Here is a 57,671-nt window from a genome sequence, read left to right as displayed (position 1 = left end):
CATAAAGATTACATTTTATTTAAATATCATGAACTGAGTAAAAGATCATCTGGAAAAAGAATTACGTAGAACAACTGGAAAATAATATTTTCAAGCTTTTAGCTCGAAGATAGTAGAGACAAAAAATCTCATGAACTCTCTGAAAATAGATATTGGCAGTAACTAAAGTTTTAGTTAATCAAGATACATTTTGCTACGGTATATTGTTGTTTGTCTATTCAATTAGGGTGATTATCTAGAGATTTTCGCATCCTCCAGAACTGTCTGCAGGTGCTGCGATCATCAGCAAATTAGCTGAAATTGGTATCAAACTCAAGCTAAAAATTAAAAACTATGTAAGCTGAAGAATTGTCTGTGTGCATATATTACACTTTAATCAAATTATAAAGTATTAATTTCCACACAAAAGCAAGTTTGATTTCCTAATTAGCTAACGACTGCCCAACACAGTAATAGTTCCCTGATAGTGTTGCAGATAACTGTTTCGTACATTGATAACACAGACTCACCTGATTGTAAACGCTTTTTGACTTGATATTTATCACCTAGACTCTGCAATTAACAGCGTCATCTTCCCTAGTATTGATATCTAATTTAAAATTTAATTAAAAATTCAATGACTTAATAATTTTTGTTTATATTTCAGACAATTATCTTTTAAATCTATATTTTTTGCATTTGCAACTAAATAAAAAAGGAGAAGATTAATTTTTCTTCTCCCTTGGCATTGTTATTTTTATTGTCCGATTTTTGATTTTCTTTTAGCCTTTGTCGCAACATTTGCCTTTGCTTTTTAAGTTGTCGCTGTCTTGCTGAACCACCTTTCCCCTTGTCATTCCTTCCTTCTCGGCGAGGGGATTCCCATCTTTTCAATCTCATATTTTTTACTCTTTGTGTAACTGGAAAGTGAAAAACAATGGTGACTATGACGAAATGCAGACACAAACTTAATCAATTAATTTTGATTAGGGAGGAATTATTGCATCTCATCGTTAGCTCATAACTATATTAGCATTAAATCTTCATGGTTAGTTAGGCATGAACCAAATAAGAGTATAAACACTTATATTAGAAGAAATCTTATACATAGTATGCAAGTATTAAGTGGTAGCAAATATGTAATCTTAGCTACTTCTTGCTAAGTCTGATGAGTCTTGGTTTTGATAGTTGATGATTTCGGAGTTTGATATTGAAGACCATAATGTATGGAATGCAGATAGTATCATTTCAAAATCTAGACGCAGTTAACTGTTGTATAGTTTCCTTTGTCCAAAAAAATAATTGGCGCTGAGATGCTATTCCATATTCAAATTGCATACTTCTAGTGGACAAAATACCTACCTCATAATACTTTCGACTTTTTAGGCGTATACACTAGATATGCTTCAGCTTACTCAGCTAAAGACTAGTAATGCTAGCTTGTAGCAACTAGTAACTTGCTTACCTAAAAAAAGTCAATTACGATAATTCTATGAGCCTTGCTAGAGAGCCGCTCAGTAAAAATTCTGATAACTCTATTATTCAAAGTGGGCAGGAGGAGAATCGAACTCCTATGACCGCAAGGTCGCCACATTTTGAGTGTGGTGCGTCTACCAGTTTCGCCACCCGCCCTTAGATGCAACTTTACTAATATACACTATCTGAGAGTTTTTCAACAAGGATAGAAAATTATTTTTCTAAGGATTTGACTAAAGAAGGATCAATATCTTCGAGTTTGGCACAGCCACTAAGTGCCATAGCTAAACTTAACTCATCCTGTAGCAGCGCAATTACATGGGATGCACCAGCTTTTCCGGCTACTGCTAGTCCCCATAAAATTGGCCGTCCGATGAGTACAGCTTTTGCCCCTAATGCTAAGGCTTTAAGAATATCTGTACCACGACGGATACCACCATCCATCAAGATTTCGGCTTTACCATCTACAGCAGTGACAATCTCAGCTAAAGCATCTAAAGATGCGATCGCACCATCCAATTGTCTGCCACCATGATTAGAGACAACTATGGCTTTGACTCCGCACTCGACTGCACGTATGGCATCATCTCCTCGTAATATACCTTTTATTACCAAGGGTAGAGGGCAAATTGATTGCAACCATGCTAAATCATCCCAAGTTAATGCCGGGTTTAGCTGTTGAGCAAAATAAGTAAACAACCCAGATTCACCTTGTGCATGGGGTATATCTAACCCTGAGATGGTTGCAAGATTAGCGGCGTGTAAGCCAGGTGGTAAGGAAAATTCGTTACGCTGATCTCGTTCGCGCCTTCCTAACATGGGAGCATCTACAGTTAAACATAATGCTTTGTAACCTACGTTATAGGCTCTTTCAACTAAAGCGCGAGTTAAGCTTCTATCTTTATGGATGTAAAGTTGGAACCATTGCAAAGCATTAGGGAAATGTTGGCGTATCTCTGCAACATCTTCAATAGTTTTAGTCGCTAAAGTACTGAGAACCATACCCACACCTGCTGCTGCTGCTGCTGTGGCGGTAGCGATTTCTCCCTCTGGATGAGCTAGACATTGAAATGCCATTGGTGCAATTAGTAAAGGTAGGGCAAGCGGTTGCCCTAGGATAGAGGTAGATAAATTGCGATCGCTCACATCTACTAACATGCGTGGACGCAACTTTAAGCGCTCGAATGCAGCACGGTTATCTCGTAATGTAATTTCATCTCCAGCACCGCTACTGTAATAATCAAGCGCCATTTGCGAGAGGTGCTGTTTTGCTAGCTGTTCGTATTCAAAAAGGTTGATTGGTTGCAAGTGATTGTGGATTTTGGCTAGGCGTTCGGTATTTTAATATCTCACGCCTAGATGCAGGGCGCAAAGAAGAAGACGAGATTTAAAATGCTCGCTTCTTCTTTTGAAAACTCTTACCAATTTCGCCATCCACCTTTGGGTGTAAGTTCGGTTGGTTTATGGTTGTGCAATAAGTTTTGATATTCTCTGCTACTTGCCCATCTGTCAATTTCTCTGGCTCGCAGTACTGGTACTGGATGAGTTAATTGGGCTGTGCGGGCGGCTTTGACCATTTCGCCGAGTTCGTTCTTGCTAATATCATCGTAGGCACGAGCTTGGGCAACAAAAGCATCAAGGTTAAGTTGCGGTGCTAAAGTTGGCGAACCACCAGCTAACTTCATCAAAACTGACATCACAACTTTGGGATCTTGGGTAGCTAACAATGCAGCGCGATCGCAAGTAAACTCAGCACAGCGTACCCATTCTAACAATTGTGTTTGTATGGCTTGAGCGATGAAAGAGCCGACATTAGGTAAGATTGCGGCTGCTAAGACGAGTAAATTTACTGGAGTTAGGTAAACACTATGGTCACATTTAAGATGTCCTAACTCATGGGCAATGACCGCTTGAATTTCTTCTGGTGTAAGGATATCTATGAGCGAAGTATGCACCACAATGAAAGGTTGCTGACCTCGCATGGCAAAGGTATAGGCATTAGGCGCTGGATGTTGCCTGATATATAACTGAGGAGGCTCTATATCTAAGATTTTGCAAGCTTCTAACAGCAATTTGTATAAATCTGGCAGTTGTTTTTCACCTACCAAAACGCTAGAGGCAATATTTTCTACATAAAAAACCTGCTCTGCCATTGGCCCAAGCAGATTCCGCACCATCATATCTAAACCTGGGATCTGTTTGAGAGTTTTTGTAGCTTCCAAGTCTAAGGGATGACGAAAAGAGTCGGCTTTTAAACCAATCAGCGGTGTTTTTAATGACATGGTGTGAGAAGCGTAAAAGGGAATGGGGCATGGGGCATTGGGCATTGGGCATGGGGCATTGGAGTAAAAATTTCTCCCTCTGCTCCTCTGCTCCCTCTGCTCCCTCTGCTTTTTCCTAGCCCCTAGTCCCCAGTATAACGATTTAGTAGGGCGGGCAATGCCTACCTACTGATTAGGACTGAATCGAGGCGGGGGAATTACTGATGCTAGAAGCTGAACCATCTGTGGATGGTTCACCTACACGCAGAATTTTCGCACCCAGCTGTTGCAACTTGAGATCGAATTGATCGTAGCCACGATCTAGGTGGTGTAAACCCTGAATTGTAGTTGTGCCTTCTGCTGCCAACCCTGCTAAGACTAGCGCTGCTGATGCTCGCAAGTCTGTGCCTAATACTGGTGCGCCTGATAACATTGGTACCCCCCTCACGAAGGCAGTGTTACCTTTGACACGAATATCAGCCCCCAAGCGATTTAATTCGGAAGCATGACGTAAGCGGTTTTCAAACACAGATTCGTTAATCAGGCTGTCACCTTCCGCCAAAGTTAGCAAAGCCATAAACGGCGCTTGCATATCTGTGGGAAAGCCTGGATGCGGTAGAGTTTCTATATCGGTGGCTTTGAGAGTTGTCGCAGGGAGAACACGTAAGCAATCGGGCGCTTCTTCGATGATGGTTACGCCAATATCGCGTAATTTAGCAAGGACTGGGGTTAAATGCTCTGGACTGACTCGTGAGAGAAGCAGTTCTGAGCGAGTGATTGCCCCTGCAACTAAAAATGTTCCAGCCTCAATGCGATCGGGAATAATTGTATATTCCGTCGAATGCAACTTGGACACGCCGACGATGGTAATTGTACTGGAACCAGCACCTTGAATCTTGGCTCCCATCGCGTTACAGAAGTTTGCCAAATCAACTACTTCTGGTTCCCTGGCGGCGTTTTCAATGATGGTTTCGCCATCTGCAAGAGTAGCAGCCATCATCAAAGTTTCAGTTGCGCCCACACTGGGGGTATCTAGATAAATTCTGGCTCCTTTTAATCTGCCATTGCTTCCAGGAACATAGGCATTACAAATGCCATGCTCAATCTGAACTTCGGCTCCCATCGCTTGCAGTCCTCGGACATGCAAATCAACTGGTCTAGCTCCAATTGCACAACCTCCTGGTAATGGCATCTGAGCTACTCCCAGCCTTGCCAAAATCGGCCCAATGGCAAAGAAACTTGCCCGCAGTTGGGTAACTAATTCGTAGGGAGCCTTGGAAGTGGTAATTTCACTGGCATTGATATCTAAAATGTCGCCGTTGCGCGTGAGGCGAACGCCCAAAGCAGATAAAACCTCACCCATCCGTTCCACGTCCGCTAATAAGGGGACATTATGAATACGGCAATCTCCTGAACATAGCAAGGTTCCAGCCATGATTACCAGTGCTGAATTTTTGGCCCCGCTAATTTTTACATGACCCCGCAAAGGATGCCCGCCCCAAATTTGCAAGACTGAGGAGTCTGCTTCCAGAGTGGATTTGGCATCTGGTAAGCTGCTAGAAGGATTAATAAGCCTACCTCCAAGATAAATATGTCAATTTTATAAGGTTTGAAGTTGGTTCTGATTCTACAGTAAAGATTTGATTTGTCTACATTCTGTGCCTATTTCTTGCATCAATCAATGGTGGTTTTGGGTTGGGGATAATGGCTGAAAACTAGTAAGGGCAAAGTTTCTAAGAATTTAAAATTTTTGACACCCAGCAAACATAGAAATTCTTAGCTGAGTACAATCCCATAGTCCTGAAAAACCAGACAAAGGACTTGACAAATTTAGATAAATGCGTAATAATCAAAAATCGTCATGTTAAAAAATGCCAGCGGAACTGGCGGAATTGGCAGACGCGCTAGATTCAGGTTCTAGTGCCGCAAGGCTTCCGGGTTCAAGTCCCGGGTTCCGCATTTGAGTAATGAGTGCTGAGTTTTGATTCCTGAGTAGGAACAAGACTCAGCACTCAGCACTTTTAACTCACTACTGTCATGTTGACCAGTTTACAAAATCCCCTAGTCAAGCAAATTCGCAAACTGCACGCGGCGAAGGAGCGGCATAAGCAAGAATTATTTTTATTAGAAGGGACGCACTTGTTAGAAGAGGCTTGTGCGGTAAATTATCCTTTAGTGGTAGTTTGTTGCACTCCAGAATGGCAAGCTTCTCACCCTGAACTTTGGGAGCAAGCCTGTAGTAGTTGCGATCGCGCTGAAATTGTCAGTGCAGAAGTTTTAAATGCGATCGCCACCACAGTCCAACCAGATGGGGTAGTCGCCACCGCCAAAAGGCGCGATCGCCAAACACAATTACCTGAGACTGGGATAGTGCTAGCTGTGGAAACTTTGCAAGATCCTGGGAATTTAGGCACGATTATTCGTACAGCCGCAGCCGCAGGTGCATCAGGTTTATGGCTGAGTGGGAATAGTGTAGATTTAGATAACCCGAAAGTTTTACGCGCCTCTGCTGGACAATGGTTTCGTTTAGCAACAGCAGTCACAGAAGATTTAACAGCGACAATTGTGCAAAGTCAGCAAGCGGGAATGCAAGTCGTCGCTACTTTACCCAGCGCTACGTTAACTTACTGGGAAGTAGATTGGCGCAAACCCAGTTTAATTTTATTGGGCAATGAAGGTGCTGGTTTGTCACCAGAGATCGCAGCAATGGCAGACAAGCAAGTACAAATTCCCCTCAGTCCAGGTGTAGAATCCTTGAATGTGGCGATCGCAGCTGCGTTGATGTTATACGAAGCCCAGAGGCAAATGATTTATCGTCAGTAATACTTGATTGAAGTAAGTTGGTGAATATAGGCTTTAAGCCCATACTAATGACAAATGACAGCCTTCGCCACTTAATATTTAATTGCACCAGCCTACTTATTTGATGCGTTCCGCAAGATATTTCTCAATATCAGCCACCGCATCTTCAAAAGCTTCTAAATCAATAGAAGCTAAATCTTCTTCTTCAGCTTTGAGTTGAGCATCGCTGAGACTACCATTAGAAAATCCTGATGTAGTTTGATCTGGGGTTGGATTTCCTTGTAAAATAGTCTCCAATTCATCCAAGGCTGCTTCAAACTCTTGGGCTGCAGTTTCCCGTTCTTCTTGCTGACGTTGCTCCATAAGATTGACCTGAGAATGTGAATTGATTGGCACGATTTTGAATGCGGTGACTAAATTTGTATCTTTTTGAGATTACATATCATAGTCTGGATTTTCCGGAATTATCGCGTCATATTGTATCAAATTTACATATTGAGAGTTGAAACTGGAACCGTGATCATTACTAGAAACTTTTCATCAGGATTTCATAGATAACCACTAGTTCGTGGCGACGCTAGAGTTTATTGTTGCTGAGAATTTATCTAACATCATAGTGGGAATGGGTCGCGGACGCATGGTTTTAGCATCTACCCATACCCACATGGCTTCGGCTGTGACTAGTAACTCATCTTGGTTTTGTTTACGAATTTCATAAAGTCGAAAGCAGCGAGTCCCCCGTATTTCCCGCAACCAAGTTGTGACTTCTAAAGTATCACCTGCAACGGCTGGGCGGAGATAGTCAATTTCTACCCGCCGCATCACAAATACACCACCCGATTGTTTGTAGACATCGAAACTTAAACCCAGGTGTTCAGAGTGTTCAATTGCTGCTTGTTCAAGATAATTTTGGTAGACAGCATTGTTAACGTGTCCGAGAGCATCCATTTCGTAGTGACGAACACGTAGTAAAGTTTTGAAAAATTGCATGGAGAGTTGTAAATTGATCGCTGTTTGAGACTTTCTTTATATTAGTTTTTTGGATCATCGAGATTTATACCTTTAGAGCAGCTCAAATCTTGCTTGGAAGAAACGAAGATATTTTGGTTCATAAACCATCTTCAATCCCCGTAGACGATGGCGATTGTAATAGACTTCGTCTACTGCTTCTGCAGTTAAATCCATGTGAGCTTGAGTATAAACACGGCGGGGAATTGTTAGCCGCACTAGTTCTAACTCTGGATAATAGTGGTCGCCTGTATCTTTATTGCGTCCTGCGGAAACAATACCACGTTCCATAGCCCGAATACCCGCCTCTCGATATAGTTCTGCTGCCAAAAGCTGTGCGGGAAATTGGTCTTGGGGAATGTGGGGTAAGAAAGCTTTCGCATCTAAATAGATTGCATGACCCCCAATAGGCATAACAATAGGAATATTCCAATCTAGTAGCTTTTGACCTAAATACTCAACTTGCCCTATCCTTGCCCGAATATGATCGTCTTGGACTGATTCTTCAATACCTATGGCCATAGCTTCCATGTCACGCCCAGCCATACCACCGTAAGTATGCAATCCTTCATAAATTACAATCATGTTACGTGCTTCTTCGTAAATATCGGGGTCGTTCAAGGCTAGCCAACCACCAATATTTACTAATGCATCCTTCTTACCACTCATAGTGCAACCCTCTGTATAGGAGCAAAATTCCTTTAAGATGGTGGCAATTGATTGCTGGTGATAGTCTGCTTCTCGTTGCTGGATAAAGTAAGCATTTTCTACAGCACGGGTAGCGTCAAGAATAATACGGATATCGTGACTTTTAGCTAATTCGTAGACAGCACGCAAATTTGCCATAGAAATTGGCTGTCCACCTGCCATATTAACGGTACCGGCAACGCTGATATAAGGAATGCGTTCCGCACCAACGCGTTTAATCAAGTCAGTTAACTTTTGTAAATCGACATTACCTTTAAATGGGTGTAGCGATCGCGGATCGTGGGCTTCATCAATAATGACATCAACAAAATTACCGCCAGCCAATTCTTGATGTAGCCTGGTGGTGGTGAAATACATATTACCGGGGATGTAATCACCGGGTTTAATCAGAATTTTGGAGAGAATATTTTCCGCACCGCGTCCTTGGTGGGTGGGCAGTATGTAACGATAGCCGTAATATTTTTGGATAGCCTCTTCTAAACTATAGAAATTTTTGCTACCAGCATAGGCTTCATCTCCCACCATCATGCCAGCCCATTGGCGATCGCTCATGGCAGAAGTGCCGCTATCAGTCAGTAAATCTATATAAACATCTTCAGAACGCAGTAAAAAAGTATTGTAACCCGCCTCTTTGATCGCTTGTTCGCGTTCAGCACGGGTAGTCATTTTTAACGGCTCAACCACCTTAATTTTATATGGTTCAGCCCAAGAGCGACGACGGCGTGGGCGTTCTGGAATAGCGTCGGTCATAATTCTTGACTCCTTCATCTAGGCTTGCTGAATATTTGCATACCATTTTGGTGTGTGCAACCAGGATTGCCAAGATTGTCAAAGTAATTCCTAATTGATATAACAAATCAACTCTGCGAAAATTCAACAGCTGACAGAGTTGATTAAATTGTAACGCTCCTGATTTAAGAGAAAAGGCGATCGCTTAACCTGTTAGCTTCTATTGCAACTTCTTCACATATTCTGCGATCGCCATAACTGATCATTTCATCAAAAAAAGAAATAACGTCGATTTTAATCAGCAAAATGGCATTTGACTTACTTAAAATGAGCTTTAACTTTCTCATTTAAGTAGCAGAATAATCTATGTGTTGTTGAAACTCTCCCAGTCAACACCTAGCTGGCGAATTGCAGCCCGAAGTGTTCCGAGTTTGAGATCCCGACTTCCCCAATCTGGTAATACGGTGACTTGCTGTGTGTCGGGATTAAACCACTTGCGATGAGAACCTCCACCTCGCCGAGGTAATTCTTGACAACCCAGTGCTTCTAATTTTCGAGCCGCCTCACGATATTTCATGGAGTTGTCACCACAGTTTCCAACCATAGAGCATGATTGGTGTCAGCAACTCGCATATTTATTGGTAAAGGTCGTCCCAAATCCTCATAAGCCTCGACTACAGCAGTCAAAGCATCTCTAACATTTGTTAAAGCCTCCTCAACTGTATCCCCTTCAGTAACTAATTCTGGTAGCAAAGGTGATGTGACGGTAAATCCGCCTTCAGGTTGGGGTGTCAGCAATAATGGAACTTTATATAGCATCAGGCACTTGTCCTTTTTTCTCTAAATTGTCATGCTTCCAACCAATCAAACAACAGCCGCTTCAGGAATCGCACCCTGCATTTTACTCATAGCATCAAGTAAACTCTGCAATTGTTTATCTGCTTTGAGAACTGCTAAACCCCTAACTGTTACTTTACCTGGAGAATAGACAAAGCGTGTTTTCAAACTGTCTGGTAAGTTCGCAGCGAGTAAGTTCCAAGCTGGTTCTTCCATTGGAGTTTCTAAAATAATGTGCTGTTTGTTTTCGGGTTTAATGCGACTAAATCCTAATTTCTTAGCTAGCTGTTTGAGTTCCATTACTAGCAATAACTGACTAGCTGGCGCGGGAATTGTACCGTAGCGATCGCTCCATTCGGCTTGAATCTGGTTTAATTCTTCTCTAGATTTCGCTGCTGCGACTGCACGGTAAGCACTCATCTTTTGATCTAAGTCGGGGATGTAATCAGCAGGAATGAAGGCTGTGAGGTTGAGGTCAATTTGCGTATCGTCAACTTTGGGTATTTCTTGACCGCGGATTTCGCGAATCGATTCTTCCAACATTTCCATATACAAATCAAAGCCGATCGCATCCATTTGACCGGATTGTTCTGCACCTAGCAAGTTCCCGACACCACGTATTTCCATGTCGCGCATTGCTAGTTGATACCCAGAACCCAGTTGTGTAAATTCCTGAATTGCCCGTAATCTCTGGCGTGCGGCTTCCGATAATGTCCGTTGCTGGGGGTAAAATAACCAGGCGTGAGCTTGAATCCCCGCACGTCCCACACGACCGCGTAATTGATACAATTGCGATAACCCGAAGCGGTGAGCATCTTCAATTAAGATGGTGTTGACTCTGGGAATATCTAAACCAGATTCAATAATTGTCGTACAAACCAAAATCTCTGCATCACCATTGTTAAAGGTAAGCATTGTTGATTCTAATTGTCCTTCATCCATTTGACCGTGAGCTACGGCAAACCTAGCTGAGGGAATGATTTCGCGCAATTTTGCGGTTGTTTCTTCAATGCCTTCTACCCGGGGAACTACGTAAAATACTTGTCCGCCTCTGTCTAGTTCTTGACGAATAGCTGTACGGATAGTTTCATAATTCATCTGGGCAAGATGAGTTTGAATTGGTCGCCGGGATGGGGGTGGTGTGGTAATTAAGCTCATTTCCCGAATCCCTGACAAAGACATATATAAGGTACGGGGGATAGGTGTAGCGGAGAGTGTCAGCACATCCACCTGAGTTTTCAGGCTTTTAATTTTCTCTTTTTGGTTAACGCCAAAGCGTTGTTCTTCATCCACAACCAACAGTCCTAAATCGCGGAAAGATACACCTTTGCCTAAAAGCTGGTGTGTTCCCACTACTACATCTAGTTCCCCCGTCGATAAGCGCTTTTGAATTTCTCGCCGTTCTTCCGCAGTCCGGAAGCGGTTGAGTAAGCCAACATTCACTGGGTAAGGGGCAAAGCGTTCTTTGAGGGTGTGGTAATGTTGCTGGGTGAGGATGGTTGTTGGTGCAAGTAAAGCCACCTGTTTACCAGCTGTGACAGCTTTGAAAATGGCGCGAATAGCAACTTCCGTTTTCCCGAAACCGACATCGCCACAAACCAAGCGATCCATTGGGCGATCGCTTTCCATGTCGCGTTTGACATCTTGTACTGCTTTTAGCTGGTCTGTAGTCGGTTGGTAGGGGAAAGAATCTTCCATTTCCTCTTGCCAAGGCATATCTTGTGGGTAACTAAAGCCTTCTTGCTGCGATCGCGCTGCATATAATTTCAGCAAGTCCACTGCCAATTTCTTGATGGCTTTGCGGACTTTATTTTTGGTATTTTCCCAAGCTTTACCCGTCATTTTGTGCAGTTCGGGTGCTTTATCGGCGGTAGTACGGAACCGCGATAAAGAACCAACTTGATCGGCTGCAACTCTCAGCAAACCGTCAGCATACTGCACCACAATATAATCACGGGTTTCATCGTTAATTGTCAGACTTTCGAGTTTGACAAATTTACCAATCCCGTGACTGCGGTGAACTACATAATCTCCCTGACGTAGCTTATTGGGGTCAACTTGCTTTGATGCAGCTTGGCGGCGCTTGCGAATATAGCTAGGTGTAGCTAAGGAATGTTGTCCGTAAAATTCCCTGTCTGTAACTATTACCAAGCGGAAAGTTGGGAGAATAAAACCTTCGAGTTCCGCCAATCCAGAATATTTAAGTGCTACAGGTATATGGTTAATTTGCAGCTTCTCAATTGCGAGGTAATCACGGGGATTCGGGATAAACTGCGCCGGACAATCATGCTCTTGCAACAGCGAAACTGAACGAGAAGGTTGAGCCGAAATTAGCCAAGTCGAAAAATTGCGATCGCGTTCTTGGCGTAATGTGTCAGCCAGTTTAGCAAATTGATGTGGTGTAACGGGAACAGGTCTACTGGCGAGATTAATTCCGGTATTTTCTTCTGCCAGTTCCGATAAATATACTCGTTTAAACTTCTCTGCTGTTGCTAAACAGTCATCAAAAGACCGATGGATTTTCGGCAATTGTAAAGAACCTAGACCAATTTCCCCAGTTCCCAGCGACCATTGTTCCTCAGCATTTTCTACCCAGCGATCGCTATGAGCATGACATTGTTCTGGCTCATCAATGGCAACTAGGGTATTTTCGCTTAAATAATCTAATAAAGATGCTGGTTGCTCAAAAGCTAACCCTAAAAAGCGACGGCTTCCTTCTAAGAGTGCTGAGTCCTCAGTGTTGAGTCCTGAGTCTGAAGTTAATTCAGCAGTTATGGCTGCGAAATCAGCATGATTCTTTAGTTCATCTGTAACAATGGGCGCAAAACTTGTAGGAGTGAGAACAATGTGGTCAATTTTGTCAAGGGCAGATCGTTGAGTTGAGGGATCGAATTCCCGGATTTGTTCGATTTCGTCTCCGAACCATTCCAGCCGCACTGGTAACTCTGATGCTACCGGAAAGATATCAACAATATCACCGCGCCGACTCCATTGCCCTTCTGTTTCTACCAAGGGTACTCGTTCATAACCTAAAGTAGCGAGTTTGGTACTAAAGGTATTTAAGCCAAATTCCATCCCCTTTTTTAAAGTCAAGCAATAAGGGATAAAAGCCTCTGGTGGTGGTAAATGAGGTTGTAGCGCCCCCGTTGTCGCCACAATCGCGATTGTTGACCGTTGACTGGTGACTGTTGACTGTTGACTGGTGACTGTTGACTGTTGACTGTTGACTGTTGACTGTTGACCGTTGACTGTTGACTGTTGACTGTTGACTGTTGACCGTTGACTGTTGACCGTTGACTGTTGACTTTTGGCTGCTTCTTGACTCTTGACCAAATCAGCCAACACCTGCATTTGTCCCCAAGTCATTTCCGTTTCGGGGTCAAAAGGCTCATAGGGTGAAGCTTCGGAGGTGGGATAAAAATAGATATTTTTCCATCCCATCGCTTCTAATTGTGCATAAGCGCGTCCAGCTTCCTCCAAAGTGGCACAGACCACAAATAAATTCTTTTCAGAATTTTGCGCCAATGCTGAAGCCACTAAACCCTTAGGAAGGCGGGGAATACCATTTAACCGCAAATCCTGTTGACGATTGAGTTTAGAAACTAGCTCGGTGGTTAGTGGCGATCGCACTAAAGCACGCACAATAGAAGAAAATGCCATAACTTTTACTATAAATTTGGAGTCGTCGAGTGGCAGCTTATGTCAACCATTTTAAATACTGTTAACAGCCGTCTGGGGACTGGGGATTGGGGAACTCGGGGCCCCCTCTGGGGATAAGGGGTAATGGGGACTGGGGACTTGGGGATTGGGGAACTCGGGGCCCCCTCTGGGGATAAGGGGTAATGGGGATTGGGGAATGAGGGGGATGAGGGAGCAGGGGGGACAAGGAGACAAGGAGCAATTACTATTACTCATTACTCATTACTCATTACCCATTACTCATTACCCATTACCCATTACTCATTACCCATTACCCATTACCCCATGCCCAATGCCCCATGCCCCATTCTCTTTATGTACAATTAAAGCGTTTATCGATGCACCTTTAATACTAGATACTAAGAGTTAAGCTAAGTTCGCTCTTGATAGCGGCAATTATAAGAATGTCCTCCATGACTTTTGAAATTTTAATCATTTTGGTATTAATTATTGCCAATGGGGTGTTTTCTATGTCCGAGATGGCCATCGTCTCGGCACGTAAGGTAAGGTTACAGCAGTTGGCTAATCAAGGAGACGCAAAAGCACGAGCAGCATTGAAACTCGCTGAGTCTCCCAATCAATTTTTTTCTACCATTCAAATTGGGATTACCCTAATTGGAATTCTGACTGGTGCGTTTGGTGGCGCGACTATTGCGGAAAAATTAGCAGTTTATGTGAAGTTAATCCCGTTTTTAGCAGCTTACAGTCAGCCAGTTTCATTTGGGCTAGTAGTTTTAATTATCACTTATTTGTCGCTGATTGTGGGCGAATTAGTGCCGAAGCGCTTGGCATTAAACAATCCAGAAGCCATTGCTGCATTTGTAGCCATACCAATGCGGGCTTTAGCTGCGATCGCATCTCCAGCAGTTTACCTGTTAAGTGCTTCTACGGAAATGGTGTTGAGAGTGTTAGGAATTAGACCATCTACTGAGCCGCAAGTCACGGAAGAAGAAATTAAAATCTTAATTGAGCAAGGTACCGAGGCTGGTACTTTTGAAGAAGCTGAACAGGATATGGTAGAGCGAGTATTTCGCTTAGGCGATAGGCCTGTCAGCGCTTTTATGACTCCTCGCCCTGATATTGTCTGGCTGGATTTGGAAGACAGTGCAGAAGAAAACCGCGAGAAAATGGTGGATAGTGCCTATTCTCGGTATCCAGTTTGTCAAGAAGGATTAGATAACGTCCTGGGTGTCATCCCGGTGACAGACTTATTAGCTAGGAGTTTTAAGGGTGAACCCCTCGATTTAACTGTGGGATTACGACAGCCTGTATTTGTGCCAGAAAGTACCCGTGGTTTAAGAGTTTTGGAATTATTTAAACAAACTGTGACTCACATGGCGCTGGTCGTGGATGAATATGGTGTAATTCAAGGACTAGTAACCCTCAATGACATCATGAGCGAAATTGTGGGTGATGTGCCAGCCGATCCCAGTCAGGATCAACCCCAAGCGGTACAAAGAGAAGATGGTTCCTGGCTGTTAGATGGAATGTTACCTGTAGAAGAATTTTTAGAAATATTTGATATGGAGGAATGGCAACCAGATGAGCGAGGTAGCTATCAAACTTTGGGTGGCTTTGTGATTACTCATCTAGGCCGAATACCCGCCGCCGCAGATCATTTTGAATGGCAGGGGATGCGTTTTGAAGTCATGGATATGGATGGCAACAGAGTTGATAAAGTACTAGTGATTCCCAGAAATCATAAATCAACAGAGTCTACAGAATCTTAGCTAAGAGCCAAAAAAGTCAAGCATAAATAAAGCAACTCATGTATGAGGGCGTATATATTGCGCCCTTAAATTACTTGAATATTGTTGCTAATAATAAATAGTTCAGCTAAAAAAATTAATCGATAAGCTGTTCCATATTTAACTTGCATATATTGGGCGGGCAAGATGCCCCACCCCACAATAAATATACAATTGAAGATTATGCAAACTAGATGTGGTTTGGCTTAACAAAACCAAAAAACTAGTTACTCAACAAAGAAAACAGAGCAATAATTTTGGAGGGGGTTTGGGGGACGCAACCGTCACCCAATCGGGGGTTTGGGGGAGAATCCCCCAATTCTGTTGGCTTTTTTAATAAGGATAAATCAATCGCTAATGAGCTTATACCACTTCAAATAATGTTTGCTACACATCACATCAATATATTCTAGAGAGCAAGGCATTTCCTTGCTCCTAAAGTATGTCGCATTCTTTTTTCAAATTGGTATTAACTAAACCTCATTAGCTTGTAATAATTTTTCTGACTTACCAGTAATACATCAAATGACAGAAATTATACCTTAATAAATTAGAGTTTTCTTTAAATAAAATTGCAATATTTTTCCACCCAAAATCACCACAAAATTATCTAAACTTTATTTTATATTGCACAAGTTTGGATACGATCGTACAACTCATACCAACAACCCCATTTATTCAGATTTTTTAAATCTTTACTGATAAATAAGTTCGTGAAATCAAAGGGAAGATGCCCTAAAGGAGCCTCAAGACTATAATTTATTTGCTCGTCTTTGAGCCACTTACCATTTACAATCCAAGCGACATGCTCGGTAAAATCTTTGCATTTTAAATTTAGCTCTTCAGATGTTTGGCTTGCTCTTTGCCAAATACAAGTTTGAATACTAAATCCAAAATGTAAATTACTATAATTCAACCAGAGCTTATCAATGATCCGCAAATCTTCACAAGGAAAATTTGCAATAGATTCGTCAGAAAACAATATCTGATTCATCATTGGTAACTCTAAATTCAAGTTGTTTATTTGTTGACTTGCGATAGTGAAAATAATTTTTGTGGTTTCTATATCTGCTGCTTGCCAGTTTTTTTCTGATAGAAGAAGCTGCAAATTAGAGTAATCTATACTAAATTTATTGTTAAAAATTTGAACATCGTCTTGACCAATTCTAAAATATTCTGGTTTAATTATAGTTTTTTCAACTCCGATATTAATTTCACTAAATTTTGCAGATTTTTCATGAATTAAATAGTTCAAAGTCTCTTGATGGGCTTGCTTTTGCTGTAGATAAAAATCGTGCAGGATATCAGTATATGGTTTGAGCAAATCTGATGAGCATTGCCCAATTGCCAACTCTGGCTCTAAATCAAATAGTTGTGGTTCGTATAAATGATTGAGATGTAAGTAATACCAATCTGTGAGCAATGCTGCTAGCAGTTGGTGAAGCGTCACTATAATTTGCCTAATAGTGCGAATAGCCCGCGTCTCATTATAATCAGCTGCTTGTAAAGCTTCATAGGCTTCTTCCCAGTTCCAAGTAGGTAGATTAATTTTAATTATTTTGCTATTATTGGGATGCCAAAAATTTACATGAAAATAAACTTCATAATCAGTAATTTTGCTGTGCATTACGACTGTAGGAATAGGCGGCAAAATTTGTTGTAATTGAAGGATATCTGTATCACTAATGGCACGCATAAAATAGTCGCCATAGAATTCTACAGGGCATAGGTCACTGTTGAGAGGATAATCTCTATGGAGAAAAGTTTTTAATTTTTCTGGAAGTTCAATTGGTAAATCATGTTGCAAAGAAGATGGACAATGAGGACTAATATGTGGTGGTGCCACTAATACTAGTAACCGATGTTTTTTTTGCCCATTACTTAAAATATTGTAAGTTTCTTCCCGACTAAAAATATTTGATAAATTTCTTTGTTCAAAGAAGTTGCGAATATCTGGTAATTGACGCTGAACTTGATTAGTTTGCCATTCACCTAATAATTCAAGAAGTTGTTTACTACACTCCACACGCAACTGTTTTGGTAACTCATTAAGGTGATTGTCGCTAATTACTTGAGATTGTATGATTGCTTCTATGTAGCGATTGTCATCCTTAAGTAAAGATCCCAAGAAAGCTGAAGTACTATAACTAGTAGCGATTTCATCGATTGTTCTGCTAATGCTATTAGCAGTATTTTCAAGCAAATTTGAGATAATTGTGTCAACTATAAGAGGTAAAGGTACCATTTTTGCATATTTCTCCACAAAGGAGTAGATTCGATTGTGTGCCAGAATTCACTCTGTTGTAGCCTGTGACGGGGAAATGTGTCACTAAACTCAGGTCTGTAAGATTATTAGCTAATTTGGTTAAAAATATTTCTTATTAGTAAATCTTCCGCCTTGAGAGTCGCGGCTAGTTTTGCAGCATCTATAATTAATCTTGCCCTATGAGCGTTCGTTACCATGTCGGAAGAAGATATCCGTGCCACGAGGCTGGAAAAAATAGACCAGCTAAAACAACTGGGAATGAATCCCTATGCCTATCGATGGGAGTCTACCCACCACGCAGCACAACTACAAGAAAAATTTGCTGATTTACCTAGTGGTGAAGAAGTTGATTTAGAAGTTGCCATTGCTGGGCGCATTCTGGCGCGTCGTGTCTTTGGTAAACTGGCTTTCTTCACCTTGCAAGATGAAACAGGCACGATTCAGCTTTATTTAGAGAAAAATCGCATTCAAGAAAGCATGGCTGATATTGATGCTGATGCTTTCAATCACCTCAAGCAACTCTCAGACGCAGGCGACATCCTGGGAGTCAAAGGCACTATAAAACGGACTGAAAAGGGCGAGTTATCTGTCTACGTCAAACAATACAGTATTCTAACCAAATCCTTATTACCTCTACCCGACAAGTGGCACGGGTTGACTGATGTGGCTAAACGCTACCGTCAGCGTTATGTTGACTTGATTGTTAACCCTGAAGTGCGACAAACTTTCCGCCGCCGCGCCCAAATTACTGCGGGTATTCGTCGCTATTTAGAACAGCGCGATTTTCTGGAAATTGAAACGCCAGTGCTGCAAAGTGAGGCTGGGGGTGCGGATGCACGTCCGTTTATCACCTATCACAACACCTTAGATATGGAGTTGTATCTGCGGATTGCCACAGAACTGCATTTGAAAAGGTTGATTGTTGGTGGTTTTGAAAAGGTATTTGAGTTAGGGCGAATTTTCCGCAACGAAGGAATTTCGACTCGACATAACCCGGAATTTACCACAATTGAAATTTACCAAGCCTACGCTGACTACAATGACATGATGGCGCTAACAGAGGGAATTATCACCACTGTTGCCCAAGAAGTACTCGGCACACTGCAGATTACCTACCAAGGAGTAGCTGTTGATTTGACACCACCTTGGCGGCGGGTAACAATGCATGACTTAGTCAAAGAATACACAGGCTTGGATTTTAATGCCTTCCAAACAGTAGAAGAGGCAAAAACAGCCAGTAAAAATGCTGGGATTCCTGGTGTAGATGAAGCTCAATCTATTGGTAAGTTACTGAATTTAGCCTTTGAAGAAAAAGTAGAAGCCAACTTAATTCAGCCAACTTTTGTTATTGACTATCCCGTAGAAATTTCGCCCTTAGCGAAGCCGCACCGTTCTAAGTCTGGTTTGGTAGAAAGGTTTGAGTTATTCATTGTAGGGCGGGAGACTGGTAACAGTTTCTCAGAACTTACCGACCCCATCGACCAAAGAGAACGTCTCGAAGCCCAAGCTGCACGCAAAGCTGCTGGCGACTTAGAAGCCCAAGGCGTTGACGAGGACTTTTTAACAGCTTTGGAATATGGTATGCCACCTACAGGGGGATTGGGAATTGGGATTGATAGGTTGGTGATGCTATTAACTGATTCTGCCAGTATTCGGGATGCGATCGCCTTCCCCCTACTCAAACCCGAAAAATCTGACTCATCCCCAGAAGCAACTACCTAATCAACACTCGCAATTGCATAAAAACAGTAAGGTGCGTTATGGCTTTGCCTAACGCACTATGTTTTATCATTCAATATTTGATTATCTTACTTGCACTCACTAATCCTCTATGATATTCCTTATAAAGAATAATGAGCTTGACATTCCTTATAAGGAATAATATATTGTGAGGTAGGAAGTGACCTGGACTTGGGAAGTTTATCAAGATGGCAATGGAGAAATCCCCAAAGATTTACTTGCTTTTTTCATCAGGATGATTCCAGCAGAGGAGGAACCAGAAAATCCACCAAAGCCATTACTCAGTGCTTCCGAAACCAGACGCTTGCAGGTTAATCTGGGCTACCTGTGCAACAAAGGACTAGCATCACTCACCAGCGGCATTTTTGAAAAGCTGGAAGATGATCTGTATGAGTTACGGATGACCAAGAGTGAACATAATCCACGGTTTATCTTAACGGCTGTGACTCCTCAGCGATTTGTGGTGCTACATGCCTTTATGAAAAAATACAACGACGCTATCAAAGAAAGAGACAAAGCGCCTGCAAGAGAGAGATTGCGGCAATTGCAGCAGAGGAATCATGAAAAAGCCTAATTTTCAAGCTTGGTTACAACAGCCAATCAGCGAAGACTCAGAGGTGATTTTGGCGGGGAAGCTAGAATATTTACGCCTCTATCTTACCGATGCCATGCGGGAAATACGTAATAAAGCAGGATTAACTCAGGCACAGCTAGCCGAACAACTGGGAGTACAGCAAGCGGCGGTGTCAAAGCTAGAATCGGCGCTAAAAGACCATGAATTGGAATCTGTGTTGCACTATTTACATACCTTGGGTGCAGATTTGCTAGTAGCAGTCAAGCAAGGAGATGACTTATATCAAGCTAGCGATAATGATGGTGTATTGCTAGTAGATGTACCAGAGATAGTGGCACAAAAGGCATTAGCTGCAAACATGAGTGTGCGGGAATATGTTCGTGCAGCAATTGAGAAGTTTTCTAGTGAGGATAATAGACTGAGAACAGCTTTAGTAAAACTGCTGGAAAGTGATGATTTAGTAGCAGTGAAAGTAAGAGAGCGGTTGAGTACAAAGACAACACAGGAAATTGCTCTAGAGTTAGAAAAATGTCTGAATTTATCTGAAGAAGACCGAATTTTTGCTATTAAAAATGTATTAGCTGGTAGTGTGGCGGTTGGAGAAAGTAATCGCGGAAGCAATAATGAGATTGATGAAATTGAGTTGTTAGATTTAGCAGAAGAACTAGTAGAGAAGTTAGTAGATTTCATTGATAAACATAACTAAACATGAGCTTTAATAATATAGTGAAAGGTTTTGGTGTTAAAAAACCAAAAAAGAACCAAAATCAATATACAATTTATATTAATTTTTTACAAAAATTATTAAAGGTAATTTCATCTAATCCAAATAAACCTAAAGTTGCTTATCGGTTGCTTGAAGCTAACCAAGATAAGTTGAATCAGGAATTTCCTCCAGTTTTCAGGCGCTGGTTAACAACTAAATTATCTACAAATTCTCAACAAGCTTATGCTACAGCAGATGCTACTTTAAAATTAATGCTCCTGTTGAATAAGTTTGAGCAGGGAAATAGAGTTGTTTGTCAGGAGATTTGCATTGCTGGTTATGAAGTTGTACTAACGTTAGTTACTCGTTCTCACTTTCCCGAAATATGGGCGATGATTCAACACAATCTTGGGGAATTATACCTGGAATGTTGGAGAGGAGAACGAGCAGAGAATATTGAAAAAGCTATCCGCTGTTTTTATCAAGAATTAGAAATACACACACCAAAGCGCTATCCTCAACAATGGCTAGGCGCAAAGAATGACCTTGGACTTGCCTATAGCGATCGCATTAAAGGTGAACGTTCTGAGAATATTAAGCAAGCAATTCAGCATCTGACAGAGGCCATCCAAGCATTTCCACCAGAACGGTTTACTGAACTATGGTTCAAGCTTAAGTCTAATCTTGCTAGCATTTCCGTTGAAAACACGGAAGATGATATAGAAGATATTCAACAGGAACTCAGTCAGTTAACACGGAACTTATTTACAAAAGAGGAAAACCCAAAAGAATGGGCAAATATCCAACTAAATATTGGTGATTATTATGATGTCAATCATACAGGAGATAGAGCTAAAAATTTAGAAAAAGCTATCCACTCTTATACACAAGCATTACAAGTATTTAGCCCAGAAACATATCCCGAAGAGTGGGGCAAAGTTCAACAACATTTGGGTAATTCCTATCTGCGTCGTATCCGAGGAGATGAAGCCGAAAATATTGAATCGGCTATCGATTGTTTTACGCAAGCTCTACAAGTAAGGACGCAACAACATTTACCCGAAGCATGGGCTAAAACCAAAAGCTATTTAGGTATTGCTTTTCGCAGACGTATTGATGGAGATAAATCGGAAAATTTAGAACTGTCTCTTCAACATTGCCAAGATGCTTTACAAGTGGATATCCGCGCTCGCGATCCACACCTATGGGCAGAAATTCAATTACATCTTGCTACAGTTTACGTCGATAGAATGCGCGGTTCTAAAACTGAGAATATTAAACAGGCTATTTTCTATTTTCAGCAAGCACTGCAAGAATATACTCCAGAGCGCAATCCAGAATTTTGTGGTTTAACTCACATGGAACTAGGGATTGCTTATGGTGGAATTCAGGATTTTGAAAAAGCTATATATCACTTCCAAGAAGCATTACAAGTATGTACTCGCGATCGCTTTCCTGAAAGATGGGCTGATATTCAACATAATCTCGGTGGTGCTTATGCAAATCGCATCCAAGGAAATCATCAAGAAAATATTGCTTTAGCTATCCACTGTTGGCAGCAAGAGTTAGAAATATATACACCTAATAGGTTTCCTCGGCTATCCTATGACGCAGGAAGATCTCTTGCCTTCATAAGTCTTATGGAAGATAAGTGGGAAACAGCCATTCAAGGCTACGCCACAGCTATAGAAGCGATCGAAACCTATCGTACCTGGGATAATTCTGAAACTCGCCGCCAAGAAATTCTAGAAGAAGCTATTGATGTTTATCAAGAGATGGTAGAAATCTGCATTAAAGCAGGACAAATAGAAAAAGCCTTTGAATATGCCGAGCGATCGCGCTCTAAACGCCTGGTAGACTTAATGGCAAGTAACGACCTCTACCAAAGCGGCGAAATTCCCCCAGCAGTCAAGGAATTATTGCAGCAGTATGAACAACTGCAACAGCAAATTGATCAAGAACGTGATCGCCCAAAAGCCAACGATAATGGTAGTCAAACACGCGCTGTATTCCAAGCTTACAACGAAGCGATCGCATCCTTGGAAGCAGAAAAACAGCAAGTTTGGGAACAAATCAGACGCTTAGATCCTGTGTTAGCTGGCGAAATTCAAGTTAGCGCCCCTAATTTTTCCGCAATCCAAAAGCTGATTGACCAGCCTACTACCGCTATTCTCAGTTTTTATACTACCGATAACGACACCCATATCTTTGTCCTGCAGCAAAATCAAATTACCCTTCACACTTGCGCCGGACAAGGGATAGAAACGCTGCAAGACTGGATTGAGCAGAATTGGATATCAGCTTATACAAGTGATATCCAGACATGGAATAGCCAAATTAATCAGAGTCTGGGCGAACTAGCTCAACGTTTGCAACTGTCTGAATTAATTTCTCAACATTTAGAAGGTATCGAAGAACTAATTCTAGTACCTCACTTGTTGCTGCACCAAATTCCCTTTGCGGCTTTACCAATTGGAAATCATCAATATCTAGGAGATCAGTTTCTGATTCGCTATACTCCTAGCTGCCAAATCTTAGAGTTTTGTCAACAACGCGACAAGATAGAAAACTGCGAATTGTATGGCACTGTTGAAGATGCCACAGATGATTTACCCTGCGCCAGTTTTGAAGGTGAACAACTTGCCAAACTATACAACATTCCTCACTCTCAACGCCTGAGAGGTAGCATTCAAGCGACTAAAGCTAATTATCGTCAGCTAGCTCAACAAGTCCAAGTACTTCACTGCTGTCATCATGCTGAATCATGTCTTGACAATCCCCTGGCATCATATTTGAAATTGGGGGATGGCACTATTACTTTAGGGCAGTTAATGACACCAGGATGGCGTTTACCTAATCTCTCTGATGTTTTTCTTTCCTGCTGCGAGACGAATTTGGGTATTCCTGGGCTAACAGATGATATTCTCACCCTCTCCACTGGCTTTTTGTGTGCTGGTGCGAGAAGCGTTGTCAGTACTCTCTGGGCAGTAGATGATTTAGCCACAGCAGTATTTTCAGTATTTTACTACCAACATCGACAACAGGGTAAAAGTCGTCCGGAAGCTTTACGACAAGCCCAAATCTCCTTACGCAGTTTAAGGAAAGAGGATATTAAAGAAATTTCTCCAGAAGCACAAGCCAGGGAAAGGGAACTGATAAAAAGTAGAAAACAATACAGCCCTGGGACATTAGAACATCGCCAATGGGAGCGTGAATATAAGATGTATGCTCGATTTAACCGATTAATTCAAGCCATCGAAAGTTCTACGGAAGAGTATCCCTTTTCACATCCGCGTTACTGGTCTGCTTTCATCTGTCAGGGTTTAAGATAATGTGCGATCGCTTTCCCCCTCCTCAAACCCAAAAAATCGGACTAGAGGCTACAACTTAATCCCAACTAGCAATTACATGGCTAAAAACACCTGTAAAGACGTAAGCTTTTGCGTTTTTGCAGGTTATTAATTAAGAATGCTATAAAATAATTTTATAATTCTTGCCGCTCACTCCAGTTTTGAGGTTTATCATTATTTGCAAGCCAAAGATATTAAAAAACAATTAAGATTACTCATAGATGAAGCATCTTTAATAGATCCTGGTTTAGCGAAAAGGTTAGAAGAGATCAATCGTTGGGTAAAAGATGTTAAGCCTGGTTCCCTAACATCTAAGAAATTTGTACTTTTTTTTCTGCAACAGATAATTAAAGACGCACTGATTTGGCTTGATATTCAGTCCTCCGCATCACTAGAGGAGCGGCAACAATACTATGAACGGATGACACCAACGGAATACTATTGGTATAGTTATTTATTCCCCAAATGGTTGAATCAAGTAGATCCAAAATTCTCTATTTGGAAACAGAAATTGATGGCGGGAGAGTACCATCAAGCGGATATCAATGTTTTGAGATTGATTGCTAGTGATATCATCCATCGGGAAGGAACTTTTTGGCAGTGTTATATAGCAGACTTCTCAATGGCAACTGATATAATTGTTAGTAATCGAGAGAAGCAACCACTGTGTATTCAGATCACTAGTCTTTCGGATGAATTTTCTCAGGAAAAATCTGATAATTGGGAAAATACCTTGCTACTTTGGAGCATAGATAGAGGTTTGTTCTTAAGTTACAATCCCCACATTACGGATTTTGTCAATCAGGTAGTGAATATCTCACTATACAACAGCGATCGCTTGCCAACAGGTATTTACTTAAAATTCAATTTATAGTTGTAGACCATTTTCCTTCACTGTCTTCACCAAACTACATGATTATGGGGCACAAAATTCCAGTTGAACCTCAAGTAAGATTAGAAAATTTTTTGGCACATTTAGAAGCAGCTAGGCAATTACAAAGAGAATGGATGACTTATGGACTTGACTGTGTAAATTTATATTTTGATGATGTTGATGAAGATTGGTGGGAAAAATGGGTAGAAGAAGAGCCGCAGAGTTTTGAAGCTGCTGTAATAGCATTCCTGGAAAGTGATAACTGGGTAGCTGTTAGGGTACGCAAGCAACTGCAAGACAAACCCATCTGTGAAATTGCTAGCAAGCTGGACAAATATTTGAGTTTCCCACAAGAAGACCAGATTTTTGCTATTAAAAATTTTTTAGCAGGTAAGGTGGTTGTGGGAGACAGTTACCGCTACAGCACGATTGAAATTGATGAAATTGAACTTTTTAATTTAGCAGCAGAACTCTTAGAGAAGTTAGAAGAGATTCGCGGTAAAAATCTCTAGAGTTTTGAGTGCTGATGCTAGGTAGTAGGGTGTGTTGTCGCGCAGCGCAACGCACCGAGATATCAAAAATTCGCAAACCTTGCTACCCAGATACCCAACTTTTTCAAAAAGTCGGGTATCTAAATCTCGCTAAAGTTAATAACCCTGTTCTGTCACTCTCCGAAAACTTTTGCCATTTCTGAATTCTAGAGCTTTTGTATAACAAGCGTTTGCGCGATTATTTTCTAATAACAAATACAAGACCAACTTTTTTCTAATAGTATAGCTTGTATTGATTGCCTCATCGGGCTTCTAGCGATCGCCCTCCCGGAGAGTGACAAAAGCGGGATAAGTAACCACGCAAAATTAATTACAGTTATTGCGAGCGCAGCGAAGCAATCTCAACCCTTGCGATTGCTTCATTCCGCTCCGCTCCATTCGCAATGACATTGTGTAATTAATTTTGTTTAACTACTTAATTGTTCTTCACGATTTCGGGTTGCTGAAGACGCGATAAATCGCGTCTCTACAGGATTTAACGTCAATTGAATTGTATTATCCGAACCGTATTTTCCTATAAATAGGGTTTGCAAAATTTGTCAGGTTACGCGGTAGGAATTTAATTATTTTGTTGTTGCGAAATAAACTAATTCTAAAAAATTTTGCACCTAAAAATATGTAGGGGCGCAAAGCTTTGCGCCCCTAACTCATGGTTACCTGATGACTACACCCCTAATTAATAACTAATTCGCAACCTCAGCCATTTCAATAATGCGTTCTTCATAATCCTTAACTAAAAAGTTAAGGGGTTTTTGGTTGCGAATCTTGAATTTCAAACCGCGTGTTTCTACTCGCATTAAAATCATTTCTAGGCAATCGCGGTCGAAGCAAACATGGCGTTGCTGGTTTTTTGTGCCTAAACTAGCGCCAGTAATCACGTGCAACTGGGTATTTTTCTTTAACTGATACCACAAGCCTTCACTGGCATTATTCATCATTTTGTTGGAGAAACTAGGCCCTGTAGACATATAAAGCGGGTCTATGCCTGTTGCTCCTATAGTTTGTTCGTAATTGTAATAGTAGTGCAAAGGCACTTCAGCGGCTGGTAAATCTAGCAGCCCTTCATACAACTGTCGAGCAATTTCCAAATCTGACACCATGACGGTGTGTACTTTGGGCGCACTGGTGAGGAACATCCACATTGCTCCAGCGTAAGCTGCCAGGAGCAATACCATAATGCCTTGGGTGGAGAGTAGGCTATCCAGGGGCAGGGAAGGCAGAAACGAGCCTAAAGTTAAAGGACTAAGTAGGAACGATATCACACTAGAGGCTATAACCATGAACAAGTCAAATATTGTATAAGGGAATGGCTTTTATTATTGTCGATAAAGACTAAAATTAAGTCCTTGTTTATAGTGTATCAATACTCCAGTGGTGTGAGTCTGAACCAAAATTAGACAAACATGAAGTTATTGTGCGCTCAATGGGAAACTGACAATCCCAAACTTATATTAACAACTATCAAACCTACGGCTCGTGCAAATCCCTCACTTTCCCGAAGCTAATCACCCCCTGGTTAAGTCGCTGTTCCATCAAAGTGACCAAGAACTAGTAAATCTGTTTCAACGCTCTCCCGAAAGCGGAAAGTACTTTACAGCGATTTTTTGCCGCTATAGCCCGATAGTTTACACCTTAATTCGGCATTCAGCGCGATCGCCTGTGCAAGCAGATTATTTGTTCGCCCTCACTTGGCGACATATTTACTACGAACTCGGTGGGCTAGATTTAAATAGCCCAACACCCAACCAAGAACCCTTAACTCTACAAAATTGGCTGATTAACATCACCGCCTACTGCATTAATGAGATTGAATTACCACCCACAGAAGCAATTCATTATTCTCTCAAAGCTACTTCCCCTGCTTTATGGTGCTATGTTGAGCAAGCATTGGATCAACTACCCCCAGTTTTGCGCTTTGTAGTCTTAATGGCCCAGACTTTCCGTTGGAGTGAAACGCGAATTGCTGCTTATCTCCAAGCTGAGGGCGAGAATTTTACCCCAAACGAAGTAGCCAATTTTCTCCAGGAAGGATATCGTATGTTAGAGGACAAATTACCTGGAGATATTCGTGCGATTTATTTAGGCGAAGATGCAGCCTAATCTTAGTCTAAGTGTAAACACGTAATTTTAAAATAATCGGAGGTAGTTTTAGCCTTGCTTATAAAACCTTCTACTTAAAAGCGACATTTCTCGGGTAAGTTTTATGAAACAACGGTATTTCTTACCAGAGGCTAGCATTCTCAATTTAAATCCCCGCCTGAAATCAGGATTAAGAAGTTGGGATTGTGCTATCCTCGCCTCGCGCCAGGGTGGTAAATCCCAATTTTTGACTGCTTGCTTGTTAATTTTGGCTGTGGCTTTTAGTCCCTTAGCAGCCAGTGCGGTTGATATTACTCAACAACTGCACCGTCCGTTAAATCGTTCGACGTTACGAGACTCAAGAGACCAAGCAGATAGCTTATTAAATATCGGTGAACAACAATACAAGTTAGGTTATGCCGATAAAACTCTTGATTCTTGCTTGCAAGCACTAGAAATTTATCACTCCTTGGGTGACTACAAAGCCCAAGGTATGACTTATGATTTGCTAGCAAAAGCGTACATCCAGCTAGACCGTTTGCAAGAAGGGGAAGATGCATTACGCCGGAGGTTAGCGATCGCTCGCGATACTAAAGATTTTCAGTCTCAGATTTTTGCACTGAATAATATTAGTACAGTTCTGCTACAAAAAGGAGAATTCATCCCAGCAGGTAAAACAGTACAAGAAGCACTGGAAATCGCCCAAAATGTCCAAAATATTGCCGGAGAAGGCTTGTCTTTGAGTAATTGGGGACTAGTAAATGCCAGAGTCGGCAATTACAGCAAGGCAATAAAATTGTATGAAACTGCTTTGTCTTTCCGTCGCCAAAGTGGTGATGTGATTGGTGAGACAAATACCCTCAACAATTTGGGTGATGCTTACTTCGCAATGGGTAATTATGACGATACTATTGGCACTTATGGCGCTGCTTTGAGGATAGCGAAAACTACAGGCGATCGCACTAATTATGTAAGAGCTATTGACGGTTTAGTCACAGCTCATAGTTCTGTAGGACGCAATGAGCGTGCTTTCGACTTATTAGAGCAACGCCTAGCAATGGCTAGAGACTCACAAAATCTAAAGGAAGAATTTGGAGTTTTTATGACCTACGCCAAGATATACGAAAAACTCAATAATTATCTCACTGCTCGGAACTTTTACGAAAGAGCGCTCGTATTAGCGCGAACGTTGGAAGACAGCAAGCAGGAGGTATTTTTGGTTGATAAGCTGACTAAATTACCTAAACACTAAGACAATTTTAGATTTTAGATTTTGGATTCAACCGCTTCTACTTTGAAAACCCTAGTTATTTTCAGAATCGGCTTTAATTTCCAAATACGAAACTATTGCCTATTACCTTTTAGTTTTTGAAAGCAATCACTTAATAATAGTAGGGTTGGACATCACCAGCCCTACTATTATTTTTACAAATGACAAATGACAAATAACAAATGACAAATGCCTAATTCAAAAATACTGAGCCATTAGATTGAATTCGCATAGCTTTTGCATCTTGAGCTACGTCTGTGGTTTCATTCAATCTGACTTCTAATAATCCAGTTTCGGAGGGTTGTGCATTCACTGACAATAATCCGCCATCTTCGCGTTGGAATGTCACAGTGATAGGCGCACGTAAATTCTGTAGTACTATATCAGATTTTCCACTAAGCGATCGCTCGTTAGTATCGCCAATAATTTGATAAGTTACATTCGCACCAGTATCATTCACTAGCCTGACATTGACATTACCATTTGTGAGCGCCACTGTCGCAATAGGTCTTATTCCTTGTTGTCTGATTGAGGGTTCAGTTAAAGAATTTGTTTGTGAAGGAACCTGTTGTGGTGTGGAATATGGAGTTGAACTTCCAGTTGGCGCAGGTTGCTGGGTGCGATTGTAAGGCGCTTGCTGAAAAACACTGGGATTAGGGTTAAGCTGTGAGTTAGTCACACTTCCTGGTGTATCCCCACCTACACCCATATTTGTTTGTTCTGGTGATGGGTTAGTGGAATTATAAGGAACTGTTCCTTGGGATTGCACTTGTTGGGTTAAAGCATTAGGGGGACATCCTTGAGGAACCAAAACTCGACTGTTATGTGGTTCTTCATAGAAAATTCTGGGACAAGGATTGACTTTACCAACAGAACTAGGCTGTGGTGTTACTGGTATTGGCGTTTGTGCAAGTGCTGGTACACTCATCAGTAAACCGCCGCAGAGAGCAGCCAAAAATTCAGCCGACTTGCGAAACTTTTGCGAATTGCTATTCATTGTATACTCCTAGAAAATCTTACCTGAAATTATTGATGAATTTGATAAATCAGCAAATTACATTAGGTAACAAATTTGCACTTATTACACTCAAATCTTGAAATTATTTGCTTGTTATAATTTTGATTTCAGTGATTTTAATTTAACAAATTAGCCAGCTTTTTATATCTAACCAAAGGTCTGAAAATGAATTAAATTGTAATTCTTCTTTATTTCCCAAGAATGAGAAATTAATAATTGTCTGATTTTTTATAAGTTATACCAGTTATAACATTTTGAAAACAAAACCCCACAGATGGGCAGGTAGGGGCACGGCACCATTAAGATAATTTGATATACCACAAGATTGTGGATGCCGTGCCCCTACAAATAATTTATTTGTCTACTTGCATAATAAATTATGAGTAAATTAGCCAACCTATTGAAAATGAGTTAGTAAAAATAAACTCTCGAGAAATATTAATTAAATCAAATTTTATGCAGCCAGATTTAGCAGTTTATTAAATGGATGTCATCAGAATTGAGAGTATAAAAATCTCAATACAGCAATTTTTACTATCTAAGTTAGTAGGGAAAGCAATTCTGTTTCATCTGTCATAAGAAACAAATGCAAATTCCAGCATTAAGACTCGAGAGTTACAGGTAAAGTAACGATAAAAGTAGTACCTTTACCTAGACGGCTTTCGACTTGAATTTGGCCTTGGTGATGTTCGACAATAGCTTGAGCGATCGCTAACCCTAATCCTGAACCAGTAGAAATATCTGTAGCTGTATTGCCATTACTATGGGTACGCGCCGGATCTACCCGATAAAAGCGGTCAAATAACTTTGGTAGTGCATCCCCAGGAATACCAACCCCAGTATCACTGACTTTAACTTGTAATTGAGCGCTACTGTAGCGCAAGCCAGCAACTCGATTCATTCCTTCTAACCGCGCTAATTCTACATTTACCCGTCCACTAGATGGGGTGTATTGCACAGCGTTCCCAATCAAATTAGTGAACAGTCGCACCAATTGATCCCAATTTCCTACAAGTGTGAACCAATTGTCAGACAGTTCGGGGTTAGTGTCTCCATCTGCAGGATCTACCAAATCCAAAGCCAGGCTGATTTTCTTTTCTTTAGCTAATAATTGCTGTTCTTCTAGCACTTCCATTAGCAAAGCATCCAAGGGACAAGAGGAAAAGTTATCTTTGCTAATGCCACTATCTTGACGTGCGAGGAATAGTAAATCATTAACTAACCTACCCAAGCGTTGAGTCAGTCGTTCCACTAATTTTAACTGTTGGCGATATTGTAAAGATGTCGTAGGTTCTACCTCTGCTGACTCTAAATCAGCCAGCGCAACTTGTACATTAGTTTGAATTAAAGTAATTGGACTTCGCAATTCGTGAGAAGCATCAGCTGTAAATTGTTTGAGCCGTTGATAGGAATCCCCTACTGGTTCCATTGCTTTACCAGATAAAAACCAACCACTAGCACCCACAGAAAGCACCATTAACCATGTACCAATGGCTAAATCCAACATAAATTGACGGCTAGGTTTACTAACTTCAAACCAGGGATGGCTAACACGCAGATAACCTAATACTTGACGGCCAAATTCTACCCGGTGTGTAACTTGGCGTAATAAGACTGGTGACTTTTGCCAACCTTCATTCCCCACGCGCACCGTTTCACCAGTGCGATTCGCATGAATGGGAATATTTAAAGGTGTGGATAGCGTTGACCAAAGTAATTCTCCATTGGCGCTAAACCATTCCAAATCAATATGATCATCTTCTACTGTGTCAGTATTATCACGAAAACTTGCTTCTAAATTAATGCGTAATGTCTCAGTACCGCTATTAACTGACTCAATGACGAGCGATCGCTCTACTACTTCCACAACATGATTGAGAGTATCATCAATCCGCTCAATCAATGTATTACGGACATAGAAATATACTCCACTGGCAAATAATAAGAGTAATACAGCCGTTACAGCAGTGTACCAAAGAGCCAGACGGCGGCGAGTAGCTTGGAACATGGGGATTAGGGATTGGGGAACTCGGGGCCCCCTCTGGGGATAAGGGGTAATGGGACTGCGAAATTATTCAGCAGTCAACAGTCAACAGCCAACAGTCAACAAAGTAGTTGCTAAAAAGCTGCTCGCTTGCTTACACTATTTCATTTACTATGTTTATTATTCAGTTGCATGGGCTGCAACTATCCGCCCTAAGGTGATCATGGCAAAATCCAAAAAGAGCGCTACTACTCCCATCAATCTGAGCGATTCCCAATACTACATCAACCGAGAATTAAGCTGGTTAGAGTTTAATAACCGAGTTTTACATGAAGCTTTCGACCAGCGAACGCCTCTTTTGGAAAGACTCAAGTTTTTGGCGATATTTACCTCTAACTTGGATGAGTTCTTTATGGTCAGGGTTGCGGGATTAAAGCAACAAGTTGAGGCTAAAGTCTCACAGTTAAGTCCTGATGGTCGCACACCACAACAACAGCTAGATGATATCAGGTTTACCCTCAGTCCCCAGGTAACTAAACAGCATCAGCATTTTGAGCAAATACTCAGACCATTATTAGCGCAAAATAAAATACATATTCTGGATTATATAGAGTTAACTGATAAACAACGGAATTATTTAGATAACTATTTTGAAGAACAAATTTTTCCGGTTTTAACTCCCTTAGCGGTTGATCCTAGCCATCCTTTCCCCTATATTTCCAATCTCAGCCTGAATTTGGCTGTAGTGGTGAAAAACCCCGAAACAGAAGAAGAATTTTTTGCCAGAGTTAAAGTCCCGAAAGTTTTACCGCGATTTATACCCTTACCGCCAGAGTTAGGAATTTATCACAACGGTCAACCTGCTCACTGGACTGGTGTACCTTTAGAACAAGCGATCGCACATAATTTAGATTCCCTATTTCCGGGAATGAATATTCAGGAGTATCATCCTTTCCGCATTACTCGTGATGCTGATTTGGCTTTGGAAGAGGATGAAGCTGACGATTTACTCCTAGCGATTGAACAAGAACTCAGAAAACGCCGCATTGGTGGAACCCCAGTCCGCTTAGAAATTCAATCCCAAACTCCCGAAACAGTGCGATCGCGTTTATTGGAAGATTTAGAATTATCCGAAAGCGATGTTTACGAAGTCGATGGACTTTTGGGACTGCGGGATTTAATGTACTTTATGTCATTACCGCTACCAGAATTTAAAGATCCACCAAGACAATCTGTAGTTCCTTCTCGCTTACAATGGTTGCGAGAACCTAGCCTCAGTGCGGAAATTCCAGAGGTAGAGGAAGGAAAAGACTTTTTTGCAGTCATCAGTGAAAAGGATTTGTTAGTACACCATCCCTATCAATCTTTTTCCACAACCGTGGTGCGTTTTATTACCCATGCTGCCCATGATCCGAATGTCCTAGCAATCAAAATGACCCTTTACCGGACTTCTGGGGACTCGCCTATTGTTAATGCTTTAATTGCAGCGGCGGAAAATGGCAAGCAAGTATCAGTATTGGTGGAATTAAAAGCGCGGTTTGATGAAGAGAATAATATTTACTGGGCGAGACGTTTAGAAAGAGTCGGCGTTCACGTTGTCTATGGTTTAGTTGGGTTGAAAACTCACTGTAAAACTATTATGGTTGTGCGTCGAGAAAAAGACCGGATGCGGCGCTATGTCCATATTGGCACTGGCAACTATAATCAAAAAACTGCACGACTATATACAGATTTAGGATTATTCACCTGCAACGAAGAAATTGGTGCTGATATTACCGACCTATTCAATTTTCTCACAGGCTATTCCCGGCAAAAGTCTTATCGCGAATTATTAGTTGCACCTGTGAATATGCGCGATCGCTTTTTAGCACTAATTCATCGGGAAATCGAAAATGCCAAAAATGGCATTACTGGGAGAATTGTTGCCAAAATGAATTCTCTAGTTGATCCCCAGATTATTGCGACTTTATATGAAGCCTCCCGTGCTGGAGTCCAAATCGATTTGATTGTGCGCGGTGTTTGCTGCTTGCGCCCAGGGCTGAAAGATATTAGTGAAAATATTCGGATCATTAGCATAGTCGGCCGCTTTTTAGAACACTCCCGCATTTTTTATTTTTACAACAATGCCCAAGAAGAAATCTATATTGGTAGCGCCGATTGGATGCGTCGTAACCTAGATCGTCGCGTCGAAGTAATTACCCCAATTAAAGACCCAGATATTGCTAAAGATTTGCAAGAAATCTTGGGAATCATGCTAGCGGACAATCGCCAAGCTTGGGAATTACAGGGCAATGGCAGCTATATTCAACGACAACCGTGCGATCGCGCCCCGGAAGCACACTCACAACAAAGTCTCATCAATATGGCATTACGCTCAACTAGTATTAGCTCAAACCTGATTGATACAAAAAAGAATTCCTTCTATCTTGACAATTAGCTAAATCTACTACTTTTAGAAAACTTTAATTTTTCCTCACAAAATCTAAATTATTTAGTGCGCTAAAAGCCTAATTATTCAACCATAGGATAGAGTAACTCGCAGGACTAATTCCCATACACTATAAAAGTTATCGTACTTAAACTTTTAAATGTTAATGTTGTCCTGTGAGTCTTCTACCTTGCGTGTTTTAGTGGTTGACGATCACGAACTAACCCGCCTAACGCTACAATTAGCTTTTTCTTGTCAAAAGAATATCCAGGTAGTAGGTTTAGCCAGCAATGGTCAAGAAGCTATAGAAATGGTTAAACGCTATCAACCTGATGTAATTGTTTTAGATTTACAAATGCCCGTTATGGATGGCTGGAGTGCTTCAGGGCACATTAAAGCTATCTCTCCCAAAACACAAATCTTGGCTTACTCTTCAGTGGAAGATGCTAATTTTCATCCCAATGGTATGTCTAACTTTGATGAATTTTGCAAAAAAGATGTACCTACCACTGAACTCATCGCTAGGGTGAGAGAATTAGGAGACAGAGCAATGAATGGTTAATACCATTTTGGATTTGAGATTTTGCGGAAAGTTGAGTCAGTTTGTTGATGAGACACTGCGTTGGGCAGCTTTGCCGACTTGTAGCAGCTGCCGTCAAATTTTCCAACAAGGATTGTGAAAGATTTATTGACTGAGCTTTTGAGCCATTCATCTATCGCAATCAGTTTTCAAATTGGTATAAGTTCCAATATAAATAATGCAATACAGTGAAAGTGCTTGATTAACCCAAGCGCAAGAGAATTCTGGGGATTTAGGGACATGATAGCTATTAAAAGCGTTGGTACAGTTGATCGATAACTATGTACCAACGCAATTTTGTTGTTATTTAAACTAAGATTGGCTTAATTATTTCCTGCCTCTGGAACGGTGCGTCTAAATTCGTCCAGCAAATCATCTAATTCTTCTAAGGCTTGATTTACATCAATTCTCAAAGTCCCAATATTTGGTTGTTCTAAGAGACTGAGTAAATAATCACGTTTGCTTTGAACGATGGCAATTCGTTCTTTTATAGTTTGTATATCCATTGTTTTGTTTGCATTCTTTTACTCTCTTCCAGTGTAACTGAAGCGTTGAAATTCACCCATTCTCTACAGGTCGGAAATTAATAACATTTGGAAAAAAGAATGCCACAAATTAATGTGGGGTGTGTTTTCGCCAAGCACAACGCACCAACGCAGCATCCATAATTAAAGTAAGGGCACAGCATCCACAATATTTCGGCATATCAAATATCTTACTGGTGTCCATTGGTGTCAACTTAAGCTAAAAGCGATATAGGGCGGGCGTTGTACAAATACCTCGCGCCCTCATCCCCTAACCCCTTCTCCCGCAGGAGAAGGGGAACTAAATCTCTGGCTCCCTTCTCCCCGTGGGAGAGGGGCTGGGGGTGAGGGCGAAACCTTGCACAAGAGCGGGTTTCACGTTAAGTTGACACCAATGACTGGTGCCGTGCCCCTACAAAAAATCTATCTGACTAAATTGGTTGGTATTAAACTTGTATATTAAATGACTCATGATATGAGACAAGTCCAGTTGGTATTTGCCCGTTAAAGGAAATAGCTTGGAAGTATTCGGGTGGAACATCGGGTAAAACTAAACTAGGCTCTACCTGAAAACCAAAACGGCTGTAGTAGTTAGGGTTTCCCAGTAATACACATCCAGATGCACCTAGTTGGCGTAGAGTAGCCAACGCTTCCCTCATTAGTTGTGAGCCAATACCAACGCCTTGATGCTGTGGAGATACAGATATTGGCCCCAGTCCATACCAACCCTGACTACCATCAGAAATTGAAACTGGGGATACAGCAACATGCCCAACGATTTTGCTATCAGCTTCAGCAACAAGGGAAATTGTCAAGTTCCCTGAGTCACGCAAAGCATTCACAATCAACTGTTCGGTGTGGCTACTATAGGTCGTATTAAGAAACGCCGCTGTTGTCAAAGCTTCAATATCAGCAACATCACCAGGCACTTCTTTTCTGATTGTGATATTCATTATTGGTGTTCTAGAATCTGCGCTATGTAGCTGGTTGGAATTAAATATAAGATGGACGTAGGTTGGGTTGAGGCACGAAACCCAACACCCGCATGGGTTACGCTATCGCTAACCCATCCTACAAATAATTATGCCTCCCTACTTAGCAGCATTCTCAATCAACGTAGAGAAATTTAGATCCCCGACTTTTTGAAAAAGTCGGGGATCTGCTGATCAATCCAAAATCCGTCTTGGAAAGTTCTGATCGGCGGAAGCCGCCGCTCAGACTTTCCGCAAATTCTAAAATCCCATCGCTGTGGCAACTGCGCCTAATTCTGCCTCAATTCCTTGTTTAAATTGGCTGTGGCTGTGCTTAATGGCTGTATCTGGGTCTTTTAAACCATTACCCGTGAGGACGCACACAACTGTTGCTCCTGAGGGAATTTGGTCTTTCACCTGCAACATTCCGGCTACGGAAGCAGCGCTGGCTGGTTCGCAGAAAACGCCTTCTGTTGATGCGAGCAATCTGTAAGCATCAAGAATTTCCTCATCGGTAACGGCGTAGAAGTTTCCTTGGCTAGCTGATTTTACTGCCACAGCTTTTTCCCAACTCGCAGGATTGCCAATGCGAATTGCTGTTGCTACTGTTTCGGGATGCTGTACTGGCTGACCGTTAACTAAAGGTGCTGCACCTGCTGCTTGGAAGCCCATCACTGTGGGTAAGCGATCGCATTTCCCTACTTGGTGGTATTGACAAAATCCCATCCAATATGCAGATATATTCCCCGCATTGCCAACTGGGATACATAGCCAGTCTGGGGCGTTACCTAAAACATCAACGATTTCAAAGGCGGCTGTTTTCTGCCCTTCTAAACGGTAGGGATTGACTGAATTCACCAAGGTGATGGGGTAGCTTTCTGCCATCTCACGGACAATTTCTAAGGCACGGTCAAAGTTGCCTTTTACCGCCAGCACTTCTGCCCCATATAGTAAAGCCTGTGCTAACTTACCCAGCGCTACATAACCATCGGGAATCAGCACAAAAGCTTTCATCCCGCCACGCCTAGCATAAGCTGCGGCTGCTGCTGAGGTATTTCCTGTACTGGCACAAATTACCGCCTTTGCCCCTGCTTCCTTAGCCTTGGAAATAGCCATTGTCATTCCCCGGTCTTTGAAGCTACCAGTGGGGTTAAGACCGTCATATTTGACAAAAACGCGGACTTGTCTACCAATGCGTTCTGCGATCGCGGGCACTGGAATTAGCGGTGTATTACCCTCTAACAAAGTGACAACGGGCGTTGTTTCGCTGACAGGCAAGTATTCACGATAGGCTTCGATCAGTCCGGGCCAAGGTTGGCGATGAGATTTAGCAGCAGATAGGCTTACAGTCACGGTAATTTATATCAGTTTTTTCGTGCAAACAGAAAAATTTCAATGGTAAACATCTTGCACCAAGAGACGCTCTCATCACAAGAACAAAGTAATTTTTATAGTGCGGGCGTTTTACCTAGATTTTTATTTACCATTTTCTAGTCAGCTTTGTCAGAAGTTTTGCCAAAAGCGAATCTCATCTGTGATGTTTTTTCTGGAACACAGGCATCACAATTTGAGTCTCTTATCACAAAACTATAAACCCATTAGAGTAAATGATTGAAAGTATACAATCATTTAACAAAGCTTAAAACTACATTATTATATTATCTCTAATGGTGTGAGTTGAGTTGTGGATTTAAATAACTATGTCTACCAGTTCTTCTACTAGTGTTTCTGATCGTCCTTGCCAAGATCTTTGGAAAAGCCAGTTAAACAAGGCTTACTACCAAGACGACCAACAAGCTAAATTAATGCACCTGCGAGCAGAGGTAGAATCTTTGCTGTTACAGTTACAAAGCCTGAAGGAACAACGCCTGTCTGCTGATAGCCAAGAGCAATAAGCTCAACGCAGGCTGAAGGTTGAATTCTGGAGGCTCAAGGCTAAAACCAAATTAGCCAATTTTTTGCAACCCTAAATTAAATTCATCCTTTATACTTCAGCCTTCAACCTTCCTGCGGCTGTTATTCAAAGCGTTGATTTTTCTTTGACCAGCGCTTGAGGCTATATTTATCACCATTTTCTACTAATAGCGCTAGAGATTGTCCATCTGCAAGTTGGGCTATCCCCGTTAGTGTTTGGTGGTAATTTTGCTGAAACTCAGTATAAATTACCTTACCACTATCAGACAAGATTAAAGTGCGGGGACGAGAAAGATTTTTGGCGGCTGCTTGTGCGTCAATTCCTGGATGATTTAAAGATGCGATCGCTTCGTCTGAGATAGTCAACACACTTTCTGGATGCGTATTATTGGTTAAATTTAAGACTTGCACGGGCCAATAGCCTATTTGTTGCAACATCTGTGGCAGACTGGGCATAGCACCATTGGGAATTTGACCTGATTGTTGTAATGACTTCCACACTGTTGGTAGCATGGCTGACACTCTGGCTGGATCTTGTTGTGATAGTTCTTGCAGAGTGATGGGGGATGGTTGTACCCATTCCAGCGCTGCATCTGTTAAAGCTAAAGGTCGTGGTTGGAGATGATTTTGATTTTCCGCAATTGGTTGTCCAGATACTAGCAAGCGTAAAACCCCACCTTGCAATTGCACGCCTTTAATTGTGGCGGTGGTCATTTGTTGTTCTCCGTTGGGTAACCAAACCACTATTAAAATTGTGGGGTTAGCACTAATACCCAAGGTGTCCCACATAAATTTTGCTGGAGAAATTTTAGGTAATTGAAAATTCCCAAAGGGGAAATTGAGCCAGCGTTTACCATCATTAAATGCACTCACCTCTACTTGATACCAAACTTCGTTATCTGTGAGTTGCAGGTCTGTTGTCAGGTTTGGTCTTAGCCAATCTTTTTTGTTGACTTGGGTAATGAGTTGCACCGAACCCACAATTCGGCTGGGCTGAGTAGAAAGGATTTTGGGTCTGATACCTTCGTTACTGAGTGTGGCTAACAAACCTTCAATATAAGTCATCGTTTGGGGAGTAATTTGTGGTTGTGCTTTCAACCAAGAAATCGCGTGTTCTTCCCCCCGTTGAACAGCTAATACCAATGCACCCCAAGCGATTACCTCTGGTCTATTGGGGTTGACTCGCAATGCAGTAGTGATGCGGTTCCATAACCTACCTCCATCCATTTGCAGCAGAGTCGCAATTTCTGGGACATTTTGTGGCGAAGCTTCAAATACCTGTAATGCTTTTTGCCAGCGACCATCAATTAAATCTGCTAGCACCTCTTGAGAGGGAATTGCCCAAGTTTTATCAGCTTCGGTTTTCGTCAGTTGGGAATGCAAGCTAATTACATCGATTTGCGCTTGTGCATCTGCAGGAAGTGTGGCTTTTTGCTGTTTCTGCAATGATTGCAGCCACTCAAAAGCTGGAGTCCACAGTCCGCTACGGGCTAGTAATAAGGCGTTTTTGTAAGCAGGATTTTTCAGGGCTGGTATTTTTAAAGAAATTTCTTCTAAAGCAATGGGATGGAGAAATAATTTTAAAGGTTTAATTTGATAAATACGTAACCTTGGTTCTAAACCTATAGTTTGATCGATAACTAATTCTTTGACACTATCTCCAGTCACCTGCTGCCATTTTGGTAGTTGTCCATTGGGGCTTTTCCAAGTCAACATCTGTTGCAGAGTACTGCGTTGTGGATTGTAGTAAATAATATTACCGTAGGCGATCGCACTAGTTCCCTGGGGTAGTTTACCTTGTAGATTCAGCCACAATCCTGATGATGTGCCACCCGGAAAGCGCTTGACTTCAGTTAACGGTAAGGGTTGGCTATTTTCTGGGTTATCTAATTCCACTTCATCAGCAGTAGAAGCCACAAAAGATTCTTCTGGCCCAGTTATGGCTAGTTGACTGGCTAAACGGTAGTATTTTTCGGTTGGAGATGGTAATTCCAAATCTTGAGATTGTTGATAAACCCTCAGTTCTACCAATGCTTGACAATCATTCAGGCAATCAGGACGCTGTTGGAAAACTGGCAGTAAAAAAGACTGTTGTTTATCCTTTGGTACAGTTATAGTCTCCCCAGCCATGAGTTTTTTTTGACTCAGGCTAAGTTTAATTTGTTTGAGAGTCAGGGGTTTATCCTTGTAATTACCCCGAGATATTTGCGCCCATTCCGGTAAAAATTTATTCATCCAGATAATTTTTTCTGGATTAAAAATATAAAGAATACTGAGCCAAGCAAAAGTAATTAATACACCAACACTACTCAACAATATGGCGATCGCTAGAGTTGATGTCAGTCTATTTCCCCATTGAGAATTTTTTTGGTGTGTTGTAGAGACATCTTGATTTCTCCCAACATGAGACTGGTTTTGCCATGAGGGTTTTAAAGTTAGCTTTCGCAATCGATTGACCATGTTGGTTTGCACTCTATCTAGAAAGTAGTTTGAGGCTGCATAATTTATCTTTTATACTCGCGGTTTTTAAATATTGCCCAAAAATTTTCCAGTCTAATTTGACACAAAAACCGTAAAATTACTCAAGCCATTTATACATAAATATGAATACACTCATGGCCTAAGTATGGAAGCAGAGTAGAAGCCAATGATACGCCCCACTAAAATAAAGACCTGGATGCTGGCATGGTTAATAATTACGGGCGTAAATGGATTTTGCCAACAAGCGATCGCTCAAGATTATAGTTTGCCTTCTTCTAGTGAAGAATCTGCTCTAGAAAATCCAGAACCGATGGAGCAAGTAACATCGGTATCACAGCTAAAAGACGTACAACCGACGGACTGGGCATTTCAAGCATTACAATCTTTAGTAGAACGCTACGGTTGTATCGCAGGTTATCCCAACAGCACTTATCGAGGCGATCGCGCATTGACACGCTATGAATTTGCCGCAGGTGTTAATGCTTGCTTAGATAGAGTTAACGAGTTAATTGCTACAGCTACCAGTGACTTAGTTAGCCGCGAAGACTTAGCCCAAATCCAAAAATTACAATCAGAATTTGCCCCAGAATTAGCCACTTTACGGGGTAGAGTCGATCAATTAGAAGCGCGCACAGCCGAACTTGAAGCCAATCAATTTTCCACAACAACGAAACTCAGTGGCTTCGCCATAATTGGCGTACAAGGAAGAAATAGCAATCGTGGTGACATTAACCCTAGAGATGGTATCAAAGATACAAATGACCTAGGGACAAATACTAATGTTATCTCCTTGAGTCAGCTGTATTTAACTACTCAATTTACGCCGCGTAGTTACTTATTTACAGGTCTTTTACATGGAATCGGTGCTACCAGTCCGAGGTTTAACAATAGCATTTCTCGCAATGATGTGTTGCTGGGCTACGAATTTCCTACGGATGGCTTGATCATTAGTGACCTGCATTATCACTGGTTAGCAGCTGACAACTTAGCGCTGATGATCGGTACAGAAAACGTCAATATGACAACCGCTTTCCGAGGCCCAAACCGAGCAGAAAGTGGTGCTACAGGCCCCCTATCTCTGTTCGCACAACGTAACCCTATTTTAAATATAGGGTTTGGTCATGGTGGCATAGCTTTGGATTGGCAAATTGCTAAACGCCTCAGTTTACAGGCACTTTATTCTAGTTTTAATCCTGGTAATCCAGGTAAAGGTACTGGCATATTTGATAGTAATACTACGACTGGTGTACAGTTACTTGTAACGCCAACGGATGCTATAGATTTAAGTCTTTATTATGTGAATAATTACTCTTCAGATGGTTGTTTACTCAGCTTTGTAGGTGATGAGTGCTTAACAGCAAATTCCGCACCTCTACAAACCAATGCTGTGGGTGCAACCGTCACTTGGCAAATTTCACCTCGCATTACTATTGGGGGATGGGGTGGTTATACCAGTTCTTACATTCCTGGGCAATCGGGAAGTGTGGAAACAACAAATTACATGGCATTTGTTAATTTCCCTGATTTATTTGCTAAAGGAAATTTGGGCGGAATTTATGTCGGACAACCGCCAAAAATTACTAGCAGTAACTTACGCACAGGTAGCAATGTTCCTGACACAATTAATACAGGTTTAGGACGTGCAGGCGGACAACCAGGAACGACACTGCAAATCGAAGCTTTTTATCGCTTTCAAGTCACAGATAATATTAGTATTACCCCAGGAATCATTCATATATTAGAACCCGGACATACACCTAATAGTGATCCTGTGACTATTGGTATACTTAGAAGTACTTTTCTGTTTTAATTGTTTAAAATTGTTTGTTTCCATGTTTTCCATTTACTGGCTGCAAACGATGGATTAACACAAGCTTGGCTTAGAACTCCCGGTTCGTGATTTAGTATGAGTTAAAGCATCAACAAAAGAAAATAGTGTCTGCTGTTGAAATGAGCAAACACTATCATAAACTTATGGCAAACAAGGAAACACTAATTAAATTACTTATCTACATCTGGAACGAAATCGGGGCGTTGTTTATCTTCCCAACCTACAGGACGTTTGGAGTTATACCAAGCAATCGAACCAATCACAGCAGACGCAACAAAACCTACAAGAAAAACTACTGTGAGTACTAGTGAGTAATTAAAACTGCTTTCTGTAGCTAATGAAGCTTCTGTAAGAAAATAGGCAAAGGCAACATTGAACATAATTTATAACCTTAAATTATTAATGAGTTAAACCTAAATTGACAATTTGATTTCCTGATTCCTACATTCAAAATCAAATTTACATCAGTCCCAATACTGCTCGGTTAAGGATTTTCAACTCGGAATTTAGTTTGGGTAAAAGGTGAAAGGGTAAGGGTTAAAGGTTTTTTCTTGCCCCTTTTCCCCTTCCCCTTTTGCCCTTAACCGACAAGTATTGACATCAGTCCGAATATGACTTCTGTAAGTAAGAAGGTAGAGTAAATAATATTTTTATTGGCATTATTTTCTACCTTCTTATGCAAATATCTGTTAATTAATCTACAGCTTTCTTAATTTCATCCTTGACGTTTTCGGCTGTATGGCGCACTTGAGATTCTACTTGCTTTGCTTGTCCTTCAGCCTTATCATTGGGGTTACCAGTGATGTCACCAACAACTTCTTGGATTTTACCTTCGATATTTTTGGCAACGGCTTTGGCTCTATTTTCTAAACTCATACATTTGCTCCTAAATTTTAGTGATTTTTTTAATGTGGCTCAAGTCATTCAATGTTTATAGATTAGCTTGTTATTTTTGGCAGCGATTCTATCTTAAGAAGATAATTCATCAGGTTTTTGATAATTCCTGATATATAATTTTGAGCTAGCTCAACTCATCTTGAAGATTTCTAGGAATAATTTCTCGATAGAGGTAGGCTCTTTGTCAGTTCTATCTCGAGATAATAAGTTCTCTGTCTGGTGGTAGGCTAAGTTGAAGAATTAAATAGCTGATTCCTGAGGAGTAAAGCATTTCAGGAATTTACAGTTAGATTCAACCTCACTCGTCTTTCCCAAAGATTTAGATGTGTTACGTCTCGCGCCTAACACATCCTACAGTCGCGGGTTGATGAGATATATATAATTTTAGGGGCACAATATATTGTGCCCCTACTGTACGCGATCGCCTGAAATATGATGTATAGCATTCCTATATGTGAAAGCCAATCTACAGTTGTACGTTTTTCTTCCTGTTCCCTACCTTAATTTGTCGTTTCGGAACTAATTGAGGATTGCTATATTTCAATTTTTCTCGAACAACAGCTTATTTGCAGGCTGTTAGATAGCAAAATGTAAAAGTTATGTTTTTGTATACTTAATTTACTTTGAGTTAGTTTTTAATTTACCATCCTTAATTCGATATCAGCTTGGGATTTAGGCTGCAATCAGCTGGGTTGCTAAGGAAGCAATATCTGTTTCTAACAATAAGATTGTGGTTTCATAACCGATTCTACCCATTTCTGGTTCGTCTCCCATTTGCATTTCTACATAATATGCCCAAGTCGCTGAATTAGGGCTGCACTTTACTATCATTCCCATACCACCGATAAATTCTACTGTTTCCCCAGGCGAAAATTTAGGTATTGTAAAACTATTTGCACTCATTGCCATCACCGTTTTATTTCATCTATTTAGTTCAATTTATAATGCACTATTGTGATTTCCTGCTCTATCGCAAGTTTAAATTTAGGCATTATTTATTTAATTCTTCCGAATCAAGTTGAATAATCTCTAGAATGAATATCAGCTTTTATTAAATTATTTGGTATCCTGAATAACATAAGATTTTGATTAATACTACTTTATGTTAAAATAAACTAAAAAATATTAAAAAGTTTAGAGTATGCAGCAAAAGCTATTGAGTAGCTACCAAATATGCAATGTCTGCTCTAGCTTTGTTTGGAGAAGATGATATAAAAACTCATACTCGACAGCAGATATAGTTGCAATTCACAAGAGAAATGTTCAATCATTTGAAAATTGGCAGCAAAATAGGAGCAAGTTTCGCTTTAGGTTTAGTAATTCTTAGCGCCATTGGTTACGTTTCCTATCGTACAACTCAAGAACTAATCAAAACTTCCTATTTGGAAAACCGTACATACCAAGTGATGGGATTTTTGGATGAGGTGAGTTCCAAAATTAAAGATGCGGAAACTGGACAACGTGGTTACATAATTACTGGAGAACAGCAATATTTAGAGCCTTATGAGAGTGCGATCGCCTCTTTACAGCCACCACTACAAAAACTCCGCGACTTAACTGCTAATAACCCCAAGCAAGAACAGCGCTTCAATCGCTTAGAGCCGCTAATTAATACTAGGATAAATGTCCTGAAAAAAGTGATTGCGGCGCGCCAAAATCAAGGATTTGAAGCTGCTCAGAAGTTAGTGCTTTCAAATGAAGGAAAGCAGTTGATGGATCAGATTCGCAACTTGGCTGAGGAAATGAAACAAGCAGAACGTCAATTATTAGCTGAACGTTCAAGCCAAGCCAAAGCAGCCGCCAATCAAACTACTGCTACTATCGTCTATGGAATTCCTATAGCTTTTATCTTGATCGCTTTAATTGGCTATGTGCTATCAAGAAATATCTCGAAACCTATCGAGAAAATTGCTCGCATCGCCACCACAATTGCGGCTGGTGATTTATCGCCTAACTTACCACATACAAAACGTCAAGATGAAGTAGGTGTACTGACAAACAGTTTCAATCAAATGATTGCTAATTTGCGAGAAACTAAGCAATTAAATGAAGAGCAAAACTGGTTAAAATCGAATCTGGCTGATTTGAGTAACAGTCTTCAAGGAAGAAGAAATTTAGCCAATGTTACACAATTAATATTATCGCGGTTAGCTACTTTAGTGGGAGCGCAACAAGGCGTTTTCTACGTGATGGATTCTGTAGAAAATCACCCTGTGATGAAGTTATTGAGTAGCTATGCTTACAATGAAAGAAAAAATTTAGCCAATCAATTTCACTTAGGTGAAGGATTGGTAGGACAATGTGCTTTAGAAAAGCAAAGAATCTTGCTCACCCAAGTTCCCAATGATTATATTCGCATTAGTTCTGGCTTAGGTGAAGCGCCGCCGTTAAATATTATTGTCTTACCTGTATTGTTTGAAGAGCAGGTAGTTGCTGTTATTGAACTCGCATCATTCCAAACTTTTAATCAATTACATTTAACTTTTTTAGAGCAAGTTACTACAGTTATCGGCGTAGTCTTAAATGCGATTAAGTCCGATATGCTCACTCAGGAACTACTCCAGCAGTCTCAGGATTTAACCGAAGAATTACAACATCAGCAAGCAGAACTGAAGCTGAGTAATCAAAGGTTACAAGAACAAGCGCAGGAGTTAGAAGAATCGCAATTACTGCTAAAACAACAACAAGAAGAATTGCAACAGTCCAACGAAGAATTACAACAATTAAATGAGGAGTTAGAAGAAAAGGCGGAATTGCTAGAAACACAAAAACGAGAAGTTGAAGTTAAAAATCAACAAATTGAACAAGCAAGGCTATCTTTAGAAGATAAAGCCAAACAATTAACCCTCACCTCAAAATATAAGTCAGAATTTTTAGCCAATATGTCCCATGAGTTGCGGACACCACTGAATAGCCTATTAATTTTGGCGCGCTTAATGGCAGAAAATTCCCAAGGTAATTTAACAGAGAAACAAATTGAATATAGCCAAACAATTTATAGTGCTGGTAATGATTTGCTGCGATTAATTAATGATATTTTAGATTTGGCGAAAATTGAATCAGGTAAGTTTGCGATTGAAAGAGAAGAAGTTAGCCTGATAACTTTGCAAAGCTACCTCCAAGGGAATTTCCACCAGCTAGCACTAGAGAAAAATTTGAGTTTTAATATTCAAATTGACGGTAATTTACCACTCACATTTCATACTGACTCTAAACGCCTCCAACAAATTTTAAATAATTTATTGGCAAACGCTTTTAAGTTTACTGAACAAGGAGGAATTTCCTTACAAATTAGTCTAGTCAACGCAGATACGGTTGCTTTTGCTGTCAGCGATACAGGTATTGGTATTCCTAATGATAAACAGCAATTAATTTTTGAAGCATTTCAACAAGCAGATGGGACAACCAGCCGCAAATATGGCGGTACAGGCTTAGGTTTATCGATTAGCCGGGAACTAGCTCATTTGCTAGGTGGGAGAATTGAACTAGTTAGCCAACTAGGAAAAGGTAGCACTTTTACACTTTATTTACCAATCCAGGGAGTTCGCAGCCAAGGACAGAGCAGAGATAATACTTTACAAGATAAACAGAAAATTTCTCTACCTCTCCCAATTCCCGCACGTGCTGAAGCTTCTCCTCCTCCCGCAGTTCCTATCACTCCGCAAACTGAAGTTGCAGACGATAGAGACGCAATTCAAGTCGGCGATCGCGTTTTGCTGGTGATTGAAGATGATGTAAAATTTGTTCGTATCTTGCTGGATATGGCGCGCCAACAAGGGTTTAAGGTGTTGGTAGCCTTAAACAGCAAACAAGGTTTGGCTCTAGCACAACAGTTTAAACCCGATGCCATTACTTTGGATATCTGTATGCCAGATATAGATGGCTGGATGGTGCTAGATCGGCTCAAACATGATTCCCAAACGCGCCATATTCCCGTACATATCTTCTCCATTGACGATCGTCAACAACGTGGTTTAGAGTTAGGCGCGATCGCTTATGTACAAAAGCCTGTTACTAAAGAACAACTGGTTGGTGCTTTAACCGATATTAAAGGCTTTGTTGAGCGTAAGGTCAAGAATCTGCTGGTAATTGAAGATGACCCAGTCCAAGCCCGCAGTATTATTGAACTAATCGGTAATGGCGATGTTCACAGTACAGCAGTCCATACAGCAGCTGCAGCCATAACTACACTGCAATCCCAGCATATAGATTGTATTGTGCTGGATTTGGGTTTGCCTGATATGACTGGCTTAGAACTAATTGAGGAAATCAAACAACAACCCAACTGGTTGAAAATTCCGATTATTGTCTACACCGGGAAAGAACTTTCGCGCCAAGAAGAAACCCAATTGCGACGCTTGGCTGAGACAATCATTATTAAAGATGTGCGATCGCCTGAACGGTTACTTGATGAAACTGCCTTATTTTTACATCGTGTTCAGGCCAATTTACCCCAATCAAAACGGCACATTTTAGAACAACTCCGCAGTTCCGATCCCATACTGGCAAATAAAAAGATTTTAATTATCGATGACGATGTCAGGAATATTTTTGCCTTGACTAGCTTGTTAGAAGGCTATCAAATGCAAGTATTATTTGCAGAGAATGGCAGAGATGGCATCGCTACATTGCAAGCCAACTCTCATATCGATATCGTCTTAATGGATATCATGATGCCGGAAATGGACGGTTATCAAACAACTCGCGCCATTCGTCAGCTACAGGAATTCCGCACAATACCGATTATTGCTTTAACCGCCAAAGCCATGCAAGGCGATCGCGAAAAATGCATCGAAGCAGGAGCCTCAGATTATATTACCAAGCCCGTAGACACTGAACAACTACTTTCCCTACTGCGGGTTTGGTTGTATCACTGAAGTGTAATTTTGAATTAATCAAAACTGCTGCATCTTGCTGATTGCTATCTTGCGAATGACCCCCATAAATCTTGAGTTAGAAGAGGCGAACCTATTTTTGGTTCTGCAGTATGATGTGCTTTTTTAAGTTGCATTATAAGATATGAATATGATGAAAAATATTGCGCCAAATAAATTGAGCGCAGTTACTGTTTGATTTTTATTTTTTTGAAGAGGTTGGTTAAAAATATAGGGTAGATGTAAATTCAAAAATTAAACTAACAAGGAAAACCGAGTTTTTAAATAAACCCGGTTTTTGCCTTTTCAGCGAAGCAATCTTTAAATTTTTTTAAGGTTATTTTCTGATTTTCGTGGTATTTAAAAATCCTATTTCTTACTTTAGGTAATATCTTCGTCTCACTTTAGAGAGTAGAAAATTTAGTGATAAAACATTATTTTGAATATATAAAAACATTGATATAAACCTTGCGGACTAATGAATACATCGAAAGCAATAGCCAGAAACACAGTTGCAGCAGTACCGCTAAAGCAGATTCGATTTTCACTACAAAATCTCATCAATCATTTAAATAATGATTGTCCTGGCAGCCACAATTGTCATTGTATACCGATTAGCGGTAATAGATAATATTGCCAAAACATGGTTTACTAAGTAATAGCAATTGGCGATATAGGATGCATATTTGATTGTTGCGAAGCTAGGTATAACTTTATTCCTTCTTTGCTGTCACTGTTCCCCTGTTCTCTTGTTACGCCAGTAATTTCAGCAATCACAGCGAATAGCTTATATTGAAATGTTTACAGCAAGAAGACTTTTTTATCTTCTTTCGCCTCTGTTATGAATTTACCCAAAGCAAAACTAGAAGATATTGAAATTCAGTTACTACTTGAAGGAGTTTACCGTTACTGGGGTTACGACTTCCGTAATTATGCTGTTTCTTCTCTCAAACGTCGTATCCACAGTTTTATCAAAATAGAAGGCTGTACAAGTGTTTCAGAACTGCAAGCACGAGTGCTACATGATAGCAAATGTTTAGAAAGATTTTTGCTAAGTCTAACAGTAAATGTTACTTCTATGTTTCGTGACCCTAGCTTTTATCTCGCTTTAAGAAAAGAGGTAATTCCGCTATTGCGTACCTATCCTTTTATTCGCATTTGGCACGCAGGATGCTCCACAGGAGAAGAAGTTTACTCAATGGCAATTTTACTACAGGAGGAAAACCTATATCAACGTTGTCGAATTTATGCTACAGACTTTAATGAAAAAGTCCTACAAAAAGCTAGAACAGGCATTTTTTCTTTGAAACTCATGCAAGATTATACCCAACTTTACCTAAAATCTGGAGGCAAAGAATCTTTTTCACAATACTATACAGCCGCTTACGACAGTGCAATTTTTCGTGCTGCTTTGCGGGAAAATATTGTTTTCGCTCAACATAACCTAGCAACAGATAGTTCTTTTAATGAGTTTCATATCATCATTTGTCGTAATGTTTTAATTTATTTTAATCAAACCCTACAAAAGCAAGTACATGAACTTTTTTATAATAGCCTTTGTCCTTTTGGTATTCTCGGATTAGGACGGCAAGAGTCAATTCGTTTTACTCCCCATGACCATCAATACCAAGAGCTTGTCAAAGGTGAAAAGCTCTATCGGAGGTTGAATTAGTGGTGTTTAAAATTGTAGTCATAGGTGCATCATTAGGGGGATTTGCTGCTTTAAAAGAGATATTAAGAAACCTACCTCAAAACTTAAAATCTCCTATAGCAATTGCACAGCATCGGCATCGAGAATCTTACAATACATTGAGTGAGTTTCTCCAAAAGCACACAGATCTACAAGTGCGGGAGGTAGAAGACAAAGACGAAATTATGCCTGGGTATGTTTATTTAGCACCAGCCGATTATCATTTATTAGTAGAATCTGGCTGTTTTGCTCTTTCTACTGATCAGCCAATTTCCTATGCTCGACCTTCAATTGATGTCTTGTTTGAGTCTGCTGCAGATATTTATGGCGAACAAGTGATTGGTGTAATCTTAACAGGAGCCAATGAAGATGGCGTACAAGGTTTAAAAGCAATTAAGTCACGTTTGGGAATCGCAATAGTTCAAGAACCTACTACTGCTGAATGTTCAGTAATGCCAAAAGCAGCAATTAATGCTGTAGCTGTAGACTGGATTTTATCACCAAAAGAAATAGCACAAAAAATCCTTTATCTTTGCAATTAAGTCAAAAAATAAGTCTATTTGTAAATTTTTCTCCCTATTTTAACGAGTGATTTCGCAATTTTTGTACAGATGGCTAGAGAATGCGATCGCTCTGGCTCGCCCTCTGCTGTTAAATAATATTAATAACGGTATTTTTACAGTAGACAGAGCTAAAAAATATCACTAATATTGATAATTGCTCTCTTTTCAGGATGCTACAATAAAAATTGCATCTCATATAGTTAATCTTACATTTAAATAGCATTCCTATTTAATTTGTGATTTGTAAGTTCTTCTTTACTTTCCCTACCTGAACGAGTAACTTCACACCTTCTAAACGGATAGCTATCAATATTTATATTAATTTGAGTAACTACACATATGACAATTTATTTTTATGCACTTCGCGAACAATATGGTTGTTTTTCTAACTTTTCACCACATGGTTTTGAGTTAGATGGTTTGTATTGGTCTACTAGCGAACATTATTTTCAAGCCCAAAAATTTGTTGGTACTGCACATTTAGAAGAAATTCGGTTAGTCAAAAAACCTAAAGATGCTGCCAGAATGGGACGTGAAAGAAGTCGTCCTCTGCGCCAAGATTGGGAACAAGTTAAAGACGATATTATGCGAAAAGCAGTATTACGTAAATTTCAAACCCATGCAGATATCAAAGAAATTCTTCTTGCTACGGGTGAAGAACAATTAGTAGAAAACTCTCCCATTGATTTCTATTGGGGTTGCGGCTCTGATGGTAGCGGTAAAAATATGTTGGGATTAATTTTAATGGAAGTGCGAGAAATACTTCGTTCTCAGCATAACGACTAAATATATAGTAGGACTTACGCAACGCCGATAATTTCATTGCGACCGAAACCAAGTTTAGGGAAGCAATCCCAGCGTTAGGGGAGATTAGTTTGCTATCGCTTGTAATGACTGAGTTACGTTATTTTTGTGTAAGTCCTGTATGGGACTCATATTTTATTTTTGCGAAGCTAGGAATACTTTAATTCCTTCTTAACTGTTACCTAACTCAGCAAATAACTGATGCAAATTAAATCGGATTACTATATGTTATCTAAAAGCAGCAAGTGAACAATCTCTATATAGGAGTTAACCAATTATGTCTCTATTACCAACCAACAAGAGCTATTGCAAATGGTTTTGGGACGAATCTCTGGGAGGAGACTATGATAATTGGGGTACTAGCACTTACTTCTTGGAAGTTGGTCATGATTTGTATGCAATTAGACAAATAGAAATTTACGAAAATGGCAATGTCTTGTTTTACGATCCCAGCCACATTGCAGATAATTATGGCAGATTGTGCGACAAACAACTTAATCAAGAGGATGTCAAAGATTTTGCTATTAATAAAGCAGAATTTGAACAAATATGGCAGACAAAAACGCCTATGAATCGTTGACTGAAGTTATGTAATGTTTATCAATGACTGGCTGATGTGAATATATCTTCAATATTCTGGGAATACTAAAGACTATCAGCAAACTTACCAGGACTTGGTCGATGTCTACAGGCGGATGGAATAATGATTTCACAAATGCAGATTCCGCAAAACTTCCAACACCATATCGGAAATTGGGGAAGCAAAAAACCATTGTCCATAAATTTGACCAAGCTACCCTAGAAGAAATTCCTGTTTCACCAGAAACAAACGCCCAGCTATTAGAAGCATCCAAGCTATTGCGTCAAGGAATACAACAGCAGCAAGCTGGTGATTTAGCGACTGCAATCAACTCTTTAGAGCAATCGCTGGTATTGTTTCAAGCGATTGGAGATAGGCTTAAGCAAGAAAAAGTGCTTTCTTTGCTAGCATTAATAGCTTATACACTCGGTAATTACCAGAAAACTATCTCCTACTGCCAACAGTGTCTCTCCTTGATGGAAGATACTTCAGATTTGTCAGTGAGAATGCAAGTACTGTCTCATTTAGGTAATGCTTTCCGACACCTCAACGAATATGACAAAGCTATCGAGTTTTTAGAGCAATCCTTAAAAATTACCCAGCACAAACAAGACAGGCGAAGTGAAGTAGCAGCTTTGAATAATTTGGGATTAGTGTATAAAGCTGTGAGTAAATTTACACAGGCAATTAATTATCAAGAACAAAGTCTAGCAATTTTACAAGAACTTAATGACCATTGGGGAGAAGAACAAGTACTGAAGAACTTGGGTAATGCTTGGTATGCATTGGATGATTACCCAAAAGCGATCGCATATTATGAAAAGTGTGTACTCATATCACGCAGGCTGAAAAACTTTCGTAGCGCCATTCACGTGCTGAAGAATCTCGCTAACGCCTGCTATGCCTTAGGCAACTACACTCAAGCTATTATTTACTATCAAGAGCGTTTGCAATTAGCTAGAGAACTCCAAGACAAGCGAACTGAAGAACAGTCTTTAGGGAGTTTAGGCGTTACTTGTGAAGCCTTGGGTGATTACACAAAAGCTGTTGAATACCACGAACAGCGTTTACTTTTAGCCATTAGTCTCAACGACATTCGCAGTCAAGAACAAGCTTTTGCCAGCCTGAAAGTTGCCTGCTATGCTTTAGGCGATTATGCCAAAGTTATGCAGTACGAAACAATGGGGTAATGGGGACTGGGGATTGGGGATTGGGGATTGGGGATTAGGGACTGGGGATTGGGGACTGGGGACTGGGGATTGGGGATTGGGGACTGGGGACTGGGGATTGGGGATTGGGGACTGGGGACTGGGGACTGGGGATTGGGTAATTGGTGTTTGTTATTTCCCCTCATCTCCCTCATCCCCCTCATCTCCCTCATCCCCCTCATCCCCCTCATCTCTCAACGCTCCCTGCCTGACGATGGTTTTGGTTTGCTCATGATACCGATACAACTGATACAATAAAGATTCTGTAAATAAAAAATTTCAGCTATAGCTGATTTACCAAAAATCTTCGACATCACAAGTATTCCACTAGTGTTGCACTCAGATGAGACAGGTGGTATTTTCACCAAAATCTAGATTGTCATGAGCAGCGAAACCCAACTGAGCCTATTCGACGATTCAACTTTTAATCAGCGAGATCTGATTCCCACAGACGCTAAAATTCCTATACCTGCCAATACCTATTCTGATATGACAGAGTTGGCACAACACTGTAATCAGTGCCATCGTTGTGGATTAGGAAATAACCGCACTCATGCTGTGGTAGGAAGAGGGAACCTCAAAGCGCTAATTATGGTTGTGGGGGAAGCACCAGGTCAAAACGAAGACGAAACAGGTTTACCATTTGTAGGTAAATCAGGGCAGTTGTTAGAGAAAATCTTGGCATCTGTAAATCTGAGTACTGAGACTGATGTTTACATTTGTAATATCAACAAATGTCGCCCGCCAGAAAATCGAGTGCCAACTACAGAAGAAATGGCAGCTTGCTTACCTTACTTATTAGAACAAATTCGTTTAGTTGACCCAAAAATCATTTTATTAACTGGTGCAACTGCGGTTAAAGGTTTAACTAACGATAAGCGAGGCATTACGAAAATTCGCGGACAGTGGATGGAATGGCAGGGACGTTTGTGTATGCCAATTTTTCATCCTTCCTATCTACTGCGGAACCCTTCTAGGGAAGTAGGCGGCCCAAAATGGTTGATGTGGCAGGATATACAAGCAGTGCGTGCTAAATACGACAAAATTAGGCTAACTCATTAAACCTGCGGAAATGCTCATTGGATAATTGTGCCTTATGGAAAACTCACTATGAAAATGTTTACCATAAGGCATATATCCCTGGCGCAAAAATTATAAGAAAGTTTGATCTAAATAGCACCAACGCCAGTTTTCACCGCGTTCAAATGATTGTACCAATGGATGATTAGTTGCATGAAAATGTTTGGTGGCATGTTTGTTTTTTGAGGAATCACAGCAGCCGATATGTCCACAAGTGAGACACATACGTAAATGTACCCAGCGATCGCCTGTTTTCAGACATTCTTCACATCCTTGGGCACTGGGGGTGACGCTTTGAATTTGATCGAGATGATTGCAGCGTGAACTCATAAATACCTCGGATTTACATAAGATGGGCAAGCAGACTTAAAAGGTAATCGCCTATGGCAGACAGAAGGTGTTCAAATTAGCTATATATAGCTTTCTTATAAATTATTTCCATACTCCTTAATATCTGGTTAAGGATATGATTAATCTGATTTTGGTTGTGAAAGATATATACAGCTGATGAGCCAAACTAGTTTGCATAATCTGAATGATTATGATTTTATCCATTAATGGTATATTCCAAAAATTATGATAAAAATCGTAAAATACTTTAATGTGAATTATATTTCACATACAAAAAGTACATATAAGAATCTGATTTGATTTCTAAAAAAATATCAGTAATGTAGCGTGCGTTAGACACCAGCCATAACGCATGAAAGCATTACCACAGATGCATTACACTATCTCTAACGCATCCTACGTAAGTTTTAAAAATCAAATATGAGTTCTATAGAAACATGGTATCCCTAAAATTTTGTCTATCACAAGATTGTGCAATCTGTAAAACTATAATTAAAGTTACTTGAGAATTAGACAAGGCTTTAGTGCTATAAATAATGACCAATCCTCAATACAAACTGATTTAGCTCTTCAATATGATTAAACTTGATCAATTTTTAAAGTTAATAGGTATAGCCTCAACTGGAGGACAAGCAAAACTGATAATCCTTGATGGTGATGTAAAAGTTAATGGCATAGTTGAAACCCGGCGAGGAAGAAAATTATTCTCAGGCGATCAAGTAACAGTAGAAGGGCAAATTTTTCAGGTTGGAGATGTAATTAATGAGTAGTGGTTATGAATTGGGTAATTGGTAATTGGTAATTGGTAATTGGTAATTGGTAATTGGTAATTGGTAATTGGTAATTGGTAATTGGTAATTGGTAATTGGTAATTGGTAATTGGTAATTGAGGAGTAGGGAGATAAAAAGTAATTAATGACGAATACCAAATGCCCAATGCCCAATACCCAATTCCCAATGCCTAATTCTCTATACAATCCAATCTACTGCCTGTGCTTCAGTAATATCGGGTACGTCTAGGCGATTTTTCAACCGATAAAGTACTTTTTCTGGAACTTTGGCGGTGCGATCGCAGTTTCTCTGCAATAATTCTTCCCAAGATGTTTCTAAGTAAACAATGCGAATTCGACCTTGATAATTAGCAAACATCCGAATGAGCATTCCCCGTAATTGGCGGCTCAGGTTAGTGGCATTCCACACAAAGGATTGTCCATTTCGCATATATTCTTTAGCTAAGGCTTTAGCTGCATTTGCTACTACACCTTGGTCGTCTTCTGGGTCGATTCCCATTTGCTGACGCAGTTTATCTAAAGAAATTACCTGCCAATCGGGGAGATTTTCTTTGATCCAAGTATCTTTTCCCGAACCTGGTAATCCTGACATCATTATCACCTGAAAGCGCGTGTCGTCGTATGCTTCATAGTTTGGGTTACCATTTTCTTTTTGAAAATAAATAAACCGACTGTGCGCTGATGGGAATTGTCTTGGTTGCTCAAAGCAGCTATTTTCTTGGCAAAATTCGCGAAAGAAGTTTATACGTTCGAGTAATTGCGCTTGATCATTGCAGTATCGCCCGCGTACATCTGCTTCTGCAAGTATCGCCAGCATATCGCAGCGAATAATCTGGCTAGCTTTGATCACTGCCCGTTCTGGATTGGACTTATCCCAAAACCATAGGGGTAAACTACCATATTTCACCAAAGAAGCGATCGCCTCCCGTTCTTTAAATGGTACTTGCAAATCCCAAAGTATCTGCTGTGCCATTTTTGCACCTTGAACTACGTGACCTTTCGAGGATATAGCACCATCTTCTGCAATTTCAGTAGCTGCAGGTTTTGCCACATCATGCAGTAAAGCTGCTGCAAATAAGATTGATTGCTCTTTGCTTGGTAATACTCGCCATTGAGGTAAAGCAACTAAAGCTTCACATACTAATTTTGTATGAATGAGAACATCACCTTCAGCATGATAACGCGGATTTTGGGGACAATTAGCAAGCGATCGCAACCAATCAAATTTTGCTTCCAGCGCCGACCAATTTATCAACCAATCGGCTTCATTCGGACAATAAGGAAAAGACCAATCTTGACTAGAAAAACTCATAAATTTTAAGCCTTGGATGATGAGGTAGATGAGGTAGATGAGGGGGAAATGACTAATCCCCCATGCCCAATGCCCAATGCCCCATGCCCAACTACCCAAACAAATCTGCATCAGAACGCAGCACATTCGGTATGATGGGGCGATTGAGCCAATGCCCATCGGATTGTTGAATAGTGGTTAAAAAGCTGGAACGCACGTATTTATAACGCGCAATTACTGTATCTCCTGGTTCAACTTTGATGTATAAACCTTCCATCAACGAACTTTGGTCAGTTTGTTTGAGAGAACGTTCCACATCAAGTCCTCTTTCCTGACAAATTTGGCAGAAAGTTTGCAAATGTGCGGAGGTTTGATAATGTGACTCAGCCACCAAGCCAATCATTTGCTTGTAGGATTGGATATGACCAGAAAACAGCACAGGTACAGAACATAAAGGCAATCCAGCTAGTAACTGCTGACGGCTTTTAGTGCTGAGAAATACTTGCTTTTCTAAATCGAGTACGTCGTACTCTAAAAAGTAGTGGGGTAAGGCATCATAAAATACTGTGTGCTTCGCATACAGCCATTCCCCAAACAGAATATAGCGGCTTCCCAATACCTGCCAAAAAGCTAAAGCGTGAGTATGTGCCCACTGTTTAAACAAATTGAAGTGCTTTTCTCGCGCCCCACCTGTTAAATAGTGTCCTCGACTTTGCAGTCGAATTTGACCATCCGCCGCAAAACTAATGGCTGCATTTGCACCATCAACTTTTTCTTCAACAACTACATACTTTTCTTTGAGTGCATCAAAGGGAATACTCTCTAGGTCTTCATCCCCAGGTTGCAACCGCGAACCCTGAATATGATGGGTACGCGGATATTTATAGATTTGTTCCATGACTTTTCTACCTTGCTGATAGCAATCAAATATTTGGGTGACGAATTGAAACGAATCAGCAATTTTTCTAAATGAGAAAATCAGAAATTGCTAGCATTCGCCATTGAAGTGAATTTGATTGAGACCAGGGACTACATATGCCGTTACCGTAGTTTTCCAAGACTAGTATTTTTATAATACATATACTCCACAGGCTGGGGCAATGTTTCCGGAAGCGAGCATTTAGAAACCCAACTTTTTCAAAAAGTCGGGTTTC

The 57,671-nt window shown here is 40.7% G+C and carries 50 protein-coding genes and 2 tRNA genes; 25 read left to right on the top strand and 27 right to left on the bottom strand.

Features of this window, described 5'->3' with window-relative positions; translation table 11 throughout:
* Nucleotides 1-684 precede the first annotated feature (684 nt).
* The 5 genes from HG267_RS22290 to murA all read right to left on the bottom strand — a co-directional run bounded on the left by HG267_RS22290 (nt 685) and on the right by murA (nt 5,286).
* Nucleotides 685-879, bottom strand: coding sequence for a hypothetical protein (locus HG267_RS22290; RefSeq protein ID WP_045868032.1), 195 nt, complete (start codon nt 877-879; stop codon nt 685-687).
* A gap of 648 nt (nt 880-1,527) precedes the next feature.
* Nucleotides 1,528-1,611, bottom strand: a tRNA-Leu gene (locus tag HG267_RS22285).
* 57 nt (nt 1,612-1,668) lie between these two features.
* Nucleotides 1,669-2,775: an alpha-hydroxy acid oxidase gene (locus HG267_RS22280; RefSeq protein ID WP_045868031.1), complete on the bottom strand. Its 1,107-nt coding sequence runs from the start codon at nt 2,773-2,775 to the stop codon at nt 1,669-1,671.
* Between the two features lie 98 nt (nt 2,776-2,873).
* Nucleotides 2,874-3,737 (bottom strand): M48 family metallopeptidase, encoded by an 864-nt coding sequence (locus tag HG267_RS22275; RefSeq protein ID WP_045868863.1) that lies wholly within the window; start codon nt 3,735-3,737, stop codon nt 2,874-2,876.
* Between the two features lie 172 nt (nt 3,738-3,909).
* The gene (gene murA / locus HG267_RS22270; protein WP_071989339.1) at nt 3,910-5,286 is read right to left on the bottom strand and encodes a UDP-N-acetylglucosamine 1-carboxyvinyltransferase; all 1,377 of its coding nucleotides are present in this window, start codon (nt 5,284-5,286) and stop codon (nt 3,910-3,912) included.
* 307 nt (nt 5,287-5,593) lie between these two features.
* Here murA and HG267_RS22265 point away from each other — a divergent pair.
* Nucleotides 5,594-5,675: transfer RNA gene (locus HG267_RS22265), tRNA-Leu, on the top strand.
* 78 nt (nt 5,676-5,753) lie between these two features.
* On the top strand, nt 5,754-6,539 hold the full coding sequence (locus HG267_RS22260; RefSeq protein ID WP_045868029.1) for a TrmH family RNA methyltransferase: 786 nt from the start codon (nt 5,754-5,756) through the stop codon (nt 6,537-6,539).
* 96 nt (nt 6,540-6,635) lie between these two features.
* On the opposite strand, the gene HG267_RS22255 is transcribed toward HG267_RS22260, so the two are convergent.
* The 7 genes from HG267_RS22255 to mfd all read right to left on the bottom strand — a co-directional run bounded on the left by HG267_RS22255 (nt 6,636) and on the right by mfd (nt 13,460).
* Entirely contained in the window at nt 6,636-6,881 is a 246-nt protein-coding gene (locus tag HG267_RS22255) for a hypothetical protein (RefSeq protein ID WP_045868028.1), read from the bottom strand.
* Nucleotides 6,882-7,079: 198 nt separating this feature from the next.
* A complete protein-coding gene (locus HG267_RS22250) occupies nt 7,080-7,508 on the bottom strand; it encodes an acyl-CoA thioesterase (RefSeq protein ID WP_045868027.1) in 429 nt (142 codons plus the stop codon).
* Between the two features lie 72 nt (nt 7,509-7,580).
* Nucleotides 7,581-8,984 (bottom strand): tyrosine phenol-lyase, encoded by a 1,404-nt coding sequence (locus tag HG267_RS22245; RefSeq protein WP_045868026.1) that lies wholly within the window; start codon nt 8,982-8,984, stop codon nt 7,581-7,583.
* Nucleotides 8,985-9,148: 164 nt separating this feature from the next.
* The gene (locus tag HG267_RS22240; protein WP_155538962.1) at nt 9,149-9,310 is read right to left on the bottom strand and encodes a hypothetical protein; all 162 of its coding nucleotides are present in this window, start codon (nt 9,308-9,310) and stop codon (nt 9,149-9,151) included.
* A gap of 17 nt (nt 9,311-9,327) precedes the next feature.
* Entirely contained in the window at nt 9,328-9,540 is a 213-nt protein-coding gene (locus tag HG267_RS22235) for a type II toxin-antitoxin system HicA family toxin (protein WP_045868025.1), read from the bottom strand.
* Nucleotides 9,537-9,782, bottom strand: a complete 246-nt coding sequence (locus HG267_RS22230) for a type II toxin-antitoxin system HicB family antitoxin (RefSeq protein ID WP_045868024.1) — start codon at nt 9,780-9,782, stop codon at nt 9,537-9,539. The genes HG267_RS22235 and HG267_RS22230 overlap by 4 nt, the downstream gene beginning before the upstream one ends.
* A gap of 45 nt (nt 9,783-9,827) precedes the next feature.
* Nucleotides 9,828-13,460: a transcription-repair coupling factor gene (mfd, locus tag HG267_RS22225; RefSeq protein ID WP_045868023.1), complete on the bottom strand. Its 3,633-nt coding sequence runs from the start codon at nt 13,458-13,460 to the stop codon at nt 9,828-9,830.
* 205 nt (nt 13,461-13,665) lie between these two features.
* Between mfd and HG267_RS22220 the strand changes: the two genes are divergently transcribed.
* Together HG267_RS22220 and HG267_RS22215 are read left to right on the top strand one after the other, a co-directional pair.
* Nucleotides 13,666-13,869: a hypothetical protein gene (locus tag HG267_RS22220; protein ID WP_071989338.1), complete on the top strand. Its 204-nt coding sequence runs from the start codon at nt 13,666-13,668 to the stop codon at nt 13,867-13,869.
* Between the two features lie 34 nt (nt 13,870-13,903).
* Complete coding sequence (locus HG267_RS22215; RefSeq protein WP_045868022.1) at nt 13,904-15,229, top strand: hemolysin family protein; 1,326 nt, start codon at nt 13,904-13,906, stop codon at nt 15,227-15,229.
* A gap of 640 nt (nt 15,230-15,869) precedes the next feature.
* Here HG267_RS22215 and HG267_RS22210 read toward each other — a convergent pair.
* On the bottom strand, nt 15,870-17,492 hold the full coding sequence (locus HG267_RS22210; RefSeq protein WP_052335056.1) for a GUN4 domain-containing protein: 1,623 nt from the start codon (nt 17,490-17,492) through the stop codon (nt 15,870-15,872).
* Between the two features lie 216 nt (nt 17,493-17,708).
* Between HG267_RS22210 and lysS the strand changes: the two genes are divergently transcribed.
* From lysS to HG267_RS22180, 6 genes are all read left to right on the top strand, one after another.
* Complete coding sequence (gene lysS / locus HG267_RS22205) at nt 17,709-19,235, top strand: lysine--tRNA ligase (RefSeq protein WP_045868021.1); 1,527 nt, start codon at nt 17,709-17,711, stop codon at nt 19,233-19,235.
* 178 nt (nt 19,236-19,413) lie between these two features.
* Nucleotides 19,414-19,827: a type II toxin-antitoxin system RelE/ParE family toxin gene (locus HG267_RS22200; RefSeq protein WP_045868020.1), complete on the top strand. Its 414-nt coding sequence runs from the start codon at nt 19,414-19,416 to the stop codon at nt 19,825-19,827.
* The gene (locus HG267_RS22195) at nt 19,814-20,533 is read left to right on the top strand and encodes a helix-turn-helix domain-containing protein (RefSeq protein ID WP_045868019.1); all 720 of its coding nucleotides are present in this window, start codon (nt 19,814-19,816) and stop codon (nt 20,531-20,533) included. Before HG267_RS22200 ends, HG267_RS22195 begins: the two co-directional genes overlap by 14 nt.
* A 2-nt stretch (nt 20,534-20,535) precedes the next feature.
* A complete protein-coding gene (locus HG267_RS22190; RefSeq protein ID WP_228045480.1) occupies nt 20,536-23,865 on the top strand; it encodes a CHAT domain-containing protein in 3,330 nt (1,109 codons plus the stop codon).
* A 196-nt stretch (nt 23,866-24,061) separates the two neighbouring features.
* A complete protein-coding gene (locus tag HG267_RS22185) occupies nt 24,062-24,757 on the top strand; it encodes a hypothetical protein (protein WP_045868018.1) in 696 nt (231 codons plus the stop codon).
* Nucleotides 24,758-24,801: 44 nt separating this feature from the next.
* Nucleotides 24,802-25,269, top strand: a complete 468-nt coding sequence (locus tag HG267_RS22180; protein ID WP_045868860.1) for a hypothetical protein — start codon at nt 24,802-24,804, stop codon at nt 25,267-25,269.
* A gap of 722 nt (nt 25,270-25,991) precedes the next feature.
* On the opposite strand, the gene HG267_RS22175 is transcribed toward HG267_RS22180, so the two are convergent.
* The gene (locus HG267_RS22175; protein ID WP_045868017.1) at nt 25,992-26,588 is read right to left on the bottom strand and encodes a glyoxalase-like domain protein; all 597 of its coding nucleotides are present in this window, start codon (nt 26,586-26,588) and stop codon (nt 25,992-25,994) included.
* A gap of 196 nt (nt 26,589-26,784) precedes the next feature.
* Here HG267_RS22175 and HG267_RS22170 point away from each other — a divergent pair, with 196 nt between their 5' ends.
* Complete coding sequence (locus HG267_RS22170; RefSeq protein ID WP_045868016.1) at nt 26,785-27,408, top strand: DNA-directed RNA polymerase sigma-70 factor; 624 nt, start codon at nt 26,785-26,787, stop codon at nt 27,406-27,408.
* Between the two features lie 103 nt (nt 27,409-27,511).
* The gene (locus tag HG267_RS22165; RefSeq protein WP_081583884.1) at nt 27,512-28,639 is read left to right on the top strand and encodes a tetratricopeptide repeat protein; all 1,128 of its coding nucleotides are present in this window, start codon (nt 27,512-27,514) and stop codon (nt 28,637-28,639) included.
* A 211-nt stretch (nt 28,640-28,850) separates the two neighbouring features.
* Here the strand turns inward: HG267_RS22165 and HG267_RS22160 are convergent, their stop codons facing one another.
* Both HG267_RS22160 and HG267_RS22155 read right to left on the bottom strand, forming a co-directional pair.
* Nucleotides 28,851-29,654, bottom strand: a complete 804-nt coding sequence (locus HG267_RS22160) for a hypothetical protein (protein WP_045868015.1) — start codon at nt 29,652-29,654, stop codon at nt 28,851-28,853.
* A gap of 622 nt (nt 29,655-30,276) precedes the next feature.
* A complete protein-coding gene (locus HG267_RS22155; RefSeq protein WP_045868014.1) occupies nt 30,277-31,683 on the bottom strand; it encodes a sensor histidine kinase in 1,407 nt (468 codons plus the stop codon).
* Between the two features lie 199 nt (nt 31,684-31,882).
* Between HG267_RS22155 and ppk1 the strand changes: the two genes are divergently transcribed.
* Entirely contained in the window at nt 31,883-34,096 is a 2,214-nt protein-coding gene (gene ppk1 / locus HG267_RS22150; RefSeq protein ID WP_045868858.1) for a polyphosphate kinase 1, read from the top strand.
* Nucleotides 34,097-34,247: 151 nt separating this feature from the next.
* Nucleotides 34,248-34,649: a response regulator transcription factor gene (locus HG267_RS22145; RefSeq protein ID WP_045868013.1), complete on the top strand. Its 402-nt coding sequence runs from the start codon at nt 34,248-34,250 to the stop codon at nt 34,647-34,649.
* Between the two features lie 341 nt (nt 34,650-34,990).
* On the opposite strand, the gene HG267_RS22140 is transcribed toward HG267_RS22145, so the two are convergent.
* From HG267_RS22140 to thrC, 3 genes are all read right to left on the bottom strand, one after another.
* Nucleotides 34,991-35,173, bottom strand: coding sequence for a hypothetical protein (locus HG267_RS22140; RefSeq protein WP_045868012.1), 183 nt, complete (start codon nt 35,171-35,173; stop codon nt 34,991-34,993).
* A gap of 464 nt (nt 35,174-35,637) precedes the next feature.
* The gene (locus HG267_RS22135; protein ID WP_045868011.1) at nt 35,638-36,144 is read right to left on the bottom strand and encodes a GNAT family N-acetyltransferase; all 507 of its coding nucleotides are present in this window, start codon (nt 36,142-36,144) and stop codon (nt 35,638-35,640) included.
* Between the two features lie 279 nt (nt 36,145-36,423).
* Complete coding sequence (gene thrC, locus HG267_RS22130; protein WP_045868010.1) at nt 36,424-37,515, bottom strand: threonine synthase; 1,092 nt, start codon at nt 37,513-37,515, stop codon at nt 36,424-36,426.
* A 347-nt stretch (nt 37,516-37,862) separates the two neighbouring features.
* Here thrC and HG267_RS22125 point away from each other — a divergent pair, with 347 nt between their 5' ends.
* Nucleotides 37,863-38,057 carry a hypothetical protein gene (locus HG267_RS22125; protein ID WP_045868009.1) on the top strand — a complete coding sequence of 65 codons (195 nt, stop codon included), beginning with the start codon at nt 37,863-37,865 and terminating at the stop codon, nt 38,055-38,057.
* A 121-nt stretch (nt 38,058-38,178) separates the two neighbouring features.
* Here HG267_RS22125 and HG267_RS22120 read toward each other — a convergent pair whose 3' ends face one another.
* Nucleotides 38,179-40,536 (bottom strand): hypothetical protein, encoded by a 2,358-nt coding sequence (locus HG267_RS22120; RefSeq protein ID WP_045868008.1) that lies wholly within the window; start codon nt 40,534-40,536, stop codon nt 38,179-38,181.
* Nucleotides 40,537-40,723: 187 nt separating this feature from the next.
* On the opposite strand from HG267_RS22120, the gene HG267_RS22115 reads away from it, so the two are divergent.
* Nucleotides 40,724-42,367 carry an iron uptake porin gene (locus HG267_RS22115; protein ID WP_045868007.1) on the top strand — a complete coding sequence of 548 codons (1,644 nt, stop codon included), beginning with the start codon at nt 40,724-40,726 and terminating at the stop codon, nt 42,365-42,367.
* Nucleotides 42,368-42,558: 191 nt separating this feature from the next.
* Here HG267_RS22115 and psb35 read toward each other — a convergent pair whose 3' ends face one another.
* From psb35 to HG267_RS22100, 3 genes are all read right to left on the bottom strand, one after another.
* Complete coding sequence (psb35, locus tag HG267_RS22110) at nt 42,559-42,768, bottom strand: photosystem II assembly protein Psb35 (RefSeq protein ID WP_045868006.1); 210 nt, start codon at nt 42,766-42,768, stop codon at nt 42,559-42,561.
* A gap of 313 nt (nt 42,769-43,081) precedes the next feature.
* Nucleotides 43,082-43,264 carry a CsbD family protein gene (locus HG267_RS22105; protein WP_045868005.1) on the bottom strand — a complete coding sequence of 61 codons (183 nt, stop codon included), beginning with the start codon at nt 43,262-43,264 and terminating at the stop codon, nt 43,082-43,084.
* Nucleotides 43,265-43,957: 693 nt separating this feature from the next.
* Nucleotides 43,958-44,188, bottom strand: coding sequence for a hypothetical protein (locus tag HG267_RS22100; protein ID WP_045868857.1), 231 nt, complete (start codon nt 44,186-44,188; stop codon nt 43,958-43,960).
* A gap of 356 nt (nt 44,189-44,544) precedes the next feature.
* Here HG267_RS22100 and HG267_RS22095 point away from each other — a divergent pair, with 356 nt between their 5' ends.
* The 8 genes from HG267_RS22095 (at nt 44,545) to HG267_RS22060 (ending at nt 54,066) form a co-directional block, all read left to right on the top strand.
* Nucleotides 44,545-48,162 carry a response regulator gene (locus HG267_RS22095; protein ID WP_052335055.1) on the top strand — a complete coding sequence of 1,206 codons (3,618 nt, stop codon included), beginning with the start codon at nt 44,545-44,547 and terminating at the stop codon, nt 48,160-48,162.
* Nucleotides 48,163-49,000: 838 nt separating this feature from the next.
* Nucleotides 49,001-49,831 carry a CheR family methyltransferase gene (locus HG267_RS22090; RefSeq protein WP_045868004.1) on the top strand — a complete coding sequence of 277 codons (831 nt, stop codon included), beginning with the start codon at nt 49,001-49,003 and terminating at the stop codon, nt 49,829-49,831.
* Nucleotides 49,831-50,391 (top strand): chemotaxis protein CheB, encoded by a 561-nt coding sequence (locus tag HG267_RS22085; RefSeq protein WP_045868003.1) that lies wholly within the window; start codon nt 49,831-49,833, stop codon nt 50,389-50,391. The genes HG267_RS22090 and HG267_RS22085 overlap by 1 nt, the downstream gene beginning before the upstream one ends.
* Before the next feature lie 360 nt (nt 50,392-50,751).
* Nucleotides 50,752-51,198 (top strand): NADAR family protein, encoded by a 447-nt coding sequence (locus HG267_RS22080; protein WP_045868002.1) that lies wholly within the window; start codon nt 50,752-50,754, stop codon nt 51,196-51,198.
* Between the two features lie 295 nt (nt 51,199-51,493).
* Nucleotides 51,494-51,796, top strand: coding sequence for a hypothetical protein (locus HG267_RS22075; RefSeq protein ID WP_045868001.1), 303 nt, complete (start codon nt 51,494-51,496; stop codon nt 51,794-51,796).
* Nucleotides 51,797-51,897: 101 nt separating this feature from the next.
* Entirely contained in the window at nt 51,898-52,986 is a 1,089-nt protein-coding gene (locus HG267_RS22070) for a tetratricopeptide repeat protein (RefSeq protein WP_045868000.1), read from the top strand.
* 13 nt (nt 52,987-52,999) lie between these two features.
* The gene (locus HG267_RS22065; protein WP_155538958.1) at nt 53,000-53,239 is read left to right on the top strand and encodes a hypothetical protein; all 240 of its coding nucleotides are present in this window, start codon (nt 53,000-53,002) and stop codon (nt 53,237-53,239) included.
* Nucleotides 53,240-53,385: 146 nt separating this feature from the next.
* Nucleotides 53,386-54,066, top strand: a complete 681-nt coding sequence (locus HG267_RS22060) for a uracil-DNA glycosylase family protein (RefSeq protein ID WP_045867999.1) — start codon at nt 53,386-53,388, stop codon at nt 54,064-54,066.
* A gap of 90 nt (nt 54,067-54,156) precedes the next feature.
* Here the strand turns inward: HG267_RS22060 and HG267_RS22055 are convergent, their stop codons facing one another.
* Complete coding sequence (locus HG267_RS22055; protein WP_045867998.1) at nt 54,157-54,414, bottom strand: ubiquitin carboxyl-terminal hydrolase 14; 258 nt, start codon at nt 54,412-54,414, stop codon at nt 54,157-54,159.
* A gap of 596 nt (nt 54,415-55,010) precedes the next feature.
* Between HG267_RS22055 and HG267_RS22050 the strand changes: the two genes are divergently transcribed.
* Nucleotides 55,011-55,205 carry an RNA-binding S4 domain-containing protein gene (locus tag HG267_RS22050; RefSeq protein ID WP_045867997.1) on the top strand — a complete coding sequence of 65 codons (195 nt, stop codon included), beginning with the start codon at nt 55,011-55,013 and terminating at the stop codon, nt 55,203-55,205.
* A gap of 3 nt (nt 55,206-55,208) precedes the next feature.
* Here HG267_RS22050 and HG267_RS22045 read toward each other — a convergent pair whose 3' ends face one another.
* From HG267_RS22045 to HG267_RS22035, 3 genes are read right to left on the bottom strand one after another with little or no spacing between them, the layout of a single operon-like run.
* Complete coding sequence (locus HG267_RS22045; RefSeq protein ID WP_155538956.1) at nt 55,209-55,412, bottom strand: alpha/beta hydrolase; 204 nt, start codon at nt 55,410-55,412, stop codon at nt 55,209-55,211.
* Nucleotides 55,405-56,637 (bottom strand): AAA family ATPase, encoded by a 1,233-nt coding sequence (locus HG267_RS22040; RefSeq protein WP_263419964.1) that lies wholly within the window; start codon nt 56,635-56,637, stop codon nt 55,405-55,407. Before HG267_RS22040 ends, HG267_RS22045 begins: the two co-directional genes overlap by 8 nt.
* Nucleotides 56,630-57,415 carry an RNA ligase family protein gene (locus HG267_RS22035; protein ID WP_045867996.1) on the bottom strand — a complete coding sequence of 262 codons (786 nt, stop codon included), beginning with the start codon at nt 57,413-57,415 and terminating at the stop codon, nt 56,630-56,632. Before HG267_RS22035 ends, HG267_RS22040 begins: the two co-directional genes overlap by 8 nt.
* Nucleotides 57,416-57,671 lie beyond the last annotated feature (256 nt).

The organism is Tolypothrix sp. PCC 7601, from assembly GCF_025677855.1.
In the GTDB taxonomy this organism is placed as follows: domain Bacteria; phylum Cyanobacteriota; class Cyanobacteriia; order Cyanobacteriales; family Nostocaceae; genus Aulosira; species Aulosira diplosiphon.
Note: the sequence above shows the minus strand (reverse complement) of the source record. Positions and strands in the feature narration are given on the sequence as shown.

Coding starts and splice junctions, on each gene's coding strand:
- HG267_RS22290 (WP_045868032.1), bottom strand. CDS start 879: ATGAGATTGAAAAGATGGGAATCCCCTCGCCGAGAAGGAAGGAATGAC.
- HG267_RS22275 (WP_045868863.1), bottom strand. CDS start 3,737: ATGTCATTAAAAACACCGCTGATTGGTTTAAAAGCCGACTCTTTTCGT.
- HG267_RS22260 (WP_045868029.1), top strand. CDS start 5,754: ATGTTGACCAGTTTACAAAATCCCCTAGTCAAGCAAATTCGCAAACTG.
- HG267_RS22255 (WP_045868028.1), bottom strand. CDS start 6,881: ATGGAGCAACGTCAGCAAGAAGAACGGGAAACTGCAGCCCAAGAGTTT.
- HG267_RS22250 (WP_045868027.1), bottom strand. CDS start 7,508: ATGCAATTTTTCAAAACTTTACTACGTGTTCGTCACTACGAAATGGAT.
- HG267_RS22245 (WP_045868026.1), bottom strand. CDS start 8,984: ATGACCGACGCTATTCCAGAACGCCCACGCCGTCGTCGCTCTTGGGCT.
- HG267_RS22240 (WP_155538962.1), bottom strand. CDS start 9,310: ATGAGAAAGTTAAAGCTCATTTTAAGTAAGTCAAATGCCATTTTGCTG.
- HG267_RS22235 (WP_045868025.1), bottom strand. CDS start 9,540: ATGAAATATCGTGAGGCGGCTCGAAAATTAGAAGCACTGGGTTGTCAA.
- HG267_RS22230 (WP_045868024.1), bottom strand. CDS start 9,782: ATGCTATATAAAGTTCCATTATTGCTGACACCCCAACCTGAAGGCGGA.
- mfd (WP_045868023.1), bottom strand. CDS start 13,460: ATGGCATTTTCTTCTATTGTGCGTGCTTTAGTGCGATCGCCACTAACC.
- HG267_RS22220 (WP_071989338.1), top strand. CDS start 13,666: ATGAGGGAGCAGGGGGGACAAGGAGACAAGGAGCAATTACTATTACTC.
- HG267_RS22215 (WP_045868022.1), top strand. CDS start 13,904: ATGTCCTCCATGACTTTTGAAATTTTAATCATTTTGGTATTAATTATT.
- HG267_RS22210 (WP_052335056.1), bottom strand. CDS start 17,492: ATGGTACCTTTACCTCTTATAGTTGACACAATTATCTCAAATTTGCTT.
- lysS (WP_045868021.1), top strand. CDS start 17,709: ATGTCGGAAGAAGATATCCGTGCCACGAGGCTGGAAAAAATAGACCAG.
- HG267_RS22195 (WP_045868019.1), top strand. CDS start 19,814: ATGAAAAAGCCTAATTTTCAAGCTTGGTTACAACAGCCAATCAGCGAA.
- HG267_RS22190 (WP_228045480.1), top strand. CDS start 20,536: ATGAGCTTTAATAATATAGTGAAAGGTTTTGGTGTTAAAAAACCAAAA.
- HG267_RS22180 (WP_045868860.1), top strand. CDS start 24,802: ATGGGGCACAAAATTCCAGTTGAACCTCAAGTAAGATTAGAAAATTTT.
- HG267_RS22175 (WP_045868017.1), bottom strand. CDS start 26,588: ATGGTTATAGCCTCTAGTGTGATATCGTTCCTACTTAGTCCTTTAACT.
- HG267_RS22165 (WP_081583884.1), top strand. CDS start 27,512: ATGAAACAACGGTATTTCTTACCAGAGGCTAGCATTCTCAATTTAAAT.
- HG267_RS22160 (WP_045868015.1), bottom strand. CDS start 29,654: ATGAATAGCAATTCGCAAAAGTTTCGCAAGTCGGCTGAATTTTTGGCT.
- HG267_RS22155 (WP_045868014.1), bottom strand. CDS start 31,683: ATGTTCCAAGCTACTCGCCGCCGTCTGGCTCTTTGGTACACTGCTGTA.
- ppk1 (WP_045868858.1), top strand. CDS start 31,883: ATGGCAAAATCCAAAAAGAGCGCTACTACTCCCATCAATCTGAGCGAT.
- HG267_RS22145 (WP_045868013.1), top strand. CDS start 34,248: ATGTTAATGTTGTCCTGTGAGTCTTCTACCTTGCGTGTTTTAGTGGTT.
- HG267_RS22140 (WP_045868012.1), bottom strand. CDS start 35,173: ATGGATATACAAACTATAAAAGAACGAATTGCCATCGTTCAAAGCAAA.
- HG267_RS22135 (WP_045868011.1), bottom strand. CDS start 36,144: ATGAATATCACAATCAGAAAAGAAGTGCCTGGTGATGTTGCTGATATT.
- HG267_RS22125 (WP_045868009.1), top strand. CDS start 37,863: ATGTCTACCAGTTCTTCTACTAGTGTTTCTGATCGTCCTTGCCAAGAT.
- HG267_RS22120 (WP_045868008.1), bottom strand. CDS start 40,536: ATGGTCAATCGATTGCGAAAGCTAACTTTAAAACCCTCATGGCAAAAC.
- HG267_RS22115 (WP_045868007.1), top strand. CDS start 40,724: ATGATACGCCCCACTAAAATAAAGACCTGGATGCTGGCATGGTTAATA.
- psb35 (WP_045868006.1), bottom strand. CDS start 42,768: ATGTTCAATGTTGCCTTTGCCTATTTTCTTACAGAAGCTTCATTAGCT.
- HG267_RS22105 (WP_045868005.1), bottom strand. CDS start 43,264: ATGAGTTTAGAAAATAGAGCCAAAGCCGTTGCCAAAAATATCGAAGGT.
- HG267_RS22100 (WP_045868857.1), bottom strand. CDS start 44,188: ATGAGTGCAAATAGTTTTACAATACCTAAATTTTCGCCTGGGGAAACA.
- HG267_RS22095 (WP_052335055.1), top strand. CDS start 44,545: ATGTTCAATCATTTGAAAATTGGCAGCAAAATAGGAGCAAGTTTCGCT.
- HG267_RS22090 (WP_045868004.1), top strand. CDS start 49,001: ATGAATTTACCCAAAGCAAAACTAGAAGATATTGAAATTCAGTTACTA.
- HG267_RS22080 (WP_045868002.1), top strand. CDS start 50,752: ATGACAATTTATTTTTATGCACTTCGCGAACAATATGGTTGTTTTTCT.
- HG267_RS22075 (WP_045868001.1), top strand. CDS start 51,494: ATGTCTCTATTACCAACCAACAAGAGCTATTGCAAATGGTTTTGGGAC.
- HG267_RS22070 (WP_045868000.1), top strand. CDS start 51,898: ATGTCTACAGGCGGATGGAATAATGATTTCACAAATGCAGATTCCGCA.
- HG267_RS22060 (WP_045867999.1), top strand. CDS start 53,386: ATGAGCAGCGAAACCCAACTGAGCCTATTCGACGATTCAACTTTTAAT.
- HG267_RS22055 (WP_045867998.1), bottom strand. CDS start 54,414: ATGAGTTCACGCTGCAATCATCTCGATCAAATTCAAAGCGTCACCCCC.
- HG267_RS22050 (WP_045867997.1), top strand. CDS start 55,011: ATGATTAAACTTGATCAATTTTTAAAGTTAATAGGTATAGCCTCAACT.
- HG267_RS22035 (WP_045867996.1), bottom strand. CDS start 57,415: ATGGAACAAATCTATAAATATCCGCGTACCCATCATATTCAGGGTTCG.